Source organism: Xanthomonas sp. NCPPB 1826 (assembly GCF_056725285.1).
The window spans coordinates 3504804-3562474 of record NZ_CM161521.1 but is presented as its reverse complement, the minus strand read 5'-3'; the positions used below and the strand labels follow the sequence as shown (position 1 = coordinate 3562474).

The window sequence follows — 57671 nt, the reverse complement described above, 5'->3', positions numbered from 1 at the left end:
CGGCGGAGGGACAGGCCCTTTGATGCCGGGGCAGCCAGCGGATCGCGCAAGCGCCCGCGTTTGGTGCCAAATCCTGCGGGGACCTCTGCGTCCGCCGAAAGATGGTTCGAATCGTGCCTTGCGCACGTCGAACGCGAGCTCCCGCGAAGCTCGATGGCCGATCCACCCCGGATATCGCCATGAGCCTCGTGAATACAGCATCGCCGACACCGACCGAATACGCCGAGACACCCGCCGCCACCGACGACGGCTTGATTGCCGTGCGCGGCGAGCTTGTCATTGCCTTGCCGATGCGCCATGCCGGCATGCGCGAGCTGCGGCTGCGATATGAACTGATCGGCGCCGCCAATGCGCCGGTGGTCTTCGTGGCCGGCGGAATTTCCGCGCATCGCCATCTGGCCGCCAGCGACCTGTTCCCCGAGAAGGGCTGGGTGGATGGCCTGGTGGGTGCCGGCCGCGCGCTGGATCCGGCATCGCGGCGCCTGCTGGCGTTCGATTTTCTCGGTGCCGATGGCACGCTGGATGCGCCGATCGATACCGCCGACCAGGCCGATGCGATCGCCGCCTTGCTGGATGCGCTGGGTATCGCGCGTTTGCACGGCTTTGTCGGCTACTCATACGGCGCGTTGGTCGGCTTGCAGTTCGCGACCCGCCATGCCGCCCGCGTCGGTACCTTGGTTGCGGTCAGTGGCGCGCATCGCGCCCATCCCTATGCCGCCGCCTGGCGTGCACTGCAGCGCCGCGCGGTGGCGCTGGGTCAGCTGCAATGTGCCGAAAACCATGGGCTGGCGCTGGCACGGCAGTTCGCCATGCTCAGCTATCGCACCCCGGAAGAATTCAGCGAGCGCTTCGACGCGCCGCCGGAAGTGATCAATGGCCGCGTGCGCGTGGCCGCCGAAGACTACCTGGATGCCGCCGGCGCGCAGTACGTCGCGCGCACGCCGGTGACCGCCTACCTGCGGCTGTCCGAATCCATCGACCTGCACCGCATCGACCCGGCGCAGGTGCGCGTGCCCACCGTCGTCGTTGCGGTGGAAGGCGACCGCCTGGTGCCGCTGGCCGACCTGGTCAGCCTGGTCGAAGGGTTGGGGCCGCGCGGCAGTCTGCGCGTGCTGCGCTCGCCGTATGGCCATGACGCCTTCCTGAAAGAAATCGATCGCATCGACGCGATCCTCGCCACTGCCCTTCGCATCACCGGAGAAACCGCATGAGCTTTCGTGACCCCGCCGACGCCCCCTGTACCGCCGCCACCGCCGCCGTCCGCGCCGGCATCGATCGCGACACTGCCTATGGTGCGGTGACGCCGCCGATCGTGCTGTCGTCGAACTTCTCCTTCGATGGTTTCGGCAACAAGCGCCAGTACGACTACACCCGCAGCGGCAACCCGACCCGCGATCTGCTCGGCGAAGCGCTGGCCGAGCTGGAAGGCGGCGCGGGTGGGGTGATCACCTCCACCGGCATGGGCGCGATCAATCTGGTGCTCAATGCGCTGCTGCAGCCGGGCGACACCCTGGTGGTGCCGCACGATGCCTACGGCGGCAGCTGGCGCCTGTTCAACGCGCTGGCCAAGAAGGGCCACTTCGCGCTGATCACCGCCGACCTCACCGACCCGCGTTCGCTGGCCGATGCGCTGGCGCAGGCACCCAAGCTGGTGCTGATCGAAACCCCGTCCAACCCGTTGTTGCGCATCACCGATCTGCGCTTTGTCATCGAGGCGGCGAAGAAGGCTGGCGCATTGACCGTGGTGGACAACACCTTCCTGTCGCCGGCGCTGCAGAAGCCGCTGGAGTTCGGGGCGGACCTGGTGCTGCACTCCACCACCAAGTACATCAACGGCCACAGCGATGTGGTGGGCGGTGCGGTGGTCGCGCGCGATGCCGAGCTGCATCAGCAACTGGTGTGGTGGGCCAATGCGCTGGGCCTGACCGGTTCGCCGTTCGATGCCTTCCTCACCTTGCGCGGTCTGCGCACGCTGGATGCGCGCCTGCGCGTGCATCAGGAAAACGCCGACGCCATCGCCGAGCTGCTGGACGGGCATGCGGTGGTCAACCAGGTGTATTTCCCCGGTCTGGCTGCGCATCCGGGTCATGCACTGGCTGCGCGCCAGCAGAAGGGCTTCGGCGCGATGATGAGTTTCGAGCTCGACGGTGGCGAAGCCGCAGTGCGCGCGTTTGTCGATGGCCTGCGTTATTTCACCCTGGCCGAGTCGCTGGGCGGTGTGGAAAGCCTAATCGCACATCCGGCCTCGATGACGCATGCGGCGATGACCGCCGAAGCCCGCGCTGCGGCCGGTATTTCCGATGGCCTGCTGAGGCTGTCGATCGGTATCGAATCGGCAGAAGACCTTTTGATCGATCTGCGCGCCGGCCTGGCGCGTGCCGAAGCGACGCTGACCAGCGCAAGCCGCAAACAGGTCGACGCGTGAGCACTGTGCTGCCTGTTTCGCGCCGCGCTTCGGCGGCAGCGGTGACGCCGACACCACGGCTGGCCTTGCTCGGCACCGGGACGGTGGGGCGAGCGTTCGTGGCACGCTACACCGCGCTGCAGGAGCGCCAGCTGCAGTTGCCGCGCTTTGACTGGTTGGCTAATTCGCGTATTGCCCACGATTGCGGCACCAGCGCCGCACAGGCCTTGCAACAGGCCAATGCCGCGCCGCGTGGCCAGGCCGTGCTGCAGCCCTGGGCGGAAACCACGGCCTTGCGTGCCGGCGATGTGCTGGTGGATGCGACCGCCAGCGAGGTCGTTGCCGATTGGCATGCGGAGTGGCTGCTGCGTGGCGTACACGTGGTCACTGCCAACAAGCTGGGCCAGGGCACCGCGTTGTCGCGGGCGCAGGCCTTGCACGCGGCGCGTCACGCCAGCGGTGCGCACTACGGCGATAGCGCCACCGTGGGAGCGGGGTTGCCGGTGCTGAGCAGCGTGCGCGCGCTGGTGGCGGGCGGCGACCATATCCATTCGATCGAAGGCGTGTTGTCTGGATCGCTGGCGTGGCTGTTTCATCGCTACGACGGCAGTGGCGCGTTTTCCGATTGTGTGCGTGAGGCGATGGCGGCCGGCTATACCGAGCCGGACCCGCGCATCGATCTGTCGGGCGAGGACGTGCGGCGCAAGTTACTGATCCTGGCGCGCGCGGCGGGCTGGCAGCTGGAAGCCGAACAGGTGCATGTGGAGTCGCTGGTGCCCGCAAGCATTGCGCGGTTGCCGCTTGACGCCTTGGATGCGCAACTGGGCGCGCTGGATGCGGTGGTCGGCGCGCGCTGGCAGCAGGCACGTGCCGCGGGGCGTTGCCTGCGCTTCGTCGGCCGTGTGGACGCACATGGTGCCAGCGTCGGCTTGCGCGAGTTGGCGCTGGATCACCCGCTGGCCGGCGGCGCCGGCACCGATAACCGTGTCGCCATCAGCAGCGATCGCTATCGCCAGCAGCCATTGCTGATCCAGGGTCCGGGCGCGGGGGCCGAGGTGACGGCGGCGGCGTTGCTGGATGATGTGTTGCGGATTGTGGCTGGGTAGCCGGCTAAGGACATGGAAAGGCGCCGGCGCTCTTTGAGCGCGGCTGTGGGTGCGCGCGCTGTCGATTGGATCGCTACGCGTGTTGATGGCCTGCCGGCTGTTCTGCACCTTGCAAACGGCTCAGCTGCAGCTCGCGTATGCGCAAGCTGCAGCTTCCGAGGACGCGTTGGTCACGCCAATCGCACCGCTGCTGGCATTGCTTACGGCGCAATCGCCTTCAGTAACGCGGCATTGAACCGTGTCGGGTCCTGCACCTGCGGCGAATGTCCGAGGTCGGCGAATTCGACGAGCTTCGCGTTCGGAATCGCCTCGGCCGCACGCTTGCCCAGTTTGGTGTAATCGCCGACACGTGCCTTGACCTCCGGCGGTGCGGTGTCCTTGCCGATCGCGGTGCGGTCCTTGAGACCAATGAACAGCGTGGTCGGCACGCTGAGTTTGGGCAGTTCGTAGACCACCGGCTGGTTGAACACCATGTCGTAGGTCAGCGCCTGGTTCCAGGCAACCACCTGCCGGCCGTTGCCCAGCGACATGCCGGCCTGCATACGCGCCCAGCGTTCGAACTCGGGCTTCCACTGGCCGGCATAGTAGACCTCCATCTGATACTTCTTGATGCGCTCGAAGCTGATCTTCAGTTCGTTGTCGTACCAGGCGTCGACGCTGCGCCACGGAATGCCTTCGGCCTTCCAGTCTTCCAGGCCGATCGGGTCGACCAAGGCCAGGTGCTCGGTGGCCTGCGGATACATCAGCGCGTAACGGATGGCGAGCATGCCGCCCATCGAATGGCCGACCACCACCGCACGGTCGATACCCAGCTTCTTCAGCAGCGCCTGGGTGTTGCCGGCCAGTTGCGCGAAGGAAAACTGATAGGCGGCCGGCTTGCTGGACTTGCAGAAGCCCACCTGGTCAGGCGCGATGACGCGGTAGCCGGCGGTGCTCAACGCGGCGATGGTCTGCTCCCAGGTGGCGGCGCAGAAGTTCTTGCCATGCAGCAGCACGGCGGTGTGCCCATTGGGTTTGCCGGTGGGCGCGACATCCAGGTACGCCATTTCCAGCGGCTGCCGTTGCGAGGTGAACGCAAAGGTCTTGACCGGATAGGGGTAGTCGAAGCCTTCCAGGCGCGGGCCGTAGCTGGTTTCCTGTGCCATCAGAGGGCCGCAGGCCAGGGCCAGGGCGAGAGTGCAGGCAAGCTGTCGCATCGCGATCTCCGTCGGAATCCAGCGTCAGACGGTACATGGCGGCATGTGGTGGGGACGTACAGCGCTGGCATGCGACTGAATCGGCGGGCGCTGCCGTTGGATGCATTGCCCAGTTTCGCGATGCCTGGAGAGTGACTGCAATACATGGCGCGGCCCGGGGCCACGCCCGGCTCAGCATTCGATAACGTTGACCGCCAGGCCGCCGCGGCTGGTTTCCTTGTATTTGTCCTGCATATCGCGGCCGGTGTCGCGCATGGTCTTGATGACCTTGTCCAGCGACACCTTGTGCTTGCCGTCGCCACGCATGGCCATGCGGCTGGCGTTGATCGCCTTGACCGCGCCCATTGCATTGCGTTCGATGCAGGGAATCTGCACCAGGCCGCCGATCGGGTCGCAGGTCAGGCCCAGGTTGTGTTCCATCCCGATTTCCGCGGCGTTTTCGATCTGCCCGGGATTGCCGCCCAGCGCGGCGACCAGGCCGCCGGCGGCCATCGAACAGGCCACGCCCACTTCGCCCTGGCAGCCGACCTCGGCGCCGGAAATGGAGGCATTTTCCTTGTAGAGGATGCCGATGGCCGCAGCGGTGAGCAGGAAGTCGAAGATGCGCTGCTCGGATGCGCCGGGGCAGAAGCGGTCGAAGTAATGCAGCACCGCCGGGATGATGCCGGCCGCGCCGTTGGTGGGCGCGGTGACCACGCGGCCACCGGCTGCGTTTTCCTCGTTGACGGCCAGTGCGTAGAGATTGACCCAGTCCAGTGTGGTCAGTGGATCGCGCATTGCCGCTTCCGGTTTGGACGACAGTTCGCGATACAACGCCGGTGCGCGCCGAGAGACGTTCAGGCCACCCGGTAGCGTCCCTTCCTGGCGGATGCCGCGCTCCACGCAGGATTGCATTGCCGCCCACAGCTCGCGCAGACCCGCGCGAATCTCGTCCTCGCTGCGCCAGCTCTTTTCGTTTTCGAACATCAGCGCGGCGATGCTCAGGCCGCTGCGCGCGCATTGCGCGAGCAACTCGTCGCCGCTGAGAAAGGGGTAGGGCAGCGGCGTTTCGTCGGCCACGATGCGGTCGTCGGCGGCATCGTCCTGGTTGACCACGAAGCCGCCACCGACCGAGTAGTAATCGCGCGTGGCGATCACCGCTTCATCGGCATCGTAGGCGGTAAAGCGCATGCCGTTGGTGTGGTACGGCAGCTTCTGCCGCTTGTTCATCGGCAGGTCGCGTTTTTCGTCGAAGGCGATGACGTGCTGGCCCATCAGGCTGATGCGCTTGCTGGTGCGGATGCGCTCCAGCGTGGCCGGGATGATGTCCGGGTCGATCAGGTTGGGGCGGTGGCCTTCCAGGCCGAGCAGCACGGCCTTGTCGGTGCCGTGGCCGCGGCCGGTCAGGGCCAGCGAGCCAAAGACTTCGGCGCGGATGCGCACCACGTCCTGCAGGCGGCCGGCATCCAGCAGCCAACGATGCACGAAGCGCTCTGCCGCGCGCATCGGCCCCACAGTGTGGGAGGAACTCGGACCGATGCCGATCTTGAACAGGTCGAACGTGCTGACAGCCATGCTTGCCGGAGAGGTGAGCGTAAAGGCGGCTATTCTAGTCGCTCGGCGCTTGCGGCACGGCTGCAGCGCAGCATGGGAGCTTCCGATGGCCTTGATCTTGTACCAGCGCGACGATTGCCACCTGTGCGACCAGGCCGTGGAAGTGCTGGCGCAGGCACGCGCAGGCGAGTTCGGCAGTGTCTTCATCGACGGCGATGCGGCGCTTGAGGCCGCTTATGGGGAGCGCGTGCCGGTGTTGGGCGATGCGCACGGGCGCGAGCTGGATTGGCCATTCGACAGCCGGCGGTTGCGCGAGTGGTTGAATGCCGGCACGTGATGAAGCGGCGTGTTCGCCTCCGGTACGCGCTAGATTTTGGATCTGAAGTGGCTGAAAACGACGTCGTGCCGGTCTGGTGCGGAGCGGATGATCTGGGCCTTCGCTGCAAGGCGGCCGATCCGCTACTTGGCTGCAGGGCCCTTGTGCCCGCCCACCCTCGCGGGGCACGCCGCAAGTACGCCCATATAGGCTCTTACGCGGCATCCATGCCGCGTAAGGTCCCGCGACGGTGGACGGACAAGGACCCGTCGAGCTGGTCGTTGTGTAGGGTTTTCAACAACACAACCGGCATCTGTCTGGTGAGGGCATCGCGCCCTCGACCGATTCAGCGTTTGACCTCGGCTTTTAACTGCATCCAACAAGATGGGGCTAACAAACGAATCGTGTCGGCCGCCCGTTCAAGGTGTCAGCCGTATTGATTCAATGGCACCACTGCTGCTCGCAGGGCACGCCATCGTGGTCGCCGTCCATCGTTGTGTCGGGGCAGTTGCGCAGCACCCAGGTGGCATCGTCGCAGGAGGTCATCTGCGAGCAGTGTTTGCGGCCGCCGCAGCTGTCGTGCGGCGTGGGTGCGGGTGCGGGTGTGGCCGACGTTGTGCCTGCTGCTGCAGCTGCCGTTAGTGCTGGCGAGCTCTGGAGCGCTGCGCGGTCTGGCAGCGTCCTGTTTGCCGGTGCCCGTGCTGGAGCTGCTGACGCAGTTTCAGTAGGCGCAGAGCCTGGCATCAGCGTGTCCCGATTGAGGTACGCATAGCCGCCAGCACCTGCCACAAGCAGCAGCAACATGACCTTGCCCAGCCCGAGCGAGCGACGGGTCGATGGTGATCGCGCTGCCGCATGCTGCCGGCGTGCGCCACGTTCGGCTGACTGCGCGCCAGCGCGCATCACGCGCACTGCCTGCCGTCGTCCATCCTTGCCCGGTTCGATCTCGAAAGAAATCAGCTCGCCGATGCGTGGTGCGTCCGCGCTGCGTGGAAACGCTGAAATGTGCACGAACAAATCATCACCCGGCTGCGCCGGCGTGATGAAGCCGAAGCCGCGATCGGTATTCCAGCGGGTCAAGGTTCCATGCGTGCGCATCGGCGGCGTCCCTGGGATGGATGCCGAGTCTAGCTGTCGCACGGTGTCATCCGGCCGCCAGGCACAAAAAAACGGCGGACCCGACGAGGTAGTCCGCCGTTCAATGGCCGCGTCCGGTTGCGGCCGGTGGCGTTACTTCGCCTTGAACACGACCTTGGTGCTGATCGCGGTTTCGTTGGGAATGGTCTTGGTATCGGCCCAGTCGCCGCCGCCGACGCCGAAGTCCAGGCGCTTGACCAGCGCCTTGCCGGCCAGCACCGGCTGCGCGCCGGGTGTCCAGGTGAAGGTCAGCGTGACCGGCTTGCTGACGCCGCGCAGTTCCAGCGTGCCGTCGGCCGCGTACTGGTTGCCGCCGAGTGCGCGGAACTTGTCGGCGCGGTAGCGCGCAGTGGCGAACTTGGCGACATTGAAGAAGTCCGGCCCCTGCAGGGTCGAATCGCGGTCGTTGTTGCCGCTGATGGCACTGGCCAGCGGGATGCGCACATCGAGCTTGGCGCCGGCAAGATTGGCCGGGTCGAAACTCAGCGTGGTGTCGAAACCGGGGAACTTGCCGGTAAACACTTCACCGTCGTACTTGCTGGCAAACACCAGCGACGAGCCGGGCGCCTGCACGTAGTCGGCAGCGAGGACCGGGGCGGTGGCGAACGTGGCCACCAGCGAGGCGGCGACCAGCAGGGGAGAGGCGAACAACCTGGACGACATGGGGGAATCCTTTAGGGTTTGGAAGAGAGCCAGCCGCGCGGCAACATCCGCACCAAGGTGGCGTCACGCTGGAACAGGTGGTGGTAGAGCGCAGCGCCGGCATGCGCCAGCACCACGGCAATCAACAACCAGAAGCCCCATTCGTGGATGAAGTGCGCAACCGCACGCAATTGTTCGTCCGGCGGGCTGAGCTTGGGCACGGCAAACAGGCCAAACCAGCGGAACGGGCGCAGGCCGCTGGTGGAGTCGTACAACCAGCCCGACAGCGGCATCGCAAAGATCATTGCGTACAGCAGCCAGTGGGTCAGCCCGGCGATGCGTTCCTGCCAGCGTGGGGTGCCGGCTACCGGCGGCGGTGCGCCCGCATAAAGGCGCCAGCCCAGCCGGACGATCACCAGTGCCAACACGGTCAGGCCCACCGATTTATGCGCGGTGTAGACCCAGAAGTATTTCGGCGTCTTGGGCAATTCGCCCATGGTCAGGCCGACGATGCCGAGCACCAGGATCAGTAAAGCGATCAGCCAGTGCAGGGTCTGGCTGACACCGCCCCAGCGTTCGACGTTCTTCAGGGTCATGCTCAGGATTCCGGGCTGGGCGCAGCGTCAGGGGCGGTGGGTGCGTTTTGGGGTTGCGGCGCGTCGTCGTCGGCGCGGCCTTCGCGCACGGCTTCGGCTTCGATGCGCAGCTCCACCGTATCGCCGATCATCGATTTCCACGCGTCGATACCGAACTCCGCACGGCTCAGCGTGGCGGTGGCGGAGAACCCGGCAGTGCGGCGGAACGGCGGCAATGGATGGCGCTTGAGCGCATTGAGGGTGACGTCAAGGGTGACCGGGCGGGTGACCCCGTGCAGGGTCAGATTGCCGGTGACCTTGGCGTGGTTTTCGCCGCTGGCTTCCACCTGCGTGGAGACGAAATGCGCGTCGGGAAAGCGCTCGGCGTCGAGTAGGTTGCGTGCCAGGGTGGCCTCGTTCCACTTGGCATCGCCCAGGTCGGCGCGGCGCAGCGGCACGGTCACGTCCAGCCGTGCCGAGGCCCAGTCGTCCGGATCGAACACCAGCGTGCCGCTAGTTCCGGAAACGGTGCCCAACGCCTTGGAAAAGCCGGCATGTTCGACCGCAAACAGCACCCGCGTGTGCACCGGATCCAGCGCGTAACGCACCGGCGCGGCGGTCGCGGCAAGGCTGGTCACGACCAGGGCGGGAAGCAGCAACAGGCGGGCGAGGGTTGTCATGGGCAGATTCTAGACATATCCCGCTGCACCGCGCTTGGCTTGCACTCGCAACGATCCGTTGCGAGCATGCGGGCTGGACGTGGAAAGGATGCCCACATGCGTTACCTGTTGTTCGTGCTGCTTGCCGCCCTGACTGTGTTTCCGGCATTGGCAGGCGTGCCGGCGATTCCGCGCTTCCGCATTGTCGGCGCTGCCGAGGGGCTGCCCTCGACCATGATCACCGCCATCGCGCAGGACCGCGCCGGCTATCTGTGGATGACCACCACCGACGGGTTGGTCCGGTACGACGGCGCAGAGTTCAAGGTCTGGCGGAACGACCCGACCGATCGCTACTCGCTGCGCAGCAATATCTTGCAGGCGCTGTATATCGACCGTCAGGACCGGATCTGGCTGGCCTTGGGCGGCGCAGGCGTGGCGATGCTCAGTGCCGACCGGCGCAAGCTGACCGCGTATCTTCCCGACGATGTGCCCGAGCTGGCGCTGGGGGACGTGTATGCCATCGCCGGGCGCGGCGACGAGGTCTGGTTTGGATTGTCCAACGGCAATGTCTTGCGTCTGGATGCCACGGGGAAATTCACCTCCTTCGACCTGGCGAAGATGGAGGAGCCGCTGCCGGCAAGTCCGGTGTATGCGCTTGCGCTGGACGATCGCGATCGGATGTGGATCGGCACGCTGGGCGGGCTGGCGTATTACGACGGCCTGGCATTGCACCGGGTGCGGCCGGATGGCGACGGCAGCGGCATCACCGCCTTGCAGTGGGTGGGCCAGCGGCTGTGGGCTTCTATGGACACCGGGCTGCGTTACATGGACGCGTCCGGTGCGTGGCATACGCCTTCTTGGGCACCGATGTTTGCCGCCGGCAACCGCGCCTGGACCGTGGCCGACGCCGGCGATGGCGAGTTCTGGCTGGGCACCGAACAGGGGCTGTGGCATACCCGTCCGGATCATCCGCCGACACCGGTCAACAACGGCGATGCGCCGCTGGTCTCCAACCGCCACGTGACGACCATCTGGCGCAGTCCGCACGGTGGGATCTGGGTGCCCCTGCATGGGCGCGGGCTGGCCTACCTGCGCGAAGACTGGCGCCGCACTGCCGCCTTCAGACAGATCAACGACCAGGGCAAGGGCATCGCATGCAGTCTTGCGCCAGCGAACCGATCAGGTGGGCTTTGGCAGTTCGATAGCAGTGGGCGGTTGCTGCGTTACGACACGTCCACAGGGGCGCTCGTGCAGACCGGCATCCAGCATCCCGACCTGCGCGATCTGCAGATTGCGACGACCCTGGAGGACAGTCGGGGGCAGCTCTGGCTCGGCAATGGGGAGCACCAGTTGTCGCGGCTAGATCTGGGCACGGGCGCTCTCGAGCATTTCAGCGGCGACGGGCCTGCCGATGCGGTCATCTGGTTGGGCGAATCTGGCGACGGCACGCTGTGGAGCGCTTACGAGCAGGTGATCCAGCGGCGAAATCCGGTGACCGGGCGCGTGCTGGAGACGATTTCCCAGGCCGACCCACATGGCTTGAAAGAGGTGATTCCCAGTCAGCTGAGCGTGGCACCGGATGGCAACCTGTGGCTGAGCGCCGTCGGCGGCATGTATGTCTGGCAGTCCGAGTCACATCGGTTCGTCGCAGTGCCCGGCCTGCAGATCGATCCGATCCAGCGCTTCGTCTTCGAGGATCAAAGCCACCTGTGGCTTTACCGCGCCGGCAGCATGGAGCGTTGGCAGAAAGACGGTGCCGCGTGGAAGCGGGTGCGCCGGATTGTTGCCGCCGAAGGGTTTCCGGCAATGGATGCCTATGGTCTCGAACGCGATGAACTTGGACGCGTATGGATGTCCGGGCCGCGTGGCCTATGGCGCATCGATGCACGTACGCCGCGGGCCAAGATCCGCAGTTTCAGTGCGCGCGACGGCTTGACCAGCCAGGAGTTCAGCCGCCGCTGTCTGCTGATGGCGCGCGATGGGGTGCTGGTCGGCGGTACTGCAGATGGCTACACGCTGCTGATCGATACCAAGGCGCCGGATGTGCCGTCATTCACACCGCAGATGCGTCTGGAGGCGGTAAGCGTCCAGCGTGCCGACCGCCGTCAGGCGTTGCCGATCCTCGGTGGCTTTTCGCTCGCGCCGAATGACCGCCAGTTGCGCATCAACATGCGGCTGCTCTCGTTCGTCGACCCGATGGCCAACCGTTACCGTACCCGGCTGTCGGGGTTCGATACCGAATGGATGGAGCACGGTGCGGCAGGAATGCGCGAATTCTCCTCGCTGCCGCCGGGCAACTATGTCCTGCAGATGCAGGGGATCGACCCCTTGGGCAATGCATCGCAGGTGCAGTCGCTGCGCTTTTCGGTCACTCCACCGTGGTGGCGCAGCGATGCCGGCATTGCGCTGATCTGCATGCTCGCCGTGCTGCTCGCTGGCCTGCTCGCCGCCGCTTACCGCCGCCGTGTGCGCATGCGCGCGCAATGGCAGCTGGCCCAGCACAAACGCGAGCTGGCCGAACAGGCATCGTTGGCCAAGACGCGCTTTCTTGCGACTCTGGGGCACGAAGTGCGGACGCCGATGACCGGTGTGCTGGGCATGAGCGAGTTGCTGCTGCAGACGCCGTTGGATGGCCGTCAGCAGGGCTATGCCAGCGCGATCCAGCTGGCCGGCAAGCATCTGCTGCGGCTGGTCAACGATGCGTTGGATCTGGCGCGGATCGAGGCCGGCAAGCTGCCGCTGGATTACCGCGACTTCGATCTGCGTCAGCTGATCGGCCAGGTGGCCGAGCTGGTGCGGCCGAGCGCCGAGCAGAAGCAACTGGTCTTCGCCTGCGAGCTGGATGACGCGCTGCCGCCGGCATTGCATGGCGATGCCAGTCGGGTGCAGCAGATCCTGCTCAACCTGTTGTTCAACGCGGTCAAGTTCACCGAGCGTGGCAGCGTCAGCCTGCGTGTGGCGGTGGTGCCGCAAAGCCACAAGCAAGGCATCCGGATCGAAGTGTGCGACACCGGCCCGGGCATGAGTGCAGAACAGCGCGGGCGCCTGTTCCAGCGCTTCGAGCAGGCCGAAGGCGCCGTGACGCTGGCCCGGCATGGCGGCAGCGGCCTGGGCCTGGCGATCTGCCGCGAACTGGCAGCGGCGATGGGCGGTGCGGTAACGGTCAGCAGCGAACTGGGGCAGGGAGCGTGTTTTGTCGTCGAGCTGCCGCTGCGCTGGGTGAGTGCGCTCCCCGCGGTGCCTGCGCCTGCACGGGCAAGCTCGCCGCAGGCACAGGCGCCATTGCAGTTGCTGCTGGTCGAGGACGACCCGACCGTGGCGCAGGTGATCATTGGCCTGCTGCAGACGCGTGGTCATCGGGTCACCCATGTCCTGCACGGTCTGGCGGCGTTGGCCGAGGTGAGTACGCGCAGCTTCGATGCGGGGCTGTGCGATCTGGACCTGCCGGGCATCGACGGTGCGGCGTTGGTGGCGCAGTTGCGTGCGCGCGGCGTGCGCTTTCCGATCGTTGCGGTCACCGCACGTGCCGATGCCGATGCAGAGCCGCAGGCGATGGCCGCCGGCTGCAATGGCTTCCTGCGCAAGCCGGTCACCGGCGAGCTGCTGGCACAGGCACTGGCAGGTGTGCTGGCCGACGCCGCCGATGCGCATGACGCGCCGGCCGTCGACTAAGCTGTCGTCGCTTGCTCCGTCGTACGGTTGCCGCCTGGCGCGGATGCAACAGCGGTGAACCAGATCGAGACCCCGTACATGCGCTGGTTCGGGCCGAGGAGTGGAAACGGATGAGCGACGCGGCAGGCTCGCTCGGGCTTGCTCGCACCGCGTGCGGCCCGCACTATGCGGCGACTTGTCGTGAAACCTGTCCCGTGCGCCTTTTTTTGTGTTTTTCCTATTGGTTGATCGCGGCAGTGTCGCTGGGGCTGTGCGCCACGGTGCCACTTGCACGGGCGGCCACGCACGCGCTGCTCACGCCGGTGCCCAGCCAGGTCACAGTCGCCGACGGGCTGCCCTCGGACACCGTCAGTGAGCTTGCCGAAGACCAGCAGGGCTATCTGTGGATCGCCAGCGACGACGGCTTGGCCAGATTCGATGGCCGCAATTACCGCATCTGGCGGATGGAAGAAGGGCTGACCAGCAACGCGATCTGGACCATCTGCGTCGATCGTGACAATCGGGTGTGGATGGGGTTCGAGAACGGCGGGGCCGGGTTTCTGGAGGCCAAGACGCGCACATTCAGGCGGCTGGAAAACCCGCAGTTTCCGGAGCTGCGCGAAATCACGGTGTGGGCGCTGGCAAACACCCCGAACGGCGATGTCTGGCTTGGTACTGCGGCCCACGGGCTATATCGGCGACGTCCCGATGGCAGCATGCAGCGATTTTCCAACGTGCCCAGCGATCCGACCAGCCTGCCGTCCGACAGCGTGATCGGGTTCGAGGTCGCGCCCGACGGAACATTGTGGATCGGGACCCATGGCGGGCTCGCGCGCTGGGACGGTAAGCATTTTCAGCGGGTGCGGCTTCCTGGAACCACACAGGCGGTCAATCGCCTGCAAATGGAACACAGCGGCAACACCTTGTGGGTGTCGGATGTGGTCGGCGATGCGTTTCGTGTGGGCGCCGATGGCCAGGCGCGGCCCCAGCCATGGCAGAAAGCCGTGAGCAAGCGGCGGGTCATGGGGGTGTTGCTGCACGATCGCAGCGGGCGCTATTGGCTGGACACCGACAGCGGCCTGGGCCTGTCCACCGCAGGAACCGAGATCAGCAGTGTCCCGGTCTACAGCCTGTCAGCGCACGGCCTGGTCAGGCGCAACTGGATTGCAGCCTACGAAGATCGGGAGGGCGGGCTGTGGTTTGCGGCACTCGAAGGCGGCCTGTGGCACCTGCCTCCGCATTGGGACACCTTTGCGGTACTGGCCCACCACGGCGATGACTCACAGTCGCTGGCCAACCCGTCCGTGCTGGCAACGGCGTCTTCGGCTGCGGGCGGTGTGTGGCTGGCTGGTTCGCGGCATGTGCTGGAGTATCTCGATGCGGCAACCGGCCAACTGCAGAAGCATGTGGCTCAGATCGATGCCCGTCCGCCCGACTCCATGCTTGAAAGCCGGCGCGGGTTGGTCTGGATCGGCGTCGAAGGAAAATTGGTCCGGTATGACCCGCAGACCCGGCAAGTCAAACGCTGGCAGTTGCGTGAGGATGTCGAACCCGATCCGGACGGTGCTGCGGACCGACCGGGCTGGATGGCAGAGGACGCGCAGGGCCGACTGTGGGTGACGGTGCTGGAATATGGTCTGCAAATCCGCAACCAGGAGGGGCAGCTGCTGCGGACCATCGTCAATGGCAGTCATGGGCTGGAGGTGTTGACCATCCTGGACCTACGCCTTGGCCCGGATGGTCAGATATGGCTGAGCAATAACGCCGGTCTACGGCGCTGGGACCCCGCTGCCGACCGGTTTGTCCCCGTCGAGGGCACGCCGTCCCTGCCGACATATCTGTTCCGGCTGGGAGAGGGGGGCGTGGTCTGGACCGGGTTGGCCGGCGAGATCCGGCGGTATCTGTGGGATGGAAAGCGGCTCAAGCACCTGGACACGGTCGGACAGGAGCAGGAGTTTCCGATGGTGGCGCCCAACGGTCTGGTGGTCGATGCCAGGGGCGTGGCCTGGGTGTCCAGTCAACGCGGCCTGATCCGGATCGATCCCGGCAGCAGGTTGGTGCGCGTGTACGGGGTGCATGATGGGCTCCCCAACCAGCAGTTGCTGATCAACACCCTGGTGCAGGCCGGCAGCGGGCGGATTGTTGCTGCATCGCCCGACGGCGTGGTGGTGTTCGACCCGGCCACGATGCGCCCCAGCACGCGCAGGCCGCCGTTGATCATCGAACGCGTCGGCTTGCGGCGCGGGGAGCGTGGTCTGGATATCACCGGACAGGAGCCGCTGACGATGCAGGACGGCGACCGCGATCTGCATATCGTTGCGCGCCTGCTCAGCCTGGCCGATTCCGAATCCAACAGTTACCGCTTTCGTTTGAGTGGCTACGATCCGGACTGGATCGATGTCGGTCCCAGCGGCGAGCGGCAGTTTTCGCGGCTGCCCGCGGGGCATTACACGCTGGAAGTGCAGGGGCGCACCGCCGATGGGATTTGGTCCGCCAGCCAGACGCTACGTTTTCAGGTGCTGCCGCCGTGGTGGCTGGCGCCGTGGGGACTGGTGTTTCTGGGCTTGCTCGCGCTCTGCGTCATTGCCGCGGCGGTGTTGTTGTATCGCCGCCGCCTGCGGCGCTTGAACGCCTGGCAACTGGCGGTGCACAAGCAGGAGCTGGCCGAGCAGGCATCATTGGCCAAGACGCGCTTTCTGGCCACGCTCGGCCACGAGGTGCGTACCCCGATGACCGGCGTGCTGGGCATGAGCGAGCTGTTGCTCAAGACTTCGCTGGACAACAAGCAGCGCAGCTATACCGAATCGATCCGTCGTGCCGGCGCGCATCTGCTGCGCCTGGTCAACGATGCACTGGACCTGGCGCGGATCGAATCCGGCCGCCTGGAACTGGATCTGGAGCCGTTCTCGGTACGCCAGCTGGTGGCCGAGGTGGAAGGCCTGATGGCGCCACTGGCGCAGGAGCGCGGCCTGCGTTTCAGCCTGGAAATCGGTCTGCTTGGCGACATCACCGCCAGCGGCGATGTCACCCGCATCCGCCAGATTCTGCTCAACCTGCTCAGCAATGCGATCAAGTTCACCGAGCGCGGTGTGGTCGGGCTCAAGCTGACCACGCTCGGGTCGTATCAGGGGCTGCGTTTCGAAGTGGCCGATACCGGCCCGGGCATCAACGCCGACCAGAAAGCGCGCCTGTTCCAGCGTTTCGAACAAGGCGACGGCGCCAAGACCACCTCGCGCTACGGCGGCAGCGGCCTGGGTCTGGCCATCTGCCAGGAACTGGCGATGGCGATGGGCGGGCATATCGAGGTGATCAGCCGGTTGGGCGCGGGTACGCGCTTCGTGGTCGATCTGCCGCTGCGCTGGGTCGCTTCCAACGCCACGCTCGGTGGCGAGGTGGCGCGCGCCGGGGGCGCGGTCGCCCCGCAGCGCATCCTGCTGGTGGAAGACGATCCCACCATCGCCGAGGTCATCGTTGGCCTGCTGCGTTCGCAAGGGCACTCGGTGGTGCATGCGCCGCACGGGCTGGCCGCGCTGACCGAAGCGGCCGACAACCCCTTCGATCTGGCCTTGCTCGATCTGGATCTGCCCGGGCTGGACGGCTTCGCCCTGGCGCGGCAGTTGCGCGTGTTCGGTTACGACATGCCGCTGGTCGCCGTGACCGCACGTTCGGACGAAGAGGCCGAGCCCACCGCGCAGGAAGCAGGGTTCGATAGTTTCCTGCGCAAGCCGCTTACCGGCGACATGCTGGCCGACACCATCGCCGAGGCATTGCGGCGCGAACGCCCGCGCGATGAGATCTAGAGCCGTGTGCCGCGGTTGACATCGCGCACGGCGCTGGTCGATGTCGCCGAGGTCGCATTATTCGGCGACTTCTTCCACCTGCCGGGGATGCGGCCGCGTCTCGGCCAGCTGCCAGAAAATCAGCGTCGACGACAAGGTGATGCCACCGACGCACAAAAAGGTCGCATGCAATGCGGCAGTGGCGCCGTGGCTGTCGCCCAGATGCGTGTTGAAGGCGGCCAGCAGACTGCCCGCTGCCGCCGCGCCGAAACCGGTCGCCAACATCATCACCATCGATAGCAGGCTGTTACCGGGGCTGGCCTGCTCGCGATCCAGGTCGCGCAGGGTCACGGTGTTCATGACGGTGAACTGCAGCGAGTTCACCGCGCCAAAGCAGGCCAGCTGCACCAGCCGCAGCCATAGCGGCTGGCCCACATCGATCAAGGCGAAGCTGGCCATCGCCAGGCCCACCAGCACGGTGTTGAGCATCAGCACACGGCGATAGCCGAAGCGACCGACCAGCTTCACCGCGGCACGTTTGGCCGCCATGCCGGCCAACGCCACCGGCACCATCATCAGCCCGGCATTCATCGGGCTCATGCCCAGGCCGACCTGCAGCAACAGCGGAATCAGGAACGGCATCGAGCCGCTGCCCACCCGCGCGAACAGGTTGCCCAGGATGCCGATGCGATAGCTGGCCACCTTGAACAAGGCCAGCGGAAACAACGCCGCTGGCGTGCTGGCCGCATGCAACCAATAACCGGCCAACGCGGCGAGCCCGCCGATGGCCAGCAGCATGACAAAGGCATGGCGCAGGCCGAGCTCGGAAATGCCGTCCAGCGCCAGCGACAGTGCCACCATGCCGAACGCCAGCATCAGATAGCCGATCAGGTCGAAGCGCTGGCGTGCATCGCCGTAGTGGTCGGGCATGATCTTCAGCGCGGCGATGAACCCGATCACGCCGATCGGCAGGTTGATCAGGAACACCCAGTGCCACGAGGCGACTTCCACCAGCCAGCCACCCAGCGTGGGGCCGATGAGTGGGCCGATCAATGCGGGAATCGCGATGAAGCTCATCGCGCGCAGGAAGTCGGCGCGCGCCACGGTCTTGAGCACTGCCAGCCGGCCCACCGGCAGCAGCATCGCCCCGCCAATGCCTTGCACCACGCGCGCCGCCACCAGCTGCGGCAGCTGCTGCGCGGCGGCGCACAGCAGCGAGCCCAGCGTGAACACGATGATCGCCGCCAGGAAGGTACGCCGGGTGCCGAAGCGGTCCGCAATCCAGCCCGATGCAGGGATGAACATCGCCACTGCCAATGCATAACTGAAGACCACCGACTGCATCTGCAGCGGGCTTTCATGCAGGCTGCGCGCCATCGACGGCAACGCCGTATTGACGATGGTCGCATCCAGCATCTGCATGAAGATCGCCAGCGACACCAGCCACAGCAGCGGCTTGATGGTGTCGTAGGCGCGCAAGGTGGGGACGGGCTGAGACATGGCGACCACTGTCGAGGAGACAGGGCATTATCCCCACGCCGATGTGCAGGAACTCAGAAAAACGTGCGCATTCGCGGCCCAGGGTTCAAAGCATGTACTGCGATCAGTCCATCACATCATGCGGGATGGACCATCGCCTCGCACCGCGCGTCATGCCGGATCTAGCGGCGACCAACCGCGCATCACGCGCGGCTGGTCACGCGGCGCATCAGCGCTTGCTCAGCGTCTGCACCGCTTCCACCAGCACGCCCACATGTTCCGGGTTCATGTCGGGCGACATGCCGTGGCCGAGGTTGAAGACATGGCCTTCGCGCGAGCCGCCGTTGCCCTGGGCGTAGCTGTCCAGGGTCTTGCCGACCTCGGCGCGGATCGCCTCGGGCGAGCCGTACAGGGTGGCCGGGTCCAGGTTGCCCTGGAGCGCGACGCGGCCGCCGGCGCGCTGGGCGGCGTCGGCTAGCGCGATGGTCCAGTCCACGCCCACCGCTTCGGCACCGCTGGCGGCCAGCTCGCTCACGTAAGCGCCGTTGCCCTTGCCGAACAACACCAGCGGGGTGCGTTCGGCGCCGTCGCCGCGTTCCAGCTCGCGCGCGATGCGGGTGAGGTAGGGCAGCGAGAATTCGCGGTACATCGCCGGCGACAACACGCCGCCCCAGGTGTCGAAGACCTGCAACGCCTGCGCACCGGCCGCACGTTGTGCCGACAGGTAGGCGATCACCGCATCGGTGACGGTGCCGAGCAGGTGATGCAGCACCTCCGGCGCGTTGAAGGCCATGGCCTTGATGCGCGCGTATTCCTTGCTGCCGCCACCTTCGATCATGTAGCAGGCCAGCGTCCACGGGCTGCCGGAGAAACCAATCAGCGGCACTGCGCCATCGAGCTCGCGGCGGATCAAACGCACCGCATCCATCACGTAACGCAGCTCGGTTTCCATGTCCGGCACGCCCAGCCGATGGATCGCGGCGGCATCGCGCACCGGGTGGCGGAACTTGGGGCCTTCGCCTTCGACGAAATACAGCTCCAGGCCCATCGCATCGGGAATGGTCAGGATGTCGGAGAACAGGATCGCCGCGTCCAGCGGAAAGCGTTGCAGCGGCTGCAGCGTCACTTCGCAGGCGATCTCGGGATTCTTGGCCATGCCGAGGAAGCTGCCGGCGCGCGCGCGGGTGGCGCGGTATTCCGGCAGATAGCGGCCGGCCTGGCGCATCAGCCACACGGGGGTGCGGTCCACGGGCTGACGGTTCAGGGCGCGCAGCAGGCGATCGTTCTTGAGCATGGGAGGTGTGTCCTCAGCGCGGCGCGTCGGCGCCGCCGGTGATGAGTTGGAAGCCGCGTTTGAGGTGGGTGTCGCGCGCCTTGTCGAAGGCCCGGTCCGCTTCGTCCTGCAGCAGGTATTGGTCGCGTCGCAACTGCGAGCGTCCACCGATCTCGCCGCTTTCACGCAGCAGCTCCCAGCCGCCGAACAAGTCCGGTTGCAGGGTCAGCTGGACGTAGCGGAGCGGCGCGTTGCCGCCAGGATCGTGTTGCAAGTGGATGCGCATGACGCCGATTGTAGCCGGGCGGTGCTGAAGGCTGGGAGCAGTGGGCGCGCCGGGTTGCTCCGCTTGCGAAGGGAGCGTCGGCAAGCAGGGATGACGTAGGAGCGCACCTGGGCGCGACGGGATTTACCGGCAAGCCCTGTCGCGCCCGGGGGCGCTCCTACGAATGCGCCGGAGACCGTGAGTGATGGCGTTGCTCAGCCCGCCAGGATCTCCAGCACTGCCGCCTCGTCGACGTCGGGTACCACCTCGGCCTTGCCGATGCCGCGCCACAAGACCAGCCGCAGGCGGCCGGCGATGTTCTTCTTGTCCAGCCGCATGCGCCCCAGCAGGGCCTGCGGCGACAGGCCGGGCGGAATGTCGGTGGGCAGGTCGAAGTCATGCAACAGCGCGCGCAGCGCTTCGGTGTCCTGCGCATCGCTCATGCCCAGCGCGGCCGACAGCCGCGCGGCCAGCACCATGCCCACCGCGACCGCTTCGCCATGGTTGAGGTTGTCGTTGCCGGGCGCGCCGTAGCCCTGTTCGGTCTCGATCGCATGGCCGAAGGTATGGCCCAGGTTGAGCAGGGCACGCTCGCCCTTTTCCAGCGGGTCGCGCGCCACGATGTCGGCCTTGTGCTCGCAGCTGCGCGCGATCGCCTGCGCCAGCGCGTCGGCATCGCCCTCCAGCAGCGCGCGGCGTTCGGCATGCAGCCATTGGAAGAACAGCGGGTCGCGGATGGCGCCGTACTTGATCACCTCGGCCAGCCCGGCGCGCAGCTCGCGCGCGGGCAGGGTGTGCAAGGTGTCGGTATCGGCGATCACTGCGCGTGGCGGATGGAACGCGCCGACCAGGTTCTTGCCCTGCGGGATGTCCACCGCGGTCTTGCCGCCAACCGAGGAATCCACCATCGCCAGCAGGCTGGTGGGCAGTTGCACGCAGTCCACCCCGCGCATCCAGCAGGCCGCCGCGAACCCGGCCAGATCGCCGACCACGCCGCCGCCGAGTGCGAACACGCAGGCGTCGCGGGTGGCGCCCAGTTCGGCCAATGCCGCGATCGCGGCGCCGAAATTGTCCAGCGTCTTGGAGGCTTCGCCGGCGGCGATCACCAGTTCGCCCAGTTGCAGGTCCGGGCGCGCCTGCAGCAGCGCCTTGCGCACGCCGGCGGCGTACTGCGGGGCCACCTGCGAGTCGCTGAGCAGCAGCACGTGGCGGCCGCGCACATGGCTAGCCAGGCGTGCGCCGTCGGCCAGCAGGCCGGGCGCAATGGTGATGGTGTACGGCTGCGCACCGTCGACATCGACGCTGCGCGAGGAACGGGGAAGTGTCATGCGGGGGTACTCGACATGCGCCATTGCGCGGCCAGGCGCAGCACCAGCTGCGCGGTGGCCTCGGCGGGGGAAAAGTGATCGGTTTCCAGGCTGAGGTCGGCGACCTCCTGGTACAGCGGGGTGCGTTGCGCGGCCATCGCATGCAGCACCTGCTCGCGGTCGGCGCGTTGCAACAGCGGCCGGTTGCGGTCGCGCGCCAGCCGGGTGAGCTGTGCCGGCACGCTGACGTGCAGGTACACCACGAAGCCGCGCGCGCGGATGCGCTGGCGGTTGAGCGGATCCAGCACCGCGCCACCGCCGGTGGAAATCAGCTTGTTGTCCTGCTCCAGCAGCGTCTGCAGGGTCTGGACCTCGTGCTGCCGGAACCGCGCTTCGCCGTGCTGCTCGAAAATGGCCGGGATGCTGCTGCCGACCTGCTCGACGATGGCCTGGTCCACATCGACGAACTCCAGCCCGAAGCGCTCGGCCAGACGGCGGCCGATGCAGCTTTTTCCGGCGCCCATCGGGCCGACCATCACGAGATTGGAAGCGGGGTTCATGCGCAGGGATCGTAGCATTCGGGCCCGCGCACCGGGCCGATCCGCATGGATTGAAACCATTCGTGCGCGGCAACCGTCGGCTGCACGCTGCAGCATCCACACCCACGCTGCGCGGACAACGGCCGCGGCGATAACTGATGATGCAGCGTCCGTACGCAACCCGTGGCGAATGCTTGGCAGCCAGTGTCAGTGACGCGAAGACGCCCCAATGCGCGCGACCTGCGTTTCAGGCATCAGCCGCAGGTCCTGGCAGCGGGCGCAGGCCTGTCGACCGCCGCGCATAGGCGAAGCAGGCCCGATGCGCCCACAATAGGCGTCAATCTTGCTGCCCTCGCACCGCCATGACCGATCTGTACGCAGAAGCCCTTGCCACCTTTACCGCGCTGTACGCCGAGGCGCAGGCCGGCGCCGAACTCGAAGCCAGCGCAATGACCGTGGCCACCGCCAACGTGGACGGCCGGCCGAGCGCGCGCACCGTGCTGCTCAAGGCCTTCGATGCGCGCGGGTTCGTGTTCTACACCCATCTGGACAGTGCGAAGGGCCGCGACCTGCAGACCCATCCGCAGGCCGCCCTGCTGTTCCTGTGGCGCAGCCTGCGCGAGGCCGGTATCCAGGTGCGCATCGAGGGCGGCGTGCAACTGGTCGGCGCGGAGGAATCGGATGCCTACTTCGCGTCGCGCCCGCGCATGAGCCAGATCGGCGCCTGGGCCTCGCTGCAGTCGCAGACGCTGGGCTCGCGCGAGGAGTTCGACGCGGCCATCGCCAAGGTCGAAGCCACCTTCGAAGGCCGTGAGGTGCCGCGCCCGGAGGGCTGGGGCGGGTTCCGGGTGGTGCCGCAGGCATTCGAGTTCTGGTACGGCGCCAAGTTCCGCCTGCACGAGCGCTGGCGTTACGAGGCCGATGCGGCCAGCCACTGGAGCAAGCGGATGCTGTATCCGTGAGCGCGCAGGCCGGCTGGCGGGTGCGCGCGGCGGTGGGCGCCGATGCGCAGGCCTTGCTGGCCCTGCACCTGGCCTTGTGGCCCGATGCCGACGATAGCGTCGCCGAGCTGCAGGCCGCGCTGGCGCAGGCAGACGCCAGCCACCTGCTGGTGGTGGACGACGCGGATGCGGCGCTGGGGTTTGCCGAGGTGTCGGTGCGCCACGACTACGTCAATGGCACCGAGAGCACGCCGGTGGGCTTTCTGGAAGGCTGGTATGTGAGTCCGGCCTGGCGCGGCCGCGGGCTCGGTCGCGCGCTGGTGGCCGCGGCAGTGGAGTGGACGCGGGAGCAGGGCTGCGCGGAGCTGGCCTCCGATGCGCGGCTGGACGACAGCGGCGCCCAGGCAGCGCATGCGGCATGCGGCTTCGAGCCAACTGAACGGGTGGTCTACTACCGCCTGCAGCTGGCCTGACCGGCTGACTTCCGGCCCTTTCTGCCGGTCGCGGACAGTCTGTAGTATGTCCGCCCATTGCACGGCTGCTGCTGCATCACCGCAGCGGCATCTGCATCACCACCGCTGCATGACCAAAGGACAGGACATCGTATGACGCAGTACACCACTGTCGAATTGCACGGCCTGCTGGCCGAGCGCTACCGCGACCAGTCGATCGAGGTCGAACTGATCGACGGGCTGGAGCCGGCCATCAACCTCACCCTGGCCGACCATGGCGACATGCAGATCCAGGTCGCCGCCTCCGGCTCGCAGGTGTTCGTTTCCACGCTGCTGGCCAATGCCGACCAGGTCAGCGACCGCGCGGCGTTCAACGACGCCTGCATGCGGCTCAACCCGCTCAATCCCTTGTCCAACCTGGGCCTGGTGCAGGTCGACGGCCAGGATAGCTATGTGGTCTTTGGCGAACTGTCGGCGTCGTCCACGCTCGACCAGATCGACGAGGAAATCCAGACCCTGGCGGCCAATACGCTGGATGCCGCCGAATCTCTCAAGCCGTTCTTTTCCTAAAGGCGTGTTGTCATGAGTATCTTTTCAAAGCTGATCACGCTGCTGCGTGGCACTGCACACGAAACCGGCCAGAAGGCGGTCGACGCCAACGCGCTGCGCATCCTGGACCAGGAAATGCGCGATGCCGGCGCCCAGCTCACGCGCTCGCGCGAGGAGCTGACCAAGCTGATGGCGCAGAGCAAGCTCGCCCAGCAGAAGATCGATGCGCGCGCCGGCAAGATGGCCGAATACACGCGTTATATCGAAGGTGCGCTGGCCAAGAACGACGAGGCACTGGCGCATGACGTGGCGGTCAAGCTGGCGGCGCTGGAAAGCGAGGACGCCGGCGACAAGGCTTCCAAGAGCTCGCTGGACCAGTCGGTGGTGACGCTCAAGGCCACCATCCAGAAGACCGAGAACCAGCTGCGCGGCATGCGCCAGCAGATCGATACGGTCAAGGCGACCGACGCGGTGCAGAAGGCGCAGGCGGCGATTGCCGCGCGCCATTCCGGTGCCAGCAGCAAGATGGGCTCGGCACTGGAATCGCTGGAGCGGATCAAGGCGCGTCAGGCCGAAACCTCTGCACGCATCGAATCGGCCGAAGAGCTGGAGGCAGCCAGCGGCGACGGCGATCTGAACCGGCGTCTGGCTGCGGCCGGCCTGATGGAAGGCGAGTCCAACGCCGCCGCAGTGCTGGCACGCTTCAAGAAGCCGGCCCAGCTCGGCCACGACACCGTCGGCGGCAGCGCGCCGCTGATCGGCCAGGTGCGCGACGTGCAGCAGGTTCCGCGCAGCGACAGCTGATCCGCCGCACGGCACAGGACGCGCCATGATCATCGTCGGAAAGCTGTTGCGGGTATTGCGGCGCCACGTGCGCCGCGTCAGCTGGGGCATGGTGGCGCTGGCATTGCTGGCGCACATGGCGCTGAGCTGGGTGTTGCTGCTGCTGGCCGGCGAGCACAAGCTCGTTGGCCTGGACGCGTTTCCGTACTACTACATGACCACCGCCACCACCATCGGCTACGGCGACCTGTCGCCGGGTTCGGTGGCCGGGCGCTACATCGCCGCGTTCGTGCTGATGCCGGGCGCGGTGGCGCTGTTCGCCACGGTGCTGGCCAAGACCAGCGGCGTGCTCATCACCTTCTGGAGGCGCCACCACATGGGCAAGATGGCTTACGCCGATCTGCGCGGGCACACCATCCTGATCGGCTGGCAGGGCGCCGCGTCCACACGCTTGCTGGAACTGTTGCTGTCCGACACCGCCACCGACGACGAAGGCGTGGTGTTGATTGCCGAGGGCGTGGCCGAGAACCCGATGCCCGACCATATGCGCTTCATCGCCGCCGAGTCCTACACGCATACCGAGGTGTACCTGCGTGCCGGCATCGCTGGCGCGGCGCGGGTGATCGTCAACCCGCCCTCGGACGACCAGACCCTGGCGGCGGTGTTCGCGCTGATGGCGCATGCGCCGCGTGCGCACGTCGTGGCGCACTTCGACTCGGGCAGCGCCGCGCGGCTGGTCAATTGCCACTATCCGGCGATCGAATGCACGCGGCCGATGACCGCCGAGATCCTGGCCCGCGCGGCGCAGGATCCGGGCAGCGCGGCGATCACGGCCGAACTGCTGTCGGTGGACGATGGCCCGACCCAGTTCAGCCTGGCGGTTCCTGCCGATGTCGACCCGCTGGATTACCGCGGGCTGGCCGCCGATTTCGGCCAGCGCGGCGCCCTGTTGCTGGGCCTGCGCGCGCCCGATGGCGCGCTGCGCTTGAACCCGCCCGCACACACCGCTGTCCCGGCCGGTGCCATGCTGTATTACCTGGCCGAACAGCGCGTGCCCGTGTCTGCCATCGCCTGGCAGGCCCTGCGCGCTGCCGCCGTGTCCCGTTCCCCATCGCCACAAGGTGCATGACGATGAGTTTTTTCAGCAAGTTGTTCGGTCAACCACAGCCGCCGCCGTTGCCCACCTCCGGCACCGGCGCCATCGGTCACGCGCTGCCGCTGGGCTTGCGCGTAGGTGGGCAGCTGGAGATCGATACCACGTTGTACCGCATGGCACCGGAAGCCATGACCGCCGAGCTGCCGGGCGGGCATCAAGGCATTCCGTGCTACGGCCACGTCAATCTGGGCGATGGCTATGCCCTGCATCGTTTCTATCTGGACGACGACGCGTTCCTGCAGGTCACCACGGTTGGCGGCGATCTGGAGGCGATGAAGGCCTTCGTGTATTGCGAGACGGTCAATCCGCCCAGCAAGCAGGCGTTTCAGGAGTTCGTGATGCAGCATCCGCATCTGGGTGCGGCGCAGATCGAGTACGCCGGCAAGCGCTGGCAACGCGCCACGCAGTCCACCGACGGTGCCGCGCGCATCCCGCCGATTGCCTACGACGAAGTGCTGTACCGCTATCAGCCGCCGCGCCGCGATGGCGATCTGACCCACTACGCCATGCTCTACAGCCGCGATGTGCCGGAGCTGCAGCGCGAGGAATTCCTGCTGGTCACCGGCGAGGATTCCGGCCCCAACGAATTCTGCGTCACCTATGCGGTCGGCATCGATGTCACCGTCGCCGATCTGGATATCACCTGAGCGTGCGCGCTCGTCCTCCACTTACCCTGGTCCTGTCATGAACCCGATCAACCTGCAGAGTTTTCTTGCGTTTCTTTCCTACTTCGGCACCGGCCTAGGCGTGTTGATCGTGGCGGTGGTACTGGTGACCCTGGTCACCCCACACAAGGATTTCACCCTGCTGCGGCAGGGCAACGTGGCTGCGGCCACCGCCTTGGCCGGCAATCTGATCGGTGTGGCATTGCCGCTGCATTCGGCCATCACCCATTCGGTGAGCCTGGTCGATGCGCTGATCTGGGGCGCGGTCGCCTGCGGCATCCAGATCGTGGCGTATCTGCTGGCCAACCTGGTGGCCGGGCGCATCTCGCGGCAGATCACCGACAACGTCACCGCCGCCGGCATCTTTTCGGCCGGCGTGTCGATCGCGGTCGGGCTGATCAATGCCGCGGCGATCACGCCGTAACGGAGCGCAGGCATGAAGCGATCACGCAATCTCAAACTCACCCTGATGGCCGCATTGCCGGCCGCCCTCGTCACCGGCTGCGGCTCCGAACCGGAAACCGGCGTGGTACTGCAGTCGGCCTCCGACTGCTACCAGATCAAGCAGGAACAGACCGACATCCAGCAGTGCCTCAAGGCCTACGACGAGGCGGTGACCAAGCACCAGCAGGCCGCGCCGCGCTTCAATACGCGCTACGAGTGCGACGAGCAGTTCGGCAGTTGCACGGCGGTGCAGACGGCGCAGGGCCAGCAGAGCTGGATCCCGCCGATGGGCGGGTTCCTGCTGGGCTACGCGTTGGGCAACATGACCGGTGGTGGCGGCTACCGCTATGGCGGCTCGATTCCGCTGTACCGCGATTACCGCAGCGGTGGGTACTACAAGCCCAACGGCGATCTGGCCAGCAACCGCGTCGGCACCGTCCGCGGGCGCAGTGGCGCCATCGACATGCCGTCGCGGGCGATCACCGTGTCGCGTTCGGGTTTCGGCTCCAGTGCGGCGGCGCGTAGTTCGTTCGGCAGCGGCGGGCGCAGCTCCGGATTCGGCGGCTGACATGCAACGGATCGCAATTGCCGAGCGCCCGGACTGGCGCGAGCAGGCCGAGTCGCTCGGCTTCCATTTCCACACCATCGACGGCGAGCGCTATTGGGACGAAAGCGCGTACTACGCGTTTACGCTGCAGCAGATCGAAGACGACATCGAGGCGCCCACGCAGGAACTGCACGACATGGCGATGCAGTTGGTGGACGAGGTGGTGGGCTCGGAACAGCTGATGACGCAGCTGGCGATCCCGCCGTTCTACTGGGACTGGATCGCCACCTCGTGGAAGAACCGCGACCCGCATCTGTACGGCCGCATGGACCTGGCCTATGCCGGCAACGGCCCGGCCAAGCTGTATGAGCTCAACTACGACACGCCGACCTCGCTGTACGAATCGGCGTATTTCCAGTGGCTGTGGCTGGAACAGCAGATCGCCGCCGGTGCGCTGCCCAAGGGCACCGATCAGTACAACCTGATCCAGGACCTGCTGTGCGAAACCCTGGGCGCGCTGGCGGTGGATGGCGCGATCGGTGCGCAGATGCATTTCTCCGCGGTGCGCGATTCGCTGGAAGACCGCGCCACGGTGCGCTACCTGCGCGACTGCGCGCATCAGGTGGGCATCAGCACCGAGGAAGTGGCCATCGAAGACATCGGCCTCAGCGCCGATGGCTGGTTTACCGATGAGCAGGACCGGGTGATCCATACCCTGTTCAAGCTCTACCCGCTGGAATTCATGATGGAAGAGCGCTTCGGCCCGGCGTTGTGCGCCAACCGCGTGCGCCTGATCGAGCCGGCGTGGAAATCGGTGCTGAGCAACAAGGGCATCCTGCCGCTGTTGTGGGAGCGGCATCAGGGCCATCCCAACCTGCTGCCGGCGCGCTTTGCGCAAACCGGCGAAGCACCGACGGCAGGCTGGGTACGCAAGCCGCTGCTGTCGCGCGAGGGTGCCAATATTTCCCTGGTCAGTGCACAGGGCGACGCTGCGCAGACCGATGGCCCGTATGTGGACGGGCCGGCGATCCTGCAGGCGCATCATCCATTGCCGGTGTTCGATGGCCGGCACGCGCTGGTCGGCAGTTGGGTGGTGGCCGATCGTCCGGCCGGGCTGGGCATGCGCGACGACGATGGCCCGATCACCCGCGACACCTCGCGCTTCGTGCCGCATGTGATCGTGAACTGATGCAGCAGTGGGTGAGGCAGTGCCGCTGCGACGCGGCGCTGCCGTGTGGCGCGATCTCCCTTGCATGTGGTCGTGAGTAAGGCGCTGCTTCCGCATGGCCGGCTTGTACACAACGGCCGCGCTGCATGAGGCAGCTGTCGTCCCGTATCGCCTGACACACGCTGCAGTGGCGCGCAAGCCCTGCGCTGCCTGCCGCGCAGCGCAGGTTTTCCACACCCCCTGTGGATGGAACTTGCACAAGGCTGTGGACAAGTGGGTGCAGGCCCCGGCCTGCAACGCTGTCAAGATGGGTGGCGAAAAAATGACCAGCGGCTCGTAGATGCATTTTTCCGGTCCGGATCGCAGCGATCTCGACAGGATCGGCAAAGTCGGTTGCGCTATCGGCGATGAGATGTGCCGGGTTTGCGTCATGCCACCGCGACGTGCCGAGCAGGCGGATCCAGCAAGTCGTGCAGGCCGTACGCGCGCTGCATGCGATGCGGGCGATACACATCGACTGAGCGCGACACGTCAGCCTCGCGATCAGTGTTCTCTTCCTTCGATACACCGCGCACACCGCTCACCCATTACACCCGCCGCGCCACCAACAGGCCCGCCACCGCCAGCAGCCATGCCAGGGCGAACACGCTCAGGTAGGCGGCCGCAGTCGCCGAGGCTAGCAGCGCGGCGAACAAGGCGCCGGCCAGCGCCAGCATGCCGGCCACCGCAATCGCCTCGCTCAACTGCAGCGCCGAACTGTTGGCGCCTTGCTGCGCCGGCGGCGACAGCGACAACGTCAACACCGACAGGCTCGGATACAGCAGGCCCATGCCCAGGCCGGTCAGCGCCCAGCCTGCAATGGCCACCGGCACCGGGATGACCGGCCACACCGCCCCCGCGCTGATCACGATGCCCAGCGACATGAAGCACGCACCGGTCTTGAGCAGGCGTGGGCGCGACCAGCCGGCGCGGCTATGGCCCTGGTACCAGGAGCCACTGAACCAGCCCAGTGCGCCGACGCTCAGCGCCACGCCGGCCAGCAGTGGCGACAGGCCGCGCTCGCGTGACAGCAGCAACGGCAGGAACGCCTCGAAGCCGAAGAAGGCCGCCGCCGCGATGCCGCGCAGCGCGATCACGCTGGGCAGCCCGCGCGCAAGCCGCAGCGTGCCGGCAGGCAACAGCTGCCAGGCGCAGCACACGGTAAGCAGCAATGCCGGCAGCATCGCTAGCAACGCGCTGGTGCCGTGCAGCTGCCCGCCCAGATACACGCCGAGCACGCCCAAGGCCGCACCCACCGCCCAGCGCAACGCGGAATCCGACGCGCCGGCTGTATCGCTGGACCAGGTGCGCCCGCGGATCGCCGGCCACAGCATCAGCCCGGCCGGTATCGCCAGCAGCGGCACCGACAGGAACACCCAGCGCCAGCCGACGTGCTGCACGATCAATCCGCTGATGCCCGGCCCGATCAACGAAGGCACCACCCAGCCGGCCGAGAACGCGGCAAACACGCGGGGCCGCAGGGCTTCCGGATACAGGCGGCCGACGATCACGTACAGCGCCACCGAATACGCGCCGGCCCCCAGGCCTTGCAGCAGGCGGCCGGCAATCAGTACCGGCATGCTCGGCGCCAGCCCTGCCACCAGCAGGCCGATTACGAAACACAGCAGGCCGTAGGCCAGCGCCCCGCCGGGGCCACGTCGGTCGCTCCAGCGCCCGGCGGCGGTCATCCCGACCACGCTGGTCGCCAGGGTGCCGCCGAACGCCAGCGCATACAGCGGCAAGCCATTCAATTCGCGCGCGACGGTCGGCATGGCGGCGGCCACCGCCAGCGATTCGAAGGCATTGAGCGATACCAGTGCCACCATGCCCAGCGTTGCGGCGCGATACGGAGCGGCCAGGATGGAGCTGGGTCGGGTGTCGCCGGGTGAGCTGGCGGGCAGGGCGGTATCGGCGGGCATCGAGCATCCAGAGACTGAAGTGTGTAGAGCCATGACCATGGGGCTTGCACCGGTCATGGCCGCGCAGCATCCTGCCTCAACCAAGGTTGAGGTCAAGGCAATGCAGCGTGAGTTGTCCGTGGGCGAAGTGGCCAAGCGCAGTGGCGTGGCGGTGTCGGCTTTGCATTTTTACGAGCGCAAGGGCCTGATCCGCAGCCTGCGCACTGCCGGAAATCAACGCCGCTATGCGCGCGACGTGCTGCGGCGCATAGCCGTGATTCGCGTGGCGCAACGGCTCGGCGTGCCGTTGCAGCAGGTGCTGGATGCGTTCTCGGTGCTGCCGGACCAACGCACGCCCACGCGTGCGGAATGGGCACGCATGTCGGCACGTTGGCGCGGGCAACTGGATGCGCGCATCGCCGAGCTGCAGGCCTTGCGCGACCAGCTCACCGACTGCATCGGTTGCGGCTGTCTGTCGCTGCGCCGCTGCCGGTTGAGCAATCCGGGCGATACGCTGGCCGAGGGTGGGGATGGCGCGTTGCGCTTGTCGCGGCTTGCTGCCGATTGAGGTGGCAAGCGCGGGCTGTGCCGCCGCCGGGGCAGGGATGGTGTGATCGGCATCTGCAGCTCGCGCGCGGGCCGCGGCTGCTGCGCCCCGGGCAGCCTGTCACCGTCGAGAAGTTCGATGCCGCAACCGGGACCAATGGCAGTGCCGTGCCGGGCGAAGGCGACCGTAGGATGGGGTCCCCCCACCGCCGCAGGACTTCACGCATGTTCCCCACCTTGCGCCGTTCGCTCGCCGTTGCGCTGTCGCTGGCATGCATCACCTCGTCCGCGCACGCCGCGCCCGCCACCAGCGCCGCCGCGCCGGCAAGCGCTTTCGATCCGCTGGCCTTGTTCGCACCGCTGCAACTGCCCGATGCACCCAATGCCTACCGCAGCGGCAGCGGTGTCCCCGGCCCGCTGTTCTGGCAGAATCGTGCCGATTACACCCTCAATGCCAGCATCGACCCGGCGACCCACACGCTCACCGGCGAGGCGGCGATCCACTACACCAACCGTAGCCCGGACACGCTGGACGTGCTGTGGCTGCAGCTGGACCAGAACATCTACCGCGCCGATGCGCGCGCTGCCTCCAGCCGGCCGTCGCGCCGCACCCAGTTCACCGACGGCATGCAGATCGCCAGTGTCGAGATCGACGATGGCGGGCATCGCCAGCCTGCGCATTTCGTCGTCGACGACACCCGCATGCGGGTGGACCTGCCGCAGCCGTTGGCGGGGCAGGGCAAGGCGCTGACCGTGCATGTCCGCTACCGCTACACGATTCCGGGCACCTGGGGCGGGCGCACCGCGGTCAGTGCCAGCAAGCAGGGCGAGATCTACGAGATTGCCCAGTGGTATCCGCGCATGGCCGTCTACGACGATCTACGCGGCTGGGACACGCAGCCGTATCTGGGCTCGGAGTTCTATCTGGAGTACGGCGACTTCGACTATGCGGTGACCGTGCCGGAGGGCTTCCTGGTCGCTGGTTCCGGCGCGCTGACCAATCCGGCCGAGGTGCTCAGCCGCAGCGAGCAGCAACGCCTGCAACAGGCGCGCAGCAGCGATCGCACGGTGCTGATCCGCACGGCCGAGGAAGTGAGCGCGCGTGCTGCCAAACCGGCGGGAAACGCCACGCGCACCTGGCGCTTCCATATGGACAACACCCGCGATGTGGCGTTTGCCGCCTCGCCTGCGTTCGTATGGGATGCCGCGCGCATCAAGCTGCCAGGCGGCAAGCAGTCGCTGGCGATGTCGGTGTATCCGTTGGAGGGCGTGGGCGCGGACAAGTGGAACCGCTCCACCGAATACGTCAAGGGCGCGATCGAACATTTCTCGCAGTGGTACCCGTATCCGTGGCCGGCCGCGATCAACCTGGGCGGGTACGGTGCGGGCATGGAATATCCGGGCATCGTCTTCGACGGCTTCGAAGACAGCGGCAAGGAGCTGTTCTGGATCACCGCGCACGAGATCGGACACACCTGGTTCCCGATGATCGTCGGCTCCAACGAGCGCCGCCACGCGTTCATGGACGAAGGTTTCAACACCTTCATCGACGTCTATGCATCCGATGCCTTCAACAAGGGCGAGTACGCGCCCAAGCGCGATTCGGAATATGCGCCCAAGGGCGGCAACCCGGTCGACGAAATCCTGCCGCTGCTGGCCGATGCCGGTGCGCCGACATTGATGGACAACGCCGATTCCACCAGCGAGACCTACCGGCATTCGCTGACCTATTTCAAGGGCGCGTTGGGGCTGGTGTTGTTGCGCGAGCAGATCCTGGGGCCGGAGCGCTTCGATCCGGCCTTTCGCAAGTACATCGCGACCTGGGCCTACAAGCACCCGACGCCGTCGGATTTCTTCCGGCTGATGGAAAGCGAGAGTGGCGAGAATCTGGCCTGGTGGTGGCGCGGCTGGTATCTCAACAACTGGCAGCTGGATATGGGCATTAGCGAGGCCCATTACGTCGATCACGATCCTGCCAAGGGCCTGCAACTCACGTTGCGCAGCAGCCAGAAACTGGTGATGCCGGTCACCGTGCGGGTGGACCTGGCCGACGGCAGCCATCTGGACCGCCGCGTGCCGGTGGAAACCTGGCTGCAGAACACCGCGCCCAAGCTGACGCTGCCGACCACGCAGAAAGTGCTGCATGTGACACTGGATCCGGACCATGTGTTGCCCGATGCCCAGCGTGGCGACAATCAGGTCAATACGATCGGCTAGCGGCTGTCGATGCAGGCATCTGCGCTGCAATGGCGTAGATGCTGCGGGCCTTCAGTACACGCGACTTACCGTCACCAACGGCGCAATCGATTGCAGAGATTGCGCCGTTTTTCGTTGCGCCGTGCAGTCCGATGTCGAAGACAGACGCGCAACGGTGTGCTCGCATCGGCGTCAACTGCCACGTGGATGCGCCGCTCAGCACGTGGCCACTGAGTGCTGCCGCGTTGCGATCCTCGCGATGCCTTGCGCATCTGCTCCATGTGATGTTCTCGCTGCTACGCGATGACGCGCGACTGCGCCACTGCAACGCGTTTGCAGAGGTCACAAGCTGGTAACGCTTACAGCCACGCTGCGCCTGCATTCATGCTGCGGACTCAAGCGCACGCGGTGTTTTGTGCCTGCGTGTGGCCTGGTGTGTTTGCTGCAACGCACGGTGACAAGCCCAGGCACGCATGACTAGGCTGCGCCGCGTGTTAGCGCTATCAGGTTTTGCATCGCCTGCTGACACGGGGTTGAGTGCAGAGGCGCGCGGCAGTGCACGTCTTGCAGGCGTACTGGTTGGGAAGGCAGTGGCAGGTGCTGTACAGGTCGAGCAGCAGGCCGCGTCCGTCAGGGGCGTGGCGCGCGCACGGCTGGCATCAGGGGGATGCGCCGGCAGTCGAGGCGGCGGATCAGAGCAAGTGCTGTGCAGGGATGTATGTCGCGTGCCGTCTAGGCACGTGGCCAGGCAAGCGCCGCGTCGCATTCCGCGACCACGGCCGTGGGTGTTGGACTCCAGACCCGAGGATAGATCGATGCGTCGTACGTTGAGCAAGTTCAAGTCGAAGGCCATGTTTACCTTCGTCGGTGGCATCCTGGTGATCAACCCCGCCTTTGCGCAGGACGTTGCCGCGCAGCAGGTGCCGCCACCGCAGTCCGGCGCACAAACCGCCACCACCTTGGATGCGGTCAATGTCACGGGCATCCGCAGCAGCCTGGATCAGTCGATGGGCATCAAGCGCGATGCTGCCGGCGTGGTGGATGCGATCAGCGCCGAAGACATCGGCAAATTTCCCGATACCAATCTGGCCGAGTCGCTGCAACGCATCACCGGTATCTCGATCGAGCGCCGCGATGGCGAAGGCGCGCAGGTCACCGCGCGCGGCTTCGGCCCGCAGTTCAATACCGTCACCCTCAACGGCCGCCTGATTCCCGGTGCCGATGCGTTCGGCGCGCCGGGCCAGACTCCGATCGGTGGCGTGGATGTGGGCACGCGCGCGTTCAACTTCGCCCAGCTCGCCTCCGAAGCCATCACCGGCATCGAGGTGTTCAAGACCAGCCGTGCCACCGCGCCCAGCGGCGGCATCGGCGCCACCATCAACATCCAGACCGACAAGCCGTTCAATCACGAAGGCGTGGTGGCCAATGCCGGCGCCAAGATGGTGTCGGATCGTTCGCAGCCGTTCGGCGATTCGCTCACTCCTGAAGTCTCCGGCATCTTCAGCTATACCAATCCCGACAAGACCTTCGGCATCGGCCTGAGCGGCAGTTACCAGAAGCGCCACGGCGGCTCGGTGCAGGCCACCGAAAACACCTGGAACATCCAGCGCTGGACCGGTACCGACCCGGCCCTGCGCCCGGGTGCGGTGGTGACCAACGCGCCGGCGATCGGCCAGCTGTACGGCATGCCCAACGATCTGCGCTATGCCTTTGCCGACTTCCAGCGCGAGCGCACCAATGGCCAGGCGGTGATGCAGTTCGCGCCCAGCGACAGCCTGACCCTGACGCTGGATTACACCTATTCGTCCAACGAGATCCGCGAAGAGCGTGGCGAGCAGGGCATCTGGCTGCAGCGCGCCAACAGCTTCACCGATCTGACCTTCGATACCGGCCAGGCGGTGGCCACCCCGGTGTATCTGCGCGACGTGCCCAACGGCGCCAAGGACTTCGGCATGGAGCAGCAGCGCAACGAGCAGAAGTACACGCTCGGCTCGCTCGGCTTCAATGCCGACTGGCAGGTGAGCGACCGCTTCCAGCTGTCCTTCGATGCGCACAATTCCAAGACCAAGAGCCTGCCCAACGACCCGGTCACCGGCGGCAGCGCCACGTACTTCAGCTTCGCCGGCACCAACAACTGCAGCAACGGCCCGTCCTGCGGCGGTCAATGGGGGCAGGAGCTGCGCTTCAACAATGGCCTGCCGATTGGCGCACGCACCTGGTATCCCACCGCGGCCGATTCCCTGGCCGGCACCAACGGCGTGCTCAACCCGGACTTCACCCCCGCCGAGCTTGGCTCGCAGGTCCTGCGCATCTTCTATCAATCGCAGGTCACCGAGATCAAGGAAGGCCGCATGGACGGCACCTTCGATTTCGAGGACGGGCGCTTCCAGTTCGGCGTGAGTACCGCCAATACCACCATGAACCGGCTCACCAGCGACACCAATTCCACGCTGGGCGACTGGGGCGTGGCCAACGCCGGCAACGAGCCCGGCATGCAGGCGCTGCTGCGGCCGGTGAGCATCACCGGCATGTTCAAGGACTTCAACGCCAATGGCGCCGCGCCCAATGCATGGCGCGGCGATGCCGATCAGCTGGCGCTGTGGGGTGGCAGCCAGTACGGCGCCACCACCCGCTACAACCCGCAATACAGCGCCGACAACCAGGTCGAAGAGAAGACCCGCGCCGCCTACGTGCAGCTGGAACTGAAAGGCGACATCTCCGGCATGACCACCAATACGCGGCTGGGTCTGCGCTACGAGCGCACCGATGTGGAATCAACCTCGCAGGTGGCCACGCCCACGGCGTTGTTGTGGCAGGCCAACAACGACTTCCAGCTGTTGCGCTCCACCGAGCAGCAGCCCTTCAGCGAGAAGACCAGCTACAACTACATCCTGCCCAATCTGGACTTCAGCATCGACATCTCCGATCAGTTGAAGGGGCGCGCCTCGTTCGGCCAGACCATCGCACGCGCGCCCTACAACAACCTGATCGCCGGCCCGACGCCGAATACGCCCAATGGCTCGATCCTGATCAATCCGTCCAACCGTGCCGGCGGCAGCTCGCAGAACCCGCAACTGGACCCGCTGGAATCGGACAACCTCGATCTGGCGCTGGAGTGGTACTTCGCCGATGCCAGCTACGTGTCGGCCACGTTCTGGAACAAGCGCGTCAGCAACTTCATCGGCAACACGGTCTTGCGCGAATCCCTGTACGGGTTGAGCGATCCCACCTCCGGCCCGGACGCGCAGGCCGCGCTGGCGTTCCTGCAGAGCGGCGCCTGCGCGGCGCAGGTGGGCGCCTCCGGCAACGACGTCGCGGCGGCGTGCTCGGCCAACGACACCTCGCTGTTTGCGGCGATGGCGCTGCTGCGCAATGCCGCGGCCACCGGCGGGCTGGCCGCCTATAACGGCAGCTCCGCGCAGAGCCTGGCACTGGAGAACGCCTACGACATCGTCGGCAATGCCTCCGATCCGCTGTATCAGTTCGACGTGTCGCGCCCGGTCAACCAGAACAAGGCCAACATCCACGGCTGGGAATTGGGCGGGCAGTACTTCTTCGACAGTACTGGCTTCGGCATCTATGCCAACTACACCATCGTCGAAGGCGATGTGGGCTTCGACAACACGGTGATCGATCGCGACCAGTTCGCGCTGCTTGGCCTCAGCGACACTGCCAACGTGATGCTGATGTACGAAAAATACGGCTGGAGCGCGCGCCTGGCCTGGAACTGGCGCGACGAGTATCTGATCGCCGCCAACCAGGACAATGCCAACCGCAATCCGTACTACGTCGAGGCGTATCAGCAGTGGGACCTGAGCGTCAGCTACAGCTTCAGTAAGCAACTTTCCGTTGGCTTTGAGGCGATCAACCTCACCGGCGAAGACGTGCGTTGGCATGGGCGTTCGGACAAGCAGATCATCCGCCTAATCGACCAGCAGCCACGCTACACGCTGGGTGTGCGTTACGCGTTCTGACCCACCGGCTGCGCTCACTTCCCTCCCGGTGAGCGCAGCCGGTGCCTGGTGTGGCAGATGCCGATGTGCAGGCTGGTGCGGGCACGTGGTGCGCTTCTTTTGAAGGCAGCCGGGCAATCGTTCGCTGACTGCGCGGAGTGGCCGGGTCGCGTTGTCAGCCTGCGTGGCCTGGTCCGGCGACCGCAACTGCAGGCTCGAGCTCGATGCCGCGACGCATTCGTGGATGCAGCCGGCACGCGTTGCGGCTGCTTGCAAGCAAACGCCCGCCTGCTGATGGCCGCTATGGCAGCGCAGCAACGCCGAGTGCCGTAGGCTTGTTCCCATGCTGCTGTGCCGCTTGCCGGCCTGTCGCTTTTTGGCAATGCTCGCCAACAGCGGGCGCGCCACCTGGCCGCGCGATCGACGCATTCCACGCAATGCGGTACTCCGTGGCGGAGCACCGTTGGAGTTTCAGATGACGCGATACGCAGTGCTCAACAATGTGGCGCATCACGATCTGCGCGTCGTGCTGCGCTTTGGCGCCGAGTTCGGCGATGCGCTGGGCCTGGTGCCGGCGTTCGTCACCGAATACGCCGAGCTGCAGCGCGAGTACCCGCTGTTCTTTCGCAAGGATCCGGCCACCGGCGGCTACCAGTCGGTGGCGCTGCTGGGCTTTGCACAGGACGAGAATCTGTTCCTGCAGGACGGCCGTTGGACTGCCAGCTATCTGCCCGGCATCGTCGCCAAGGGGCCGTTTCTGATCGGCTTCCAGGAGCAGCGTATCGATGGCGCCTTGGTGCAGGAGCCGGTGATCCATGTCGATCTCGAGCACCCACGCATCAGCCGTCACGAAGGCGAGGCGGTATTTCTGCCGCAGGGCGGCCATAGCCCGTACCTGGAGCACATCATCGGTGTGTTGCGCGGCATCCGTGACGGTGTGGATGCCGGCCAGGCGATGGCGGCCGCGCTGGATGCGTTGGGGCTGATCCAGCCGGTGCAGCTGGATGTCACGCTGGATGCCACCCACGCCACCAAGCTGGAAGGCCTGTTCGCCATCGACCGCGAGCGGCTTGCCGCACTCGATGCGTCCTCGTTGCAGCAACTGCATCGGGCCGGCTATCTGGAGGCTGCATTCCTGATGCTTGCTTCGCTGCACAACGTGCGTCGGCTGATGGCCGAGAAGCAGCGCCGCCTGCAGCAGGCGCACAGTGCGTCTGCGACTGCTGCGTTCGCCTGAGCGCATGACGACCGGCGCAGCCTTCTCCTCCCTTGCGGCCGTCGCCGAGCGCAGCGATTGCCACCCCGACGCGCTGCCGCTTGCCGCGCTGTGCGACGCCGCCGAGCCGGTGGTGCTGCGTGGCGTCGTACGCGACTGGTCGCTGGTGCAGGCCGGGCTGCACAGCCCCGAGGAGGCGATGGCGCTGCTGCGCACGCATGACAGTGGACGCCCCCTGCAGTATTCCCGCGGCGGCCCGGAGATCGCCGGCCGGCCGTTCTATACCGACGATTGCAGTGCGCTGAATTTCGAGGTGCAGCGCGGCAGCTTGAGCAGCTTGCTGGAAGCCGTCGTGACGCATCGCGACGACCCGCAGCCGCCTACCTATTACCTGGCGTCGTTGCCTATTGACGACAATCTCCCGGGCTTGCGCGCAGGCAACGATCTGGATTTCGCCGCCAGCGGCATCGCGGTGCAGCCAAGTATCTGGATCGGCAATCGCGTCACTGCTTCCTGCCATTACGATGCGCCCAACAACCTGGCCTGCTGCGCGGTGGGGCAACGTCGCTTCACGCTGTTTCCGCCCGAGCAGGTGGCCAACCTGTATCCCGGCCCGCTGGATCCCACACCGGGTGGGCAGGTGGTGAGCATGGTGGATATCGCCAATCCGGATCTGCTGCGGTATCCACGCTTCGCCCAGGCGCTGGCCCAGGCACGCACCGCCGTGCTGGAGCCGGGCGATGCAGTGTTCATTCCCGGCATGTGGTGGCATCACGTGCAATCGCTGCAGCCATTCAACGTGCTGGTCAACTACTGGTGGAGCAGCGTGCCCGCGCATCTGCCGGCGCCGATGCCCGCGCTGTATCACGCGCTGTGGGCCATCCGCGACCGCCCGGCAGCGGAGAAGGAGGCCTGGCGCGCCCTGTTCGACTACTACGTGTTCGGCCCTGCCGAGCGCGCGGGCGAGCACCTGCCCGAGCAGGCACGGCATGCACTGGGCCCGATCGACCCCACGCTGGCGCGACAGCTGCGCGCGCTGTTGCTCGGCAGGCTCAACCGCTGATGCGCGCGATCGGCTTCCAGGCCACTGGCGCGACAACTGCGCAGCGACCGGGCGGGCAGGACCGATGTGCGGTATTGGCAGGTGCCACGCGCGCGCTCCGCTCCCTGCGGGCCACCCGCGTTGTCCAGACGATCGATCAAGACCTCACCCCGGATCCATCACCCAGGAGCGCGCAGTGAGCCAGGCCCCGATTCGCAAGGTCGTCATCGCCGGCGGCGGCACCGCTGGCTGGATCGCCGCCTGCGCACTGTCGCATCAATTCCGCGAGCTGCTGGAGATCACCCTGGTCGAGTCCGAGCAGATCGGTACCGTGGGCGTGGGCGAATCCACGGTGCCGCCGATCCGCAGCTTCCATCGCTTCCTGCAGATCGACGAGCAGGAGTTCCTGCGCGCGGTGGCCGGCACCTTCAAGTTGTCGATCTCCTTCGAGCATTGGCGCCGCCAGGGCGAGCGCTATATCCATCCGTTCGGCATCACCGGGCAAAGCACGCTGGTGTGTGCCTTCCACCATCTCTGGCTGGAGAGCCAGCGCCGCGGCATGCCGGGCAGCTTTGGTGATTACTGCCTGGAAACCGTGGCTTCGCGCGTCGATCGTTTCGCCTTGCTGCGCGAGCCTGCGGTCAACTACGCCTATCACCTGGATGCGGCGCTGTATGCCAGGTTCCTGCGCACGCGCAGCGAAGCCTGTGGCGTCAGGCGTATCGAGGGCAGGATCCAGCAGGTGACATTGCAGCCGGACAGTGGCGATGTGGCCAGCCTGCTGCTGGAAGACGGGCAGGTGCTCGAGGGCGACCTGTTCATCGATTGCAGCGGTTTTCGTGGCCTGCTGATCGAGCAGGCGCTGCATACCGGTTACGAGGACTGGAGCCACTGGTTGCCGTGCGATCGCGCCGTTGCGGTGCAGACCGAGGCGCTTGGCCCGCCGGTGCCGTACACCCGCGCCATCGCGCACGAAGCCGGGTGGCGCTGGCATATCCCGCTGCAGCATCGCGTTGGGAATGGTCTGGTGTTTTCCAGCAAGCACCTGTCCGACGACGAGGCGCATGCCAAGTTGCTGCGCGATGTGGCCGCGCCTGCGCTGAAAGACCCCTGGCTGGTGCCGTTCCGCACCGGCCGCCGCCTCAAGGCCTGGAACAAGAACGTGGTGTCGCTGGGCCTGGCCAGCGGGTTTATCGAGCCGCTGGAATCCACCAGCATCCATCTCACCATCGCCGCCGTGGTGCGCCTGATCAGCTTGTTCCCGGCGGATGGCATTGCGCCCTCGCAGGTGGAGCTGTTCAACGACATCAGCCGCGCCGAAATGGAACACGTGCGCGACTTCATCATCCTGCACTACCACGCCACCCAGCGCGAGGAACCGCTATGGCGGCAGTGCCGCGCGATGGAGTTGCCCGAATCGCTGGCGCTGCGCCTGCGCGCCTGGCGCGAACGCGCACATGCCTGGCAAGCGGCCGATGAACTGTTCCGCGTCGACTCCTGGACCCATGTGCTGATGGGGCAGGGCATCCTGCCCGAACAGCATCATCCGCTGGCGCGCGCGCTGTCCGATCGCGACCTGCGTCGCCTGCTGGACGGCATCGCCCAGCCGATCCGGCACGCGGTGGAGCAGATGCCGTCGCAGCAGGCGTTTATCGACGCGTATTGCAAGGCGGGGGCGGGCGTGTGGGGCCTGCGCAGTCCGGTGGTGACGTAGAGCGGCTGGCAACGCTGGGGCGCCGCCGGCAGGCAGGCGCAGCCGCTGCCCACAACCGGCACGGCGCCAGCACGTCCTGGCCCGGCTCGGCAACGCGATACGGGACGGGCGGCATGCTCCGTGCAGTCGGCAAGGCAGGCCGGTACGGGCAGTCGGCACGGGCCAGACCAATGTAGGAGCGCGCTTGCGCGTGATTCGATTGAGCGTCACCGGGAACGCTTCGTCGCGCCCTTCGGCTCCGGTTCCGAGCGCGCCGTCCACGCGCACCTGACGACTGCTTACTACGTGTTAGCCGCTCTTGGACACACGGACCAGAGATGCAGTATCGCCTGCTGTGTCGTGCCCGCTCTGCACGATGCCTGGTGATTGCGTGCCGCTCGATAGCGGTTGGCGATATCACCGCCGGATACGGGTCGAATGCGCTGATGACAGTGCGCAGCTGGATCCATCGCTACAGTGCCCAACTGCTTCGCTACAAGCGCATCAGATCCTTGCCGACCACAATCGGCCCGGCATAGTGCTTGCGCGCGCCCTCGCTCCACATCGCATCGGTGATCGTCGGGTCGCCGCCAGGCACGAAGTGATTGAGCACCAGCATCCTTGCGTTGGCCGCTGAAGCGATTCTGCCGACTTCCTCGCTGGTGGAATGGCTCTTGAGCAGATGGTCGAGCAAGGTCGGTGCGTTGTCGTTGGTCTTGAGCATCTTTTCCAGCGCGGGCAGATACATCACCTCGTGCACCAGGATGTCGGTGTCCCTGGCGAATTCGGCCAGTGCAGGCAGGTAACGCGTATCGCCGGAGAACACCACCGTGCGGTCGCGCGCGGCGAAGCGGTAGGCGAATGCCGGCTTGAGCGTGTAGTGATCCACCAGCGTGGCGGTGACGGTGACCTGGTCGTTCTGCAGCACCGTGCCGGGCTGGTCGAACTCGTGCACATGGATCAGCTGCTTGAACGGCGGGCGGCCTTCTTCGCGGATGCGCGCATCGATGTCGATGGCATTCATCTCGACGAACGCATCCACCATCCTGGCGATACCGGGCGGGCCGTACAAATGCACCGGCGTCTGCAGCCCGCTGGCCCACGCCAGCCACACCACGTTGAGCAGGTCGGCGTTGTGGTCGGAGTGGTGATGGGTCAGGAAGATATCGCGCAGCGCAGGCAGGCGGATGCCGGCCTTGGCCAGTTGCTGTGCAACGCCATTGCCGCAGTCGATCAGGTAGGGCTGCCCGGCGATGACCAGCGCATTGGCGGCCGCGGCGCGCAGCGGTGATGGCGTGGGGCCGCCCTTGGTGCCGAGCAGCACCAGCACGCTGCTGTTGGCCGGGAAGGGCGCCGGTGACGCCGGGTCTGACGGCGCAGGGTCTTCCTTCGGTGCGCGCCGCAGTGCGGCACCGAGCTGGCTCGTCACGCTCAGCGTGGCCGCTGCCAGCGCGATGCGCAGCACTTGGCGACGGGAAGGGCGTGGCGAAGCGGCAGACATGACGGCTCCTGTCGAAGCGGGGGGAGAGGATGTGCCAGGCGGGGCGTGGCACTGCGCCAGACTATCGTGGGGCTGCCGGGTTTGCGACTGCGTCACGTAAACCTCGGCACTGGCATGCCCGCGCCCGATGCAGGAGAGCTGCACCTGCGATGCACGCGGTGCGTGCACTGCGCGATCCGATGGCCCGCCCCGAATCGGCTACGCCGACCCATCCGTTGCCTTCCAACGGCGGGTTTGCATCGATTGCCTTCAGAGTTCCCGTGCGATGAACGCGTTCAACGCAGGCGAACGATAAAACGCCATGCATTGCGCGAAGATCCTGTTGAACGGGCCACGGCGGGCTTCGTCCTTCATCGGCACTTCGGCGCGATGGAAGTCTGCCGTCTGCTCGGCCACGAAGCGATGCAGGCGGTCGGTGGCACCGGTCTTGGCATTGTCGAGCGCGTAGGTCGTCAGTAGATACGAGCGATCGCGCAGCTGGTCTGAGGTGTATTTGCCGCTACGCTCATAGTTGTTGTCCAGGCACAGCTGCAGCGCGTAGGCCTTGACGTCGTCGCGATTGGCGGGTTTGCCGGCTGCATGGGCGGTGACCTGTAGCGACAAGGCCAGGAGTGCAGCTACGGCGATGACACAAGAAGTGCGTTGAACGGGCATGCCGATCCAGGTGAAGGACGAGCTGCCAAGTCTGCATCATCCGGGCACTGCAGATGAAGTGCATGACGACTTACGCGCGTGACCGATGGGGTCCAAAGGTCAGCGCACAAAACATCAACCCGTACAGATCGATCCACACAGCACATCAAACAATCGACCACACTCTGCACAGGCCAGGCGCAGTCGCACGTGGCAGGCGCTACCCGCCTGCCACGCGCATCTCCCGCTTACGGGCCGAAGTAGGTGGAAATGCTGGAATACACGTCCGAGAAGCGCGAGTAGTAATCCGGATCGGTCTGCGCGGTGCAGAACGAGTAGCCGCCGTACAGGCCGCCGCGCAGCTGGTAGGCGCCACCGCTGGCGACGGTGAACAGGCCCGAGCCGGACGAGCCGCCCTCGGTGACGCCATCGTTCCAGACCACACGGTACAGCGGGCTCTTGCCGTCGATGCTGGTGCTCAGCCCATTGACGGTGCCCAGCGAATACTTCTTGACGTCACCGGACGGGTGGTGGATGCCGACGATCGAGGTGCCGGTCGCACCGATCGCTGCGCTGTTCCATGCCGCATAGAACGCGCCGCTTGGCGGTGCGGTCTTCAGCTCCAGCAATGCGGTGTCGCGCGTGGTATTGGCATGGCGCAGGAATGCACCGCCGGTCAAGGTGGTGGCCTGCGAGCTGGCGGTATTGCCGTTGCAGCTAGCCGCGTCGTAGAACCAGTAGGTCTGCAGTGTGTTGGCGACCGTCTGCGTACTGATGCAATGCGCTGCGGTCCAGAACAGGTTGCGCTTGGGCGAGTTGGTGTTGTTGAGCAGCGTGCCGGTGCACAGGAACGAGCCCTGGCTGGTGGTGAACACCATGCGCGCCACCGCCTTTGCGGCATTGGTGAAGCCGGCGGTGGGATTGGCGCGGCAGACGATATCGTTCTGGCAGGAATCGCTCTCGCCGATGGCAATGGTCATCATGTCGCGCGCGCTGGCGGTGGGGCTGATGTCCAGGTGCGACAGCTGCGGGATGCTCAGGCTGAAGTTCTCCGGATACTGGCCGGCCGGCAGCGACAGTTCCACCAACAGATTCTCGCCGCTGACGGTCGGCGACCAGCCGATGGCGTCGCCGCTGGCGGAGAAGCTGGCACCGGATTGCTCGAATACCCGGCCATCGTCGCCGGCAAAGCGTAGCGTCACCTTGGACGGATCGCCCGGCGTGGCACCGGCACCACGCAGGATCAGCGACGCACGCAGCGAGGCCGCCTGCGCGGAGCCGACCTTCAAGGTCGCCACGCGTGAGCCGTCTTTGGCCATCTGCCAATCGAGCGTGGCAAGATTCACCAAAGGCTTGGCAACCGCGCGCGAAAACCCGATCTGCAAGGGCTGCCCATGTTTGACCTGTGCGATTCGACGCTCACGCACCCGACCGATCTCGGTGCTGGTGGGCGCAGTGAGTTGCACCACACGCGTGGGCAGGATGCCGCCACGCAGACTTGCCGACTGCAACGTCGCTGCGCCGAGCTTGGCCGCCTGCGGCGCGGTACTCACCGGCGCCGCATCCATTTCGGTCGGCGGCGTTGCCAGTGCAGCGCCGGAAACGGCGGAAAACAGCGCCAGGTACAAGGCATTCTTGCGGTTCATGGGTAGTCCTTCTCGTCAGGGAACGACAGGCTGCGGCGGGGGCCACAGCCTGCGGGCGCCATCGTTGGCGCCGAACGAGACTAGCGAATGTTTAAAGCTGAATATGTGCTGAAAATCTCGTTCAGAGATTGGCAGTCGATAAAAAGATCATCGTGTTTTGCACGCAGCAGTCGACGTGTGCACGACTTGCCATTAGCCTTGCGTGTACGAACACGCATATGCACACGCATGGCGCCGCAGCGCCGCAGCCCAGGAATCGTCTGCAACACATAAGCTGCTCTACCTGCGGCAACTGCGATCACGCAGTGCACCGGCAGCGTCGCCTTGATCAAGCTGTCAGGCGATGCAGGTAGATACGCTGCATGTGAGATGGCGAGCGCGCATGACCTTTGCGGGCTTTAACAAGGCGCGCTCTACGCCCCTGCAGGCAGGCACGTCGACGACGCGGGCAGCCAGCAGCAAGGCTGCATATCGGCTCGCGACGGATTACTCCAACGCGTCGCTGGCGCGGAAGTCGGTCGAGCGACCACTGGCTTTGAGAAACCCCAACACTGCGAGCCCGACCACCATCCAGGCCGTGCCGCCGAGTTGCGCATGCCGGTCGGCATTGATCAGCACATAAGCCAGGATCACGATGCCGATCAACGGCGTGGCGACATGCAACAGCACGCTGCGGCCCTGTCCGCGGAAATGCCACAGCACCGCCACGTGCAACAGGATGAAGGCGGTCAGTGCGCCGACATTGCACAACGAGGACAGCAGCGCGATCTGGCCGACGAAGACTTCGCCCAGCACCATGCTCAAGCCCGCCACCAGCAGGATGGCGCGCTGCGGCACGCCGGTGCGTGGATGGATGTAGCGCAGAAAGGCCGGCAGCTGGCGGTCGCGCGCCATGGCGAACAACAGGCGCGAGGTGGCGGCCTGCGCCACCAGCGAATTGGCGATCGCCGCACTGATCGCGACCGTGAGCGCAATGACGATCTGCAACCACGGCCCGGCGATCAGGCGCCCGATCTCGAAGAAGGCATCGTTGGAGGCCTGCGCGCTGGGATAGCGTTGCAGGGTGGGCTGCAGCAGCGCGGCCAGCCAGGTCTGCAGCACGAACAAGCCCGCCACCAGCAACAGCGCCAGCAGGGTCGCGCGCCCGACCACGCGGTTGCCGCCACGGGCTTCTTCGGACAACGTGGAGATCGCATCGAAGCCCAGGAACGACACCACCGCCACCGACAAGGCGCTGAAGATCAGCTGTGGCGAAAAGGCCTGCGGGTTGTAGAACGGACGCAGGTTCCAGTGCGCACCATTGACGCCACGCTGGATCGCCAGGCTGGCCAGCACCACGAACACCGCCAGCACCACCAGCTGCGTGTAGAGGAAGAAGCGATTGGCACGCGCGGTGGTTTCGATGCCGCGCAGGTTGACCAGCGTGTTGAGCACCACGAAGAAGGCGATCCACGCCGGCTGCGGCACCGCCGGCAACACGTTGTGCATGGCGTTGGCGCCGACCACGTAGAGCAGGGTGGGCACCAGCAGATAATCCAGCAGGATCGCCCAGCCGGCCAGAAAGCCCATGCCGCTGCTCAGGCCGCGTCCCACATACGCATACACCGAGCCGGCGACCGGAAACGCCTGCGACATCTGCTGGTAGCTCAACGCGGTGAACAGCATCGCCACGAAGCCGAGCAGGTAGATCAGCGGCACCATCCCGGCGCTGATGTCGAACACGCCGCCGAAAATGGAGAACGGCGCGGTCGGCACCATGAATACCAGCCCGTAGATCAGCAGGTCCTTGAGCGTCAGCTGCCGCTTGAGCTCCTGGGTGTAGCCAAAGCGTTCCAGCGCGGCCGCGTCGTCGCGGCGGGAGGTGTCGGTCATGCAGGTGTCCGCTGAAAGGAATGCCGGGTCGCGACGCAGGCGCCGTGGGAGCGCCTGCAGGTCGATGCTGCAGTGCAGCTATCCGACCGGCATTGTGACGATAATGTGGCCGCCAAGCCCATCCATTGGTAAAAGTGCTAGGTTTTCCCTGCTGGATGTCGTCCAGCGGCACACGTCGACACCGAAGGACCCACCATGTTCGACACTCTGGCCAGCCTGGGCCGCGACCTGCAGGCGCTGCACACGCTCAATGCCTGCCTGGACCGGGTGTTTTCCGACGTCTGCGGGCTGGGCTTCCAGTCCCTGGTCTACGATTACGCGCCGGTCCCGCTGAGCCTGGAAGGGGCATTGATCACCCCGTCGGTGTTCATGCAGCGCAATGCGCCGGGCGACATGCAGCACATCTGGTGCGAGCACGGCTATTACCAGCACGACCCGGTGCAGCAGCGTGCGACGCGCCGCACCACGCCTTTCGTATGGTCTTACCGCAGCGACGGCGAGATGGAGGGCGTGGAATACGTTGGCAGCCAGCATCGGCAGGTCACGCGTTATCTGTGCGATAGCGGTATGGGAACCGGTGTCACCGTGCCCCTGCACCTGCCGGGTGGCGCGTTCGCGACGTTCAGCGCTGCGGTCGATGCGGTCGCGGCCGAGGCGCCACGGCTGGCCGAAGCGCAGCTATCGCCATTCCTGCTGCTGGCGCATACCTTCCAGGCACGCGCACAGGAGCTGCTCGATCCGCAGGAACGCCGCTGCCACCACATCGTGCTGACCCGCCGCGAGCGCGAGTGCCTGCAGTACTCGGCCAAGGGGCTGACAGCCAAGAGCATCGCCGCTGCGCTCAACCGTTCCACCGCCACGGTGAACCTGCATCTGAACTCGGCAGCGCGCAAGCTGGGCGCGCGCAATCGCGTCGAGGCCGTCGTGCGCGGCATGCACTATCGATTGCTGGAGCCGTAAGCGCGGCGTGTTCAGCGCCTGCGACGGTAGGCCGCGATAGGCGATTTCCCTGCGGCGAAAGTTTGCGATCGGCAGTCGCAATCGCTGCACGGGTTGGTGCCCGTCCTGGCGACCGATGATGCGCCCGGCCGCACGCGCAGCCGGCTCCGAGCTTCGAACGCGCCACGAACCTGGGAGTTTTGCCAGTTAACGCGCGGCGGTTGCCTCGCTAGGCTCGGCGCTCATTCTTGCCGTTAGCAGGCGCAGGTCATGCAGTCCACCGAGGGTTACGTCGAATTTCGTGGGTACCGGACCTGGTACCGCATCACCGGCGACCTGCGCAGCGATGCCTGCCCGCTGATCGTGCTGCACGGCGGCCCCGGCTGCACCCACGACTATGTGGACAGCTTCAAGGACCTGGCGGCCAATGGCCGCGCGGTGATCCATTACGACCAGCTCGGCAACGGCAAGTCCACCCATCTTCCCGATGCGGACCCCGGTTTCTGGACGGTGGGGCTGTTTCTGGACGAGTTGCAGGCCCTGATCACGCAGTTGGGGCTGTCGCAATACGCGCTGCTCGGGCAGTCCTGGGGCGGGATGCTGGCGGCCGAGCATGCGGTGCGGCGGCCGGCCGGCCTGCGTGCGCTGGTGATCGCCAACTCCCCGGCATCGATGGGCTTGTGGCGCGCTGCAGCGCTGCGGCTGCGTGCGCGCCTGCCCGAGGACATCCAGGCGGCGCTGGACGCGCACGAGGCGGCCGGCACCCTGGACGACCCGGCCTATCGCGCCGCAAGCCAGGTGTTCTACGCCCAGCACGTCTGCCGCGTGCTGCCCTGGCCTGCGGAAGTGGCGCGCACCTTCGCCGCCATCGATGCCGACCCGACCGTGTATCACGCGATGAATGGCCCGACCGAATTCCATGTGGTCGGCAGCCTGCGTAACTGGAGCATCATCGAGCGCCTGCACCGCATCAACGCGCCCACGCTGGTGCTGTCGGGCAAGTACGACGAGGCCACACCGGAAACGGTGGAGCCGTACGCACGCCTGATCCCGGACGCGCGGTGGCATGTGTTCGCCAATTCCAGCCATATGCCGCATGTGGAAGAACGCCCGGCGTGCATGCGCCTGGTCGGCAACTTCCTCGACGACCAGACGCCGTGGCCCGGCGAGCAGCTGGTGCATGCCTCCCTGCAGGACAGCCGCGCTGTTTGAGCGGATGGGGTGGGGTGTATGTAAGTGCACGTGAAGCTGAGCGTGCCCGGCTGCGGTGCGCAGCTGCGACGCGTCGCGATTGAGCATGCGCTGCCTTGCTTGCGCATCGTAGGCGTCAGTATGAGCAAATGATTGAAGAGTCCTCCTGTCGATACACGCAGCTATGCCTCAACCGCGTGTCGCTGAGCCGACACATCCAATGCGGATTGCCAGGCTACGGTCGAACACCACCTGACGTACCACGTGGTCGGACCGAATCGGCCTGACAATGTCGAAAGAGGCTGGTCGTAGCGCCAGTGCTCGCCCACTGTCGCGATTGATCCAAAGGCGCAATCACGCATCGTCTTCTGCAACGCGGCATCAAATGCCGTGTAAACCACACAAGCCATGCAAACCGCGTGTCTGCGATGACGCTGCTGCTACGCACCAATGACGCTCACAACATACGTTCGTGTGCAGTGACCACTGCGCAGCATTTCGTGTTGCACTTCAATGCTTAAAAAACGCAGCTGCCGCTAGCAACTGCGGTCGAAAGCGCGCGTGAGTAAACCAGCATCGGCCTGCGTTTGCATGCATGAAAAACACATCTGCATAAGCACAAAAACACTGCACACGCCGCAACGGTGTCCTGTCCCGGGTGTCTCTTGCTGTCTCTTTTGCATGTCCTGCACGGAGAACACCGTGGTGCGTCAAAGTTTCAGTGATGGATAATTGTTTTATGTTTTAAATCGCGCGAAGAATGCGGCCCCCACGCACCGCTTTGCTGTTGTCGTCGCTCCGGCGCAGGCAGCACGCATCGCTTTTCCACACTTTGGGAGAGGCTGCATGATCATCAAGACATTCCAGGGCGCAGTTGCGCTTGCACTGTCCGCCTGCGCTGCGGGCGCCATCGCCGGCCCGGTCGGGTACGGTGCCGGCACCACCGGCGGCGGCAACAAGACACCGGTCACCGTGACCACCTTCGAGGCGATGCAGGCTGCGATCGACAGTTATTCCGGCAGCGGCGGGTTGGTGCTCAACTACACCGGCAAGTTCGACTTCAGCAGCATCAAGGACGTCTGCGCGCAGTGGAAGTTGCCGGCCAAGACCGTGCAGATCAAGAACAAGAGCAACATCACCATCAAGGGTGCCAACGGCTCATCGGCCAACTTCGGGCTATGGGTGGTGGGCAACTCCAGCAACGTCATCATCCAGAACATGACCATCGGCCTGCTGCAGGGCGGTGAAGATGCCGACTCGATTTCGCTGGAAGGCAATTCCAGCGGCTCGCCGTCCAAGATCTGGGTCGACCACAACACCGTGTTCGCCTCCTTGACCAAGTGCTCGGGCGCCGGCGATGCATCTTTCGATGGCGGCATCGACATGAAGAAGGGCACCCATCACGTCACCGTGTCCTACAACCACGTCTACAACTACCAGAAGGTCGCGCTCAACGGATACAGCGACAGCGACACCAAGAATTCGGCCGCGCGCACCACCTACCACCACAACCGCTTCGAGAACGTCGAATCGCGCGTGCCGTTGCAACGGCGTGGGCTGAGCCACATCTACAACAACTACTTCAACAACGTCACCACCTCGGGCATCAACGTGCGCATGGGCGGGGTGGCCAAGATCGAGTCCAACTACTTCGAGAACATCAAGAACCCGGTGACCTCGCGCGACAGCAGCGAGATCGGCTACTGGGACCTGATCAACAACTACGTCGGCAGCGGGATCACCTGGGGCACCCCGGATGGCAGCAAGCCGTACGCCAACGCCACCAACTGGATCACCACCAAGGTGTTCCCGGAACCGCTGGGCTACACCTACAGCATCACCCCGGCCGCACAGGTCAAGGCCAAGGTGATCGCCACCGCCGGTGCGGGCACCAACCTGGCCGAGTAAGCGGCAACAGGGTGCGGTCACATGGATCCCCGGCCTGTCCGGGGATTCTTGTCTGTGGGTGCAGCTGGTTCGTGCATCGTCGGTTTGCGGCCAGGCACGGCGGCCACCGCTGGTTGCACGTGGCAGTGAATCCCTGGCGGTGGATGCAGGCAGGCGTCCTCCAGTTTGATCGACCTCGCTCCGGCGCCGGCGTCAAGAGGCGCGGCAGGCGCCGCGACGCGGTATCGTGTCGCGATCCAATCCATGCAAGCCCGTCCATGCCGCTTCCAACCGATCCCGTTGCTGAGCACGCTCCGTCCGCCGCGCCCACCTTGCGCCACGCGCTGAAACCGCGGCAATTGATGATGATGGGCCTGGGCACGGCGATCGGCGCCGGGCTGTTTCTGGGCTCTGGCGTGGGGATCCACGCGGCGGGGCCGGCGGTGCTGGTGTCGTACCTGATCGCCGGAGCGCTGGTGATCATCGTGATGAACGCGCTGGGCGAAATGGCCGCGTCCAAACCGGCCAGCGGTGCGTTTTCGGTGTATGCAGCCGACGCGATGGGCCCGACCGCCGGTGCGACGGTGGGCTGGTTGTGGTGGCTGCAGATCGTGGTGGTGATCGCCGCCGAGGCGGTCGGCGCGGCGGGCCTGCTCGCCTCGGTATGGCCGGCGTTGTCGGTGCCGTTGCTGGCGGTGGTGTTCATGGCCACCTTCACCGCGATCAATCTGCTCGGTGTGCGCAATTTCGGCGAGTTCGAATTCTGGTTCGCCATCCTCAAGGTCGTTGCGATCGTGGTGTTTCTGCTGATCGGCGTGGCCCTGCTGGCCGGCTGGTTGCCCGGCGTGGTGTCGCCGGGGCTGTCCAACTTCACCCAGAACGGCGGATTCGCGCCCAAGGGGCTGGCCGGCATCGGCTCGGCGTTGCTGGTGGTGGTGTTCGCCTTTGGCGGCACCGAAATCGTCGCAGTGGCCGCCGCGGAAACCGCCGACCCGGGCCGCAGCCTGGCACGCACGATTCGCACCGTGGCATGGCGCATCCTGGTGTTCTACATCGGCTCGATCAGCGTGATCGTGGCAGTGGTCCCGTGGAACAGCGCGGCGCTCAGCTCGCCGTTTGCCGCCGTGCTGGAGGTGGCGCGCATTCCCGGCGCGGCCACCGCCATCACCCTGGTCGCCGTGGTGGCCTTGCTGTCGGCGCTCAATGCCAATCTGTACGGCGCCTCGCGGATGATCTTCTCGCTGGCGCAGCGCGGCGAAGCACCGCGGCTGCTTGGCAGGACCAGCGGCGAGCAGGTGCCGCTGGTGGCGGTGATCGCCAGCGTGCTGTTCGGATTTGCCGCAGCCGCGCTGGAACTGCTGTACCCCAACAAGGTGTTGCCGATGCTGCTCAACATCGTCGGCGCCACCTGCCTGCTGGTGTGGACGATCTCGCTGCTGTCGCAGCTGATCCTGCGCGCACGCGCCGACCGCGCCGGCATCGCGCTGCCGTTCCGCATGCGGGGTTATCCGTTTCTGACCCTGCTGGCCCTGGCGATCCTGGCGGTGATCTTCGTGCTGCTGGCGTCCTCGGCGGACACCCGCGCGCAGTTCCTGTCGATGGTCGGTCTGACTGTCTTCATCGCCGTGGTCAGCGAAGTGGCGCGACGCGTGCGTGCAAGCACATGAGCTTATAGGTCTGCGCGGCTGAGGGCGTGATCGTCCAGCGGCGCAACCACGGCGGCAGTGCGCTGTTGCACACCGTCGAAGCGAGAACACGCAAGCAGTCTTGCGGTTTCCTTCCCCATCAGACAGGCGAGTGGCTGGATCTGCCGATCCAGCTCGGCTACTGTCATCGGGCCGATTCTGTGCGTTGCATCGGTTGGCTGGAAAATATCGGCGCGCCAGCGCGCGACGATGAAAATGCATCGCTTCATTCCTTGATTGTTTCAGCAGTCATCGCCGGGGTTCGTGCATGCATGCCGTTTCGTCCGAGAATTCTGCTGCCTTGCCTGCCGCCCGCACACTGGAGGCGGTGCATGCGCTGGCCTATCCGGTCGACACGCATCTGGACTCGCTGTATCTGTCGCGCCTGGGTGGCTTCGACTACTGGAAGGGCGACTGGAAAGCGCATCGGCGCTCGCTGATCCTCTGGCTGATGTCCAAGACCTCGCCAAGAGGTCGCAACCAACCGCTGATGTACCACGTCAGCGGCCCGGACTTTCTGGCCGGCGGCTACGGCGCTGCCTGCTTCAGCGCCCACGCGTTGTGGGAGAACCTCTTCGGCGCGCCGTTTCTCGACCCCTGGAACAACTGGGTGGAGCATCAGCGCTATGTCGAGGAGATGGTGGCCGCGAGCAACGGTCGGATGCGGCTGGCACGCAGCGCCGCCGAGCTGCGCGCGGTTCGGGCCGAGGGTCTTTGCTGCGCCATCCTGTCGCTGGAGGGTGCGCATATGCTCGGCCCACGCGGGGTCCGCAGCCAGGCGCTGCGGCTGGAGCGCCTGGGCCTCGCTGCCAGGGCCGGCGCCGCCTATGTGACGCTCAACCATTTCAGCCATACCGACATCTCCCAGGCCGGCTATGCGCCGCTCAATCCGTGGCGCGGGATCGAGGGCGCGGGGCTCTCTGAATTCGGCCGCAAGGTCGTGGAGCGCTGCATCGATGTCGGACTGTTGGTGGATCTTTCGCATACCTCAAGCCAGGGCGTCCTCGATGCCTGCGCCATCTGCGTCCGTCGCAACGTGCCGGCCTTCGCCTCGCATGCCGCCTCGCGCAGCGTCACCCGTGGCGCCGAGACGCGGCCGTCGCGTCATCTCGACCGCGGGCTCGACGACGCGGCGATCCGCGCCATCGTCCAGACCGGTGGCTGCATCAGCGTCATTCTGGCGCCGTACTTTCTGCAACATGCCTATCTGGCCGACGGCAAGCCGGACATGGATGCCGATCTCGCCTTTGTCGTCGGCTACTACGAAGCCTTTGCCCGACAGATCGCCGCCATGGGGATCGTCGAGGATCCGTGGAAGCACCTGAGTTTCGGTAGCGATTTCGATGGCGGCATTTCCAGCCTGCCGACCGGTATGCGCAGCGGCGCGGATCTGCCCAGGCTCACGCAGGCGATGCTGGATGCCGGCTGGCCCACGCAACGCATCGTCGATGTGTATAGCGGCAATTTCCTGCGGGTCTGGGAGCGGGTGCGGCCGTAGCGTTTTCCGGTGACCTGCGTGCGGATGCGGTGGGGCAGCCCGGTGACCTTCCATCGCGTGCAGGTGTGCACCTGCGAGAGCCGGGTGCATCACGGTGACCGGCCTGTGTGCAACGCGTCTGCGTGCAAGGAATGCGCGCTGCATTGCACCCCGGGTGTAGCATCGCCGAGAGGGCCAACAAAGCTATAACGTCAGGCAGGCGCGGCCGGTGCTACGAATCGGCATGAGCCACGCCTGCGCTGCGGTTCCGGGCGCGCCGTCCGCACCCACCTGACGACCACCCGCTGCGGGTTGTGGGCCGCTGCTGGCTGCACAAGCGCGGCAATTTGCCGCAGATGCGACGCCGTGTCGCATCGGGAACGAGCACGACCGTCCTTATCATGATCCCGTAGCGCACAGGTCGCGATCGACCGGCACTGGTGTTCGGCAATCGACCTGCAGCCTGTGCGCTGATGCTGCCCCATCTTTTTCCTGGAGGATTCTCCATGGATGCCTTGCTGTTATCGCGGATCCAGTTCGGATTCGTCATCGCATTCCACGTGCTGTTTCCCGCATTCACCATCGGGCTGTCCAGCCTGCTGGCATTTCTCGAGTGGCGCTGGCTGCGCACCCGGCTGCCGGTGTGGCGCGAGCTGTATTTCTTCTGGCAGAAGATCTTCGCGGTGTCGTTCGGCATGGGCGTGGTCAGCGGCATCGTGATGGCCTTCCAGTTCGGGGCCAACTGGCCGGAGCTGAGCCGGATCGCCGGCAGCGTGATCGGCCCGTTGCTGAGCTACGAGGTGCTGACCGCGTTCTTCCTCGAAGCCAGTTTCCTGGGCGTGATGATGTTCGGCTGGGGGCGCATTTCCGAGCGCCTGCATTTTTTGGCGACCTGCATGGTGGCGCTGGGCACGCTGTTTTCCACGTTCTGGATCCTGTCGTCCAACAGCTGGCTGCAGACCCCGGCCGGCTATGAGGTGGTGGACGGCATCGTGCATCCGGTGGCGTGGCTGAAGATCATCTTCAACCCCTCGTTCCCGTATCGGCTTGCGCATATGGCGCTGGGCTCGTTCATCACCACCTGCTTCGTGGTCGGTGCGGTGGGGGCGTGGTATCTGCATCGCGGCGTGCATCGCGAGGCCGGGCTGCGCATGCTCAAGCTGGCGGTGGCCTTCGCGGCGATCACCGTGCCGCTGCAGATCTTCGTCGGCGACATGCATGGCTTGAACACGCTCAAGCACCAGCCGATGAAGATCGCGGCGATGGAAGCGCACTGGCATGACGAAGGCCAGGGCAAGGGGTTTCCGCTGGTGCTGTTCGCGCTGCCCAATGCGCAGGCCGAGCGCAACGATTACGAGGTGGCGATCCCGCGCCTGGGCAGCCTGATCCTGACCCACAGTGCGGAAGGCAGCATTGCGCCGCTGACCTCGGTGCCGGCGGCCGATCGCCCGCCGGTGATGCCGGTGTTCTTCGCATTCCGCGTCATGGTCGGGCTGGGCTCGTTGATGCTGCTGGTGGCCTGGGTTTCGGCGTTCGCCTGGTGGCGCGGCAAGTTGCTGCAGTGGCGCTGGCTGCTGGCGACTTGGCGCTGGATGTTGCCGAGCGGCTTCATCGCGCTGGTGTCGGGCTGGTTCGTGACCGAGATGGGGCGGCAGCCGTACGTGGTCTATGGCCTGTTGCGTACTGCCGATGCCGTGGGACCGCAATCGACGCTGATGACCGCAATCTCGCTGGCGGTGTACGTGGCCGGCTATGCGTTCGTGTTCGGCTGGGGCATCTGGTACCTGGTCAAGATCGGCAAGATCGGCCCGACCCCGCATGACGCGCCGCAGCTGGACCACGGCGAACACACCCCGGCACGGCCGCTGTCGGCGGCCGACGAACCGATCGACGGAGCCGCATGATGGACATGAGCAGCGTATTGCCGGTGGCGTGGTTCGCGGTGATCGGCTTCGGGGTGCTGATGTACGTGGTGTTGGACGGCTTCGTGCTCGGCATCGGCATCCTGGCGCCGTTCCGCAAGGACGAAGCGCAGCTGGATCTGATGATGAATACCGCCGCGCCGATCTGGGACGGCAACGAGACCTGGCTGGTGCTGGGCGGGGCAGGGCTGCTGGCGGCGTTTCCCAAGGCGTATGCGGTGATCCTGTCGGCGCTGTATCTGCCGGTGTTGTTGATGGTGATGGCGCTGGTGTTCCGCGGGGTGGCGTTCGAGTTCCGCTTCAAGGCGCACCGCTCGCGGCGGCTATGGAGCAATGCCTTCGCTGCCGGCTCGATCCTGGCCACGTTTGCGCAGGGCGTGATCCTGGGTGCGCTGGTGCAGGGCCTGCCGATCGAAAACGACCGCTATGTCGGCGGCATCTGGGGCTGGTTCAGTCCGTTCGCGATGCTGACCGGCGCGGCGCTGGTGTTCGGCTACGCGCTGCTCGGCAGCACCTGGCTGATCCTCAAGACCGAAGGCCATGTGCAGCAGCTCGCGCGGCAGTTGAGCCGGCCGCTGACCATCAGCGTGCTGATCTTCATCGGCCTGGTCAGCGCGTGGCTGCCGTCGCTGCAATCGCATGTGATGGACCGCTGGTTCAGCGGCGCGCATTACCTGTGGCTGATGCCGGTGCCGGTGCTGGTCGCCATCGTCGGGTTCGCGCTCTGGCGTTGCACCGAAGCGGGGCGGCCGGATACGCCGCCGTTCCTGCTGGCGATGGGCCTGTTCGTGCTCGGCTTCCTCGGCCTGGTGCTGGGCATGTGGCCGTATCTGGTGCCGCCGGTCTACACGATCTGGCAGGCCGCCGCGCCGCCGTCGTCGCAGCTGTTCGCACTGATTGGCCTGGTGGTGCTGCTGCCGCTGATCCTGGGCTATACGGTGTGGTCGTACCGCGTGTTCCGCGGCAAGATCACCGCCGATACCGGCTATCACCACTGAGCGGGCGCAGACCGCATCGGCGCGATGCGCCGCCCGCTCAGCGCAGGCGTTGCTTGAACATCCACTCCCACATCGCCGGGTCTGCGTAGGTCGCATCCCAGGCATTGTGGTTGCCGTCCGGATATTCGCTGTAGCGCACGTTGGCGCCGATGCCCTTGGCGGCGCGGTACAGCGCACGGTCGTCATGCGGTGGCACCGAGTCGTCCTTGGCGCCATGGAACATCCAGATCGGCACGTGCCTGAGCTGGGTGACCGCAGCGGTATACGGGTCGGCTTCCTTGGCCACCAGGCTGACGTAGAGCGTGCGACGCTCATCGCGTGGCGCCTTGAGCGCACCGCAGATCGGCACGATCGCGGCAAAGCGCTGCGGCTGCATCAGGCCGATTTCCCAGGCGCCATAGCCGCCCATCGAGATGCCGGTGAGATAGGTGCGCTGCGGGTCGGCACCGAATTCGGCGCTGGCCGCATCCAGCGCGGCGATCGCCATGCGTGCATTGATGCCCAGCCACTCCTCGTCGTCGGGCACCTGCGGCAGCACCACCAGCGCCGGGAACTCGGCAGTGTGTTCGCTCAGGTAGGGGCCGACGCCGACTTCGGCCTGATCGCGCCCGTTGTCGCCGCGTTCGCCCGAGCCATGCAGGAACAGCACGATGGGGCGCGGTTGCGGCGCCTTGGAGGTCGGCACGAACACCTGATAGCGGTAGAGCCGTCCTTCCAGCTGCAGCGTGCGGGTGACGAAATGGCCGCGGCGACCGTCGTGGTGGCGCTCAG

General features: G+C 66.0%; 46 protein-coding genes, 1 other RNA gene and 1 riboswitch (2 of these 48 cut by a window edge). Of the genes, 29 read left to right on the top strand and 18 right to left on the bottom strand.

Features of this window, described 5'->3' with window-relative positions:
• A riboswitch (SAM riboswitch) is annotated at positions 1 to 108 on the top strand; it begins 13 nt to the left of the window's first position.
• Positions 109 to 179: 71 nt separating this feature from the next.
• The 3 genes from metX to AC1PLA_RS15120 are packed head-to-tail and all read left to right on the top strand — an operon-like array spanning position 180 to position 3510.
• Positions 180 to 1211: a homoserine O-succinyltransferase MetX gene (gene metX, locus AC1PLA_RS15130; RefSeq protein ID WP_167707005.1), complete on the top strand. Its 1032-nt coding sequence runs from the start codon at positions 180 to 182 to the stop codon at positions 1209 to 1211.
• Positions 1208 to 2425 (top strand): O-succinylhomoserine (thiol)-lyase, encoded by a 1218-nt coding sequence (locus AC1PLA_RS15125; RefSeq protein WP_039526086.1) that lies wholly within the window; start codon positions 1208 to 1210, stop codon positions 2423 to 2425. Before metX ends, AC1PLA_RS15125 begins: the two co-directional genes overlap by 4 nt.
• Positions 2422 to 3510: a homoserine dehydrogenase family protein gene (locus AC1PLA_RS15120; RefSeq protein WP_039512275.1), complete on the top strand. Its 1089-nt coding sequence runs from the start codon at positions 2422 to 2424 to the stop codon at positions 3508 to 3510. Before AC1PLA_RS15125 ends, AC1PLA_RS15120 begins: the two co-directional genes overlap by 4 nt.
• Positions 3511 to 3710: 200 nt before the next feature.
• Here the strand turns inward: AC1PLA_RS15120 and AC1PLA_RS15115 are convergent, their stop codons facing one another.
• Both AC1PLA_RS15115 and AC1PLA_RS15110 read right to left on the bottom strand, forming a co-directional pair.
• Positions 3711 to 4706, bottom strand: a complete 996-nt coding sequence (locus AC1PLA_RS15115) for an alpha/beta fold hydrolase (RefSeq protein ID WP_481104850.1) — start codon at positions 4704 to 4706, stop codon at positions 3711 to 3713.
• A gap of 171 nt (positions 4707 to 4877) precedes the next feature.
• Positions 4878 to 6260, bottom strand: a complete 1383-nt coding sequence (locus AC1PLA_RS15110) for an L-serine ammonia-lyase (protein WP_024939240.1) — start codon at positions 6258 to 6260, stop codon at positions 4878 to 4880.
• An 85-nt stretch (positions 6261 to 6345) separates the two neighbouring features.
• Here AC1PLA_RS15110 and AC1PLA_RS15105 point away from each other — a divergent pair, with 85 nt between their 5' ends.
• Positions 6346 to 6576 (top strand): glutaredoxin family protein, encoded by a 231-nt coding sequence (locus AC1PLA_RS15105; protein ID WP_481104849.1) that lies wholly within the window; start codon positions 6346 to 6348, stop codon positions 6574 to 6576.
• Between the two features lie 420 nt (positions 6577 to 6996).
• Here the strand turns inward: AC1PLA_RS15105 and AC1PLA_RS15100 are convergent, their stop codons facing one another.
• From AC1PLA_RS15100 to AC1PLA_RS15085, 4 genes are all read right to left on the bottom strand, one after another.
• On the bottom strand, positions 6997 to 7635 hold the full coding sequence (locus AC1PLA_RS15100) for a cold shock domain-containing protein (protein ID WP_481104848.1): 639 nt from the start codon (positions 7633 to 7635) through the stop codon (positions 6997 to 6999).
• A gap of 150 nt (positions 7636 to 7785) precedes the next feature.
• On the bottom strand, positions 7786 to 8355 hold the full coding sequence (locus tag AC1PLA_RS15095; RefSeq protein ID WP_039526101.1) for a YceI family protein: 570 nt from the start codon (positions 8353 to 8355) through the stop codon (positions 7786 to 7788).
• A gap of 11 nt (positions 8356 to 8366) precedes the next feature.
• A complete protein-coding gene (locus AC1PLA_RS15090) occupies positions 8367 to 8930 on the bottom strand; it encodes a cytochrome b (protein WP_024939236.1) in 564 nt (187 codons plus the stop codon).
• A 2-nt stretch (positions 8931 to 8932) separates the two neighbouring features.
• Positions 8933 to 9589 (bottom strand): YceI family protein, encoded by a 657-nt coding sequence (locus AC1PLA_RS15085; RefSeq protein ID WP_104559810.1) that lies wholly within the window; start codon positions 9587 to 9589, stop codon positions 8933 to 8935.
• Positions 9590 to 9685: 96 nt separating this feature from the next.
• On the opposite strand from AC1PLA_RS15085, the gene AC1PLA_RS15080 reads away from it, so the two are divergent.
• Together AC1PLA_RS15080 and AC1PLA_RS15075 are read left to right on the top strand one after the other, a co-directional pair.
• Entirely contained in the window at positions 9686 to 13240 is a 3555-nt protein-coding gene (locus AC1PLA_RS15080) for a hybrid sensor histidine kinase/response regulator (RefSeq protein WP_481104847.1), read from the top strand.
• A 302-nt stretch (positions 13241 to 13542) separates the two neighbouring features.
• Positions 13543 to 17019 (top strand): hybrid sensor histidine kinase/response regulator, encoded by a 3477-nt coding sequence (locus tag AC1PLA_RS15075; RefSeq protein WP_481106208.1) that lies wholly within the window; start codon positions 13543 to 13545, stop codon positions 17017 to 17019.
• 57 nt (positions 17020 to 17076) lie between these two features.
• Here the strand turns inward: AC1PLA_RS15075 and mdtD are convergent, their stop codons facing one another.
• The 5 genes from mdtD to AC1PLA_RS15050 form a co-directional block, all read right to left on the bottom strand.
• Positions 17077 to 18498 (bottom strand): multidrug transporter subunit MdtD, encoded by a 1422-nt coding sequence (mdtD, locus tag AC1PLA_RS15070; protein ID WP_047124790.1) that lies wholly within the window; start codon positions 18496 to 18498, stop codon positions 17077 to 17079.
• Between the two features lie 208 nt (positions 18499 to 18706).
• A complete protein-coding gene (hemE, locus tag AC1PLA_RS15065) occupies positions 18707 to 19771 on the bottom strand; it encodes a uroporphyrinogen decarboxylase (protein WP_016904368.1) in 1065 nt (354 codons plus the stop codon).
• Between the two features lie 13 nt (positions 19772 to 19784).
• The gene (locus AC1PLA_RS15060; protein ID WP_006449079.1) at positions 19785 to 20036 is read right to left on the bottom strand and encodes a WGR domain-containing protein; all 252 of its coding nucleotides are present in this window, start codon (positions 20034 to 20036) and stop codon (positions 19785 to 19787) included.
• 194 nt (positions 20037 to 20230) lie between these two features.
• Entirely contained in the window at positions 20231 to 21343 is a 1113-nt protein-coding gene (aroB, locus tag AC1PLA_RS15055) for a 3-dehydroquinate synthase (protein ID WP_039813451.1), read from the bottom strand.
• Positions 21340 to 21882, bottom strand: coding sequence for a shikimate kinase (locus tag AC1PLA_RS15050; RefSeq protein ID WP_047124792.1), 543 nt, complete (start codon positions 21880 to 21882; stop codon positions 21340 to 21342). Before AC1PLA_RS15050 ends, aroB begins: the two co-directional genes overlap by 4 nt.
• 341 nt (positions 21883 to 22223) lie before the next feature.
• On the opposite strand from AC1PLA_RS15050, the gene pdxH reads away from it, so the two are divergent.
• The 9 genes from pdxH to AC1PLA_RS15005 all read left to right on the top strand — a co-directional run bounded on the left by pdxH (position 22224) and on the right by AC1PLA_RS15005 (position 28587).
• Entirely contained in the window at positions 22224 to 22823 is a 600-nt protein-coding gene (pdxH, locus tag AC1PLA_RS15045; RefSeq protein ID WP_016904371.1) for a pyridoxamine 5'-phosphate oxidase, read from the top strand.
• Complete coding sequence (gene aac(6') / locus AC1PLA_RS15040) at positions 22820 to 23275, top strand: aminoglycoside 6'-N-acetyltransferase (RefSeq protein ID WP_481104846.1); 456 nt, start codon at positions 22820 to 22822, stop codon at positions 23273 to 23275. Before pdxH ends, aac(6') begins: the two co-directional genes overlap by 4 nt.
• A 132-nt stretch (positions 23276 to 23407) precedes the next feature.
• Positions 23408 to 23824 (top strand): YjfI family protein, encoded by a 417-nt coding sequence (locus AC1PLA_RS15035; protein WP_104569693.1) that lies wholly within the window; start codon positions 23408 to 23410, stop codon positions 23822 to 23824.
• 12 nt (positions 23825 to 23836) lie between these two features.
• Positions 23837 to 24607, top strand: a complete 771-nt coding sequence (locus AC1PLA_RS15030; protein ID WP_229009282.1) for a PspA/IM30 family protein — start codon at positions 23837 to 23839, stop codon at positions 24605 to 24607.
• Positions 24608 to 24632: 25 nt separating this feature from the next.
• On the top strand, positions 24633 to 25715 hold the full coding sequence (locus AC1PLA_RS15025) for a potassium channel family protein (protein ID WP_127159731.1): 1083 nt from the start codon (positions 24633 to 24635) through the stop codon (positions 25713 to 25715).
• Positions 25712 to 26389: a YjfK family protein gene (locus tag AC1PLA_RS15020; RefSeq protein WP_039519725.1), complete on the top strand. Its 678-nt coding sequence runs from the start codon at positions 25712 to 25714 to the stop codon at positions 26387 to 26389. The genes AC1PLA_RS15025 and AC1PLA_RS15020 overlap by 4 nt, the downstream gene beginning before the upstream one ends.
• A gap of 37 nt (positions 26390 to 26426) precedes the next feature.
• Positions 26427 to 26831, top strand: coding sequence for a DUF350 domain-containing protein (locus AC1PLA_RS15015; protein WP_047126964.1), 405 nt, complete (start codon positions 26427 to 26429; stop codon positions 26829 to 26831).
• 12 nt (positions 26832 to 26843) lie between these two features.
• Entirely contained in the window at positions 26844 to 27419 is a 576-nt protein-coding gene (locus tag AC1PLA_RS15010; RefSeq protein WP_104553909.1) for a DUF1190 domain-containing protein, read from the top strand.
• 1 nt (position 27420) lies between these two features.
• Positions 27421 to 28587: a glutathionylspermidine synthase family protein gene (locus AC1PLA_RS15005; RefSeq protein ID WP_039526127.1), complete on the top strand. Its 1167-nt coding sequence runs from the start codon at positions 27421 to 27423 to the stop codon at positions 28585 to 28587.
• Between the two features lie 566 nt (positions 28588 to 29153).
• On the opposite strand, the gene AC1PLA_RS15000 is transcribed toward AC1PLA_RS15005, so the two are convergent.
• Entirely contained in the window at positions 29154 to 30524 is a 1371-nt protein-coding gene (locus tag AC1PLA_RS15000) for an MFS transporter (RefSeq protein WP_481104845.1), read from the bottom strand.
• Between the two features lie 100 nt (positions 30525 to 30624).
• On the opposite strand from AC1PLA_RS15000, the gene soxR reads away from it, so the two are divergent.
• The 6 genes from soxR (at position 30625) to AC1PLA_RS14970 (ending at position 41170) form a co-directional block, all read left to right on the top strand.
• Positions 30625 to 31071: a redox-sensitive transcriptional activator SoxR gene (gene soxR / locus AC1PLA_RS14995; RefSeq protein WP_054591491.1), complete on the top strand. Its 447-nt coding sequence runs from the start codon at positions 30625 to 30627 to the stop codon at positions 31069 to 31071.
• A 203-nt stretch (positions 31072 to 31274) separates the two neighbouring features.
• Positions 31275 to 33266 (top strand): M1 family metallopeptidase, encoded by a 1992-nt coding sequence (locus tag AC1PLA_RS14990; RefSeq protein ID WP_481104844.1) that lies wholly within the window; start codon positions 31275 to 31277, stop codon positions 33264 to 33266.
• Between the two features lie 794 nt (positions 33267 to 34060).
• Positions 34061 to 37219 (top strand): TonB-dependent receptor, encoded by a 3159-nt coding sequence (locus tag AC1PLA_RS14985; protein ID WP_481104843.1) that lies wholly within the window; start codon positions 34061 to 34063, stop codon positions 37217 to 37219.
• A gap of 454 nt (positions 37220 to 37673) precedes the next feature.
• Positions 37674 to 38435: a SapC family protein gene (locus AC1PLA_RS14980; protein ID WP_167763903.1), complete on the top strand. Its 762-nt coding sequence runs from the start codon at positions 37674 to 37676 to the stop codon at positions 38433 to 38435.
• Between the two features lie 4 nt (positions 38436 to 38439).
• Positions 38440 to 39477, top strand: a complete 1038-nt coding sequence (locus AC1PLA_RS14975) for a cupin-like domain-containing protein (protein WP_104594504.1) — start codon at positions 38440 to 38442, stop codon at positions 39475 to 39477.
• A gap of 175 nt (positions 39478 to 39652) precedes the next feature.
• Positions 39653 to 41170, top strand: a complete 1518-nt coding sequence (locus tag AC1PLA_RS14970) for a tryptophan halogenase family protein (RefSeq protein ID WP_211914108.1) — start codon at positions 39653 to 39655, stop codon at positions 41168 to 41170.
• Between the two features lie 472 nt (positions 41171 to 41642).
• On the opposite strand, the gene AC1PLA_RS14965 is transcribed toward AC1PLA_RS14970, so the two are convergent.
• The 4 genes from AC1PLA_RS14965 to AC1PLA_RS14950 all read right to left on the bottom strand — a co-directional run bounded on the left by AC1PLA_RS14965 (position 41643) and on the right by AC1PLA_RS14950 (position 46801).
• Positions 41643 to 42650 carry an MBL fold metallo-hydrolase gene (locus AC1PLA_RS14965; RefSeq protein ID WP_211914107.1) on the bottom strand — a complete coding sequence of 336 codons (1008 nt, stop codon included), beginning with the start codon at positions 42648 to 42650 and terminating at the stop codon, positions 41643 to 41645.
• 249 nt (positions 42651 to 42899) lie between these two features.
• Positions 42900 to 43304, bottom strand: a complete 405-nt coding sequence (locus tag AC1PLA_RS14960) for a hypothetical protein (protein ID WP_166768856.1) — start codon at positions 43302 to 43304, stop codon at positions 42900 to 42902.
• Between the two features lie 227 nt (positions 43305 to 43531).
• Positions 43532 to 44929: a trypsin-like serine peptidase gene (locus tag AC1PLA_RS14955; protein WP_054591467.1), complete on the bottom strand. Its 1398-nt coding sequence runs from the start codon at positions 44927 to 44929 to the stop codon at positions 43532 to 43534.
• Between the two features lie 486 nt (positions 44930 to 45415).
• A complete protein-coding gene (locus AC1PLA_RS14950; protein WP_349779841.1) occupies positions 45416 to 46801 on the bottom strand; it encodes an APC family permease in 1386 nt (461 codons plus the stop codon).
• A 195-nt stretch (positions 46802 to 46996) separates the two neighbouring features.
• On the opposite strand from AC1PLA_RS14950, the gene AC1PLA_RS14945 reads away from it, so the two are divergent.
• The 4 genes from AC1PLA_RS14945 to AC1PLA_RS14930 all read left to right on the top strand — a co-directional run bounded on the left by AC1PLA_RS14945 (position 46997) and on the right by AC1PLA_RS14930 (position 52485).
• On the top strand, positions 46997 to 47761 hold the full coding sequence (locus AC1PLA_RS14945) for a LuxR family transcriptional regulator (RefSeq protein ID WP_039515206.1): 765 nt from the start codon (positions 46997 to 46999) through the stop codon (positions 47759 to 47761).
• Between the two features lie 249 nt (positions 47762 to 48010).
• Positions 48011 to 48952, top strand: coding sequence for a proline iminopeptidase-family hydrolase (locus tag AC1PLA_RS14940; RefSeq protein WP_349779840.1), 942 nt, complete (start codon positions 48011 to 48013; stop codon positions 48950 to 48952).
• Between the two features lie 825 nt (positions 48953 to 49777).
• Positions 49778 to 50839, top strand: a complete 1062-nt coding sequence (locus tag AC1PLA_RS14935) for a pectate lyase family protein (RefSeq protein ID WP_039526156.1) — start codon at positions 49778 to 49780, stop codon at positions 50837 to 50839.
• Positions 50840 to 51096: 257 nt separating this feature from the next.
• Positions 51097 to 52485 (top strand): amino acid permease, encoded by a 1389-nt coding sequence (locus AC1PLA_RS14930; RefSeq protein WP_481104842.1) that lies wholly within the window; start codon positions 51097 to 51099, stop codon positions 52483 to 52485.
• Positions 52486 to 52487: 2 nt separating this feature from the next.
• Here the strand turns inward: AC1PLA_RS14930 and AC1PLA_RS14925 are convergent, their stop codons facing one another.
• On the bottom strand, positions 52488 to 52733 hold the full coding sequence (locus AC1PLA_RS14925) for a hypothetical protein (RefSeq protein WP_481104841.1): 246 nt from the start codon (positions 52731 to 52733) through the stop codon (positions 52488 to 52490).
• Between the two features lie 38 nt (positions 52734 to 52771).
• On the opposite strand from AC1PLA_RS14925, the gene AC1PLA_RS14920 reads away from it, so the two are divergent.
• The 4 genes from AC1PLA_RS14920 to cydB all read left to right on the top strand — a co-directional run bounded on the left by AC1PLA_RS14920 (position 52772) and on the right by cydB (position 56900).
• Complete coding sequence (locus tag AC1PLA_RS14920; RefSeq protein WP_481104840.1) at positions 52772 to 54001, top strand: membrane dipeptidase; 1230 nt, start codon at positions 52772 to 52774, stop codon at positions 53999 to 54001.
• Between the two features lie 223 nt (positions 54002 to 54224).
• Positions 54225 to 54301: non-coding RNA, sX9 sRNA (locus tag AC1PLA_RS14915), on the top strand.
• A gap of 185 nt (positions 54302 to 54486) precedes the next feature.
• The gene (locus AC1PLA_RS14910) at positions 54487 to 55884 is read left to right on the top strand and encodes a cytochrome ubiquinol oxidase subunit I (protein ID WP_104569710.1); all 1398 of its coding nucleotides are present in this window, start codon (positions 54487 to 54489) and stop codon (positions 55882 to 55884) included.
• A complete protein-coding gene (gene cydB / locus AC1PLA_RS14905) occupies positions 55884 to 56900 on the top strand; it encodes a cytochrome d ubiquinol oxidase subunit II (protein WP_039515200.1) in 1017 nt (338 codons plus the stop codon). The genes AC1PLA_RS14910 and cydB overlap by 1 nt, the downstream gene beginning before the upstream one ends.
• Positions 56901 to 56937: 37 nt before the next feature.
• On the opposite strand, the gene AC1PLA_RS14900 is transcribed toward cydB, so the two are convergent.
• Positions 56938 to 57671 carry the 3' portion of a carboxylesterase family protein gene (locus AC1PLA_RS14900; protein WP_481104839.1) on the bottom strand. Its footprint extends 106 nt past the window's final position, so 734 of the gene's 840 nt are visible here — the last part of the coding sequence; its start codon lies beyond the right edge, outside the window; it ends in the stop codon at positions 56938 to 56940.

Excerpts from the sequence above, each read along its gene's own strand:
- AC1PLA_RS15110 (WP_024939240.1), bottom strand. The coding sequence starts at position 6,260 with ATGGCTGTCAGCACGTTCGACCTGTTCAAGATCGGCATCGGTCCGAGT.
- cydB (WP_039515200.1), top strand. The coding sequence starts at position 55,884 with ATGGACATGAGCAGCGTATTGCCGGTGGCGTGGTTCGCGGTGATCGGC.
- AC1PLA_RS14950 (WP_349779841.1), bottom strand. The coding sequence starts at position 46,801 with ATGACCGACACCTCCCGCCGCGACGACGCGGCCGCGCTGGAACGCTTT.
- AC1PLA_RS14990 (WP_481104844.1), top strand. The coding sequence starts at position 31,275 with ATGTTCCCCACCTTGCGCCGTTCGCTCGCCGTTGCGCTGTCGCTGGCA.
- AC1PLA_RS14930 (WP_481104842.1), top strand. The coding sequence starts at position 51,097 with ATGCCGCTTCCAACCGATCCCGTTGCTGAGCACGCTCCGTCCGCCGCG.
- aroB (WP_039813451.1), bottom strand. The coding sequence starts at position 21,343 with ATGACACTTCCCCGTTCCTCGCGCAGCGTCGATGTCGACGGTGCGCAG.
- AC1PLA_RS14910 (WP_104569710.1), top strand. The coding sequence starts at position 54,487 with ATGGATGCCTTGCTGTTATCGCGGATCCAGTTCGGATTCGTCATCGCA.
- AC1PLA_RS14965 (WP_211914107.1), bottom strand. The coding sequence starts at position 42,650 with ATGTCTGCCGCTTCGCCACGCCCTTCCCGTCGCCAAGTGCTGCGCATC.
- AC1PLA_RS15105 (WP_481104849.1), top strand. The coding sequence starts at position 6,346 with ATGGCCTTGATCTTGTACCAGCGCGACGATTGCCACCTGTGCGACCAG.
- AC1PLA_RS15050 (WP_047124792.1), bottom strand. The coding sequence starts at position 21,882 with ATGAACCCCGCTTCCAATCTCGTGATGGTCGGCCCGATGGGCGCCGGA.
- AC1PLA_RS14925 (WP_481104841.1), bottom strand. The coding sequence starts at position 52,733 with ATGAAGCGATGCATTTTCATCGTCGCGCGCTGGCGCGCCGATATTTTC.
- AC1PLA_RS15010 (WP_104553909.1), top strand. The coding sequence starts at position 26,844 with ATGAAGCGATCACGCAATCTCAAACTCACCCTGATGGCCGCATTGCCG.
- AC1PLA_RS14945 (WP_039515206.1), top strand. The coding sequence starts at position 46,997 with ATGTTCGACACTCTGGCCAGCCTGGGCCGCGACCTGCAGGCGCTGCAC.
- AC1PLA_RS15030 (WP_229009282.1), top strand. The coding sequence starts at position 23,837 with ATGAGTATCTTTTCAAAGCTGATCACGCTGCTGCGTGGCACTGCACAC.
- AC1PLA_RS15085 (WP_104559810.1), bottom strand. The coding sequence starts at position 9,589 with ATGACAACCCTCGCCCGCCTGTTGCTGCTTCCCGCCCTGGTCGTGACC.
- AC1PLA_RS15115 (WP_481104850.1), bottom strand. The coding sequence starts at position 4,706 with ATGCGACAGCTTGCCTGCACTCTCGCCCTGGCCCTGGCCTGCGGCCCT.
- AC1PLA_RS15020 (WP_039519725.1), top strand. The coding sequence starts at position 25,712 with ATGACGATGAGTTTTTTCAGCAAGTTGTTCGGTCAACCACAGCCGCCG.
- AC1PLA_RS15025 (WP_127159731.1), top strand. The coding sequence starts at position 24,633 with ATGATCATCGTCGGAAAGCTGTTGCGGGTATTGCGGCGCCACGTGCGC.
- AC1PLA_RS14960 (WP_166768856.1), bottom strand. The coding sequence starts at position 43,304 with ATGCCCGTTCAACGCACTTCTTGTGTCATCGCCGTAGCTGCACTCCTG.
- AC1PLA_RS14975 (WP_104594504.1), top strand. The coding sequence starts at position 38,440 with ATGACGACCGGCGCAGCCTTCTCCTCCCTTGCGGCCGTCGCCGAGCGC.
- AC1PLA_RS14985 (WP_481104843.1), top strand. The coding sequence starts at position 34,061 with ATGCGTCGTACGTTGAGCAAGTTCAAGTCGAAGGCCATGTTTACCTTC.
- mdtD (WP_047124790.1), bottom strand. The coding sequence starts at position 18,498 with ATGTCTCAGCCCGTCCCCACCTTGCGCGCCTACGACACCATCAAGCCG.
- AC1PLA_RS14980 (WP_167763903.1), top strand. The coding sequence starts at position 37,674 with ATGACGCGATACGCAGTGCTCAACAATGTGGCGCATCACGATCTGCGC.
- AC1PLA_RS15015 (WP_047126964.1), top strand. The coding sequence starts at position 26,427 with ATGAACCCGATCAACCTGCAGAGTTTTCTTGCGTTTCTTTCCTACTTC.
- hemE (WP_016904368.1), bottom strand. The coding sequence starts at position 19,771 with ATGCTCAAGAACGATCGCCTGCTGCGCGCCCTGAACCGTCAGCCCGTG.
- metX (WP_167707005.1), top strand. The coding sequence starts at position 180 with ATGAGCCTCGTGAATACAGCATCGCCGACACCGACCGAATACGCCGAG.
- AC1PLA_RS15080 (WP_481104847.1), top strand. The coding sequence starts at position 9,686 with ATGCGTTACCTGTTGTTCGTGCTGCTTGCCGCCCTGACTGTGTTTCCG.
- AC1PLA_RS15000 (WP_481104845.1), bottom strand. The coding sequence starts at position 30,524 with ATGCCCGCCGATACCGCCCTGCCCGCCAGCTCACCCGGCGACACCCGA.
- AC1PLA_RS14955 (WP_054591467.1), bottom strand. The coding sequence starts at position 44,929 with ATGAACCGCAAGAATGCCTTGTACCTGGCGCTGTTTTCCGCCGTTTCC.
- AC1PLA_RS15035 (WP_104569693.1), top strand. The coding sequence starts at position 23,408 with ATGACGCAGTACACCACTGTCGAATTGCACGGCCTGCTGGCCGAGCGC.
- AC1PLA_RS15095 (WP_039526101.1), bottom strand. The coding sequence starts at position 8,355 with ATGTCGTCCAGGTTGTTCGCCTCTCCCCTGCTGGTCGCCGCCTCGCTG.
- AC1PLA_RS15060 (WP_006449079.1), bottom strand. The coding sequence starts at position 20,036 with ATGCGCATCCACTTGCAACACGATCCTGGCGGCAACGCGCCGCTCCGC.
- pdxH (WP_016904371.1), top strand. The coding sequence starts at position 22,224 with ATGACCGATCTGTACGCAGAAGCCCTTGCCACCTTTACCGCGCTGTAC.
- AC1PLA_RS15090 (WP_024939236.1), bottom strand. The coding sequence starts at position 8,930 with ATGACCCTGAAGAACGTCGAACGCTGGGGCGGTGTCAGCCAGACCCTG.
- AC1PLA_RS14935 (WP_039526156.1), top strand. The coding sequence starts at position 49,778 with ATGATCATCAAGACATTCCAGGGCGCAGTTGCGCTTGCACTGTCCGCC.
- AC1PLA_RS15005 (WP_039526127.1), top strand. The coding sequence starts at position 27,421 with ATGCAACGGATCGCAATTGCCGAGCGCCCGGACTGGCGCGAGCAGGCC.
- AC1PLA_RS14940 (WP_349779840.1), top strand. The coding sequence starts at position 48,011 with ATGCAGTCCACCGAGGGTTACGTCGAATTTCGTGGGTACCGGACCTGG.
- AC1PLA_RS14920 (WP_481104840.1), top strand. The coding sequence starts at position 52,772 with ATGCATGCCGTTTCGTCCGAGAATTCTGCTGCCTTGCCTGCCGCCCGC.
- soxR (WP_054591491.1), top strand. The coding sequence starts at position 30,625 with ATGCAGCGTGAGTTGTCCGTGGGCGAAGTGGCCAAGCGCAGTGGCGTG.
- AC1PLA_RS15125 (WP_039526086.1), top strand. The coding sequence starts at position 1,208 with ATGAGCTTTCGTGACCCCGCCGACGCCCCCTGTACCGCCGCCACCGCC.